This is a genomic window from Variovorax sp. 01T432 (assembly GCF_056398605.1).
This window is the reverse complement of sequence record NZ_JBFTPS010000045.1, coordinates 1-55,096: the sequence shown is the minus strand read 5'-3', so window position 1 is coordinate 55,096 and position 55,096 is coordinate 1. Positions and strand designations below refer to the sequence as shown.

Below are 55,096 nucleotides of genomic sequence, written 5' to 3'. Positions count from 1 at the left end.
TCGCGAGCGCGCGAAGACGCAGTCCACAGCCGCATGCAAGCCCGCCATCAGCTCAAGGGCTTCCTGCTGCGCCACGACGTGCGCTACAAGGGCAAGACCTCGTGGTGCGGTGCTTACTACCGCTGGCTGGCGACGCTGAACTTCGGCGCCGGCGCCGCCCAGACGGCGTTCACCGAATACTGGCAAGCCGTAACGGCGGCAGATGATCGCGCCGATCGGCTGACAAAGGCGTTGCAGGCCTCGATCGCTGGCTGGCGCTTCGAGCCGGTGGTCGGTGCGCTGCAGGCACTGCGTGGTGTCGCCGCGATCACGGCGATTGGCCTGGTGGCCGAGATCGGCGACCTCGGGCGCTTTGCCCATCCGCGCAAGCTCATGGGCTACCTCGGGCTGGTTCCCTCAGAGCATTCCAGCGGCGAGCGCACGAGCCGCGGCAGCATCACCAAGACGGGCAACGCGCACGCACGCCGGCTACTGACCGAGGCCGCCTGGAACTATCGCTTCAAGGCGCGCATCTGCAAACAGGCACAGATTCGACAACAGGATTTGTCCGAACCGATACGAAGGATGGCCTGGACGGCGCAGCTGCGGCTGACTCAGCGGTTTGCCGCTTTGAATGCGCGTGGCTTGCAAGCCAACAAGGCCTGCGTCGCGGTCGCAAGGGAACTGGCCGGCTTCGTCTGGGCTATCGGCATGCAGGCGCAGCGCGAGAAAGCCGAGGCAACCTGAAGAAACGGAGAAACCCGGATCGATCTGGCGATGCGATACGAGCAACGATAGGGCAACCCTCGAGGCTCCTACAAGGGCACCGCAAGGCAGATCCCCGATCCTAGAGCGAGGTAGGCCCGCGACGAATCGATGAAGTGCTGGTAACCAATCCGCGGATATGAGTCTGATTCATCGTCGCTGCAACGCTCGTGTCGCATCACCCGATCGATCCCAAACCAAAAACCATGCGCTAACACTATTGACAGTGGCGACCATATGAGGAGTCTGGGCGGCAGACGGTTTGCAGCGGGCAATGGGCGCTTGACGCGACTCGAGTCGTGGGTTGGTGCGGTGGGAGTGCCAGGGGTCGCAATTGCGAGGCCCGAGAGAGCGTTCTGAGCCTGCGCAGACCCTCAAGCCGTCTGCATCGTCGCCATTCTTCGCAGATTCAACGCCATGCACACGAGTTTCCATTCGGCTTGCACTCGGTCCAGTCCGCGCATGCTGAACTGACGGAACCCCAAGACGTTCTTGATCCAGCCGTTCGGTGGTTCGGCCAGCCATTTGCGGCGGCGGTACGCGTCGCGCGCCTCTGGCGTCTTCATCTTCGCCACCATCGCTGCGGTGAGCGGCAGCGATGTCTCGTTGATCGCTCGGTGCTCCTTGCCTTCGCGCCCGATGGCCACTACCAGGTCTGTGCAACCGGCAAGCGCCGTGAACACGGCTTCGCTGCGGTAGCCCGCATCGGCCAGCGTCTGCTCGGGATATGCACCCAGCGTGTCCTTGACGGCCTCCAGCATCGTGGGCAGTTCGCGCACGTCCGAGGCGTTGTTGATCAACTCGGCCGCCACGATGATGTGGGCCCTGTCGTCCACGGCGGTCTGGGCGTTGTAGGCCGGGTCGAACCCGCCGCCGGCGCGCTGCATGATGCGGCTGTCGGGATCGGTGAAGTTGTCCTGATCCTTGTCCTTGGGCACGCCGAAGGGCCGGCTGTAGCGCCCGCCCTTGGGCTTGCCGTCCTTGCCGCGCGGCTTCTGGTCGTCGTCGTCGCTGCGCCCGCGTTCGAGGTCGGCTTCGCGTTGGCGCGCCTCCAGCCGGGCGCGCGCTGCGGCGATGGCATCGAGCCGGTCCTGGCGTCGCGCGATCTCCGCCGGGATGTCCAAGTCCGGCTCGTTCTTCTCGGCTTCATCGGCCGCACGGGCCTTGTTCAGCAAAGCCTGGATCTGGGCCTTCAACTCGGCTTCGGCCTTGAGCATGTGACCGTAGCTCATCGCCTTGTGGCGGCTCGCGTTGGCCTTGACCTTGGTGCCGTCCACCGCGATCGTGCCGAGCTTGACCAAGCCCATCTCGCGCGCCAGGCGCACCACCTGCACGAACAACTCTGCGAGTTCCTTCAGGTGGAGGGCACGAAAGTCGCGGATCGTGCGGTGCGCAGGGAAGTTGCGCGCCGCCAGCACCCGGAACGCCACGTCCTCGTGCAGCTTGCGCGCGATCTTGCGTGAGCTGAACACGCCCGTGGCGTAGCCGTAGACCAGCACCTTGACCATCATGGCCGGGTGGAACGGCTGGTTGCGTGGGCCGTCCTTGTCGTAGCGCGCATGGAAGGCGCCAAGGTCGAGTCCGTCCACGGCGTCGCTGATGAAGTGCGCCAGGTGCCCTTCGGGCAACCATTCCTGCAGCGTCTCGGGGAGCAGCATCATCTGCTGCGGCTCGTAGGGAAGGTAGTTCGCGGCCATCGCCAATCAACGAACTACGCCCCGCTCAAGACGACAGGACTGTCGCTCTGCCGCCCAGACTCCTAGCTCGCAGGGCTCGGGTCCCCGCGGGCCCGTCAGGCGCCTCCGCGCCCAAGACGTAAATCAGTGTAAGTGCCTAGGGTTAATACCTATCTCGCGGGCCGAGCCGCGGATTATTCTTCGTCCATCGTTTCATTAATAAATCAGTGTTTTATTAGTGAAACAAAACAGAAGCCAACCCGCAGCATCCACCATGACCTCCATCAGCGCCACCGCCGATCCCGCCAGCCTGCAAGCCTTGCTTGCCGAACTGCCCGCGAGCCTGCTCGCGGGCCGGCGCGTGCTGGTGACCGGCGCGGCGCGCGGCCTGGGGCTCGCGTTCGCGAAGTGCATCGCATCGGCGGGCGCCGCTGTCGTGCTCGCGGACATCCTCGGCGAACTCGCCCAGGCCGAGGCGCAGGCCCTGCGTGAGGCGGGACACACGGCGCACGCGGTGACGGTCGACCTGTGCGACCCGGCATCGATCGCCCGCGCCGCTGTCGATGCGGCCGGCCTGCTCGGCGGACTCGACGGACTGGTGAACAACGCCGCCATCACCAATTCGGGCGGCCGCGATGCGCATGCCCTCGACATCGAGGTCTGGGACCGCGTGATGGACGTTAACGTGCGCGGCACCTGGCTCATGAGCCGCGCCTGCCAGCCCGCGCTGGCCAAGAGCGGCCGCGGCGCCATCGTCAACCTGGCCTCCGACACCGCGCTGTGGGGCGCGCCGAACCTGCTGGCCTACGCATCGAGCAAGGGCGCCGTCATCTCGATGACGCGCTCGCTGGCGCGCGAGTGGGGCGGCGAGGGGATCACGGTCAACGCCATCGCGCCCGGCCTGACGCTGGTGGAAGCGACCGAATACGTGCCCATGGCGCGGCACCAGAAATACCTGGAGGGCCGGGCCATCCCGCGCGAACAGCAGGCGGTCGACGTCTGCGGCGCGGTCCTGTTTGCCCTCTCCGGCCTCTCGCGCTTCGTGACCGGCCAGCTGCTCGCCGTCAACGGCGGCTTCGTGATGCACTGATTTTTTTTCGACGAAGGAGATTCTCGTGAGCGATTTGTCCGAACAACAGAAGATCGACGCCTCCGGCGCGACACTGCGGCGCCCTGAGGGCGCCAGTCTCGAAGCGTGGATGAACACGCGCATCGCGCGCTATTCGACGCGCAAGTACGACTGGGACGCGCTGAAGTTCCAGGCCGATCTCGACCCCAAGTTCCGCCGCGCGCAGATGCGCTATGTGGGCACGGGCGGCACCGGCGTCGCCAAGGACGTCAACACCGTGCCGGCCGAGCACTTCACCTTCTCCACCATGGTCATCCCGGCCGGCCATGAGGGCCCGCCGCACCTGCACACCGACGTGGAGGAAGTGTTCTTCCTCATTCGCGGCAAGCTCAAGGTCGTGATCGAGAAGGACGGCGAGCGCTTCGAGACCATCATGACCGACCGCGACCTGATCTCCGTGCCGCCGGGCGTCTATCGCGAGGAGATCAACATCGGCGACGAGGACGCGCTGATGTGCGTGATGCTCGGTGCCCGGACACCGGTGACGCCGACCTATCCGGCCGACCATCCGCTGGCCAAGGTCAAGCGCTGAGAGGCCGCGATGAGTGAAGCCGTCGCCATGAACGCGCAGACCCTGCCGCCCTCCGAGCTGGCCCGGCTCGACGCGCGCTTTCCGGCGCGCCTCGTGCCGGTGGGCGAGGGCGCGGCGGTCTCGGTGCGCGCGTGCGGCACGGGGCCGGTCGTGGTCTGCCTGCACGGCATCGGCTCGGGCGCGGCCTCGTGGCTCGACACCGCATGCCTGCTCGCGCCCCATGCGCGCCTCATCGCATGGGATGCGCCGGGCTACGGCGATTCCACGCCGGTCGCGGCCATGGTGCCGAACGCGGCGGACTACGCGGCGCGGCTGCACGCCCTGCTGGATGCGCTGGACATCGAATCCTGCGTGCTGGTCGGGCATTCGCTGGGCGCGCTCATCGCCGCGTCGGCGGCGCGTCCGGGCTCGGCGCTCGCCGCGCGCATCCGGCGGCTGGTGCTGATCAGCCCGGCGAGCGGCTATGGCGCCCCCGGCCAGGCCGAGGCCCGCCAGCGCGTGCGCTCCCAGCGCCTCGAATCACTGGAGCAGCTCGGCATCGCCGGCATGGCCGCGCAGCGCTCGGGCCGGCTGCTGTCCGGCGGCGCGAACGAACGCGCACGCCAATGGGTGCGCTGGAACATGGCGTGCCTGAACGCGCCGGGCTATCTCCAGGCCATCGAGCTGTTGTGCGGCGCGGACCTGCTGGCCGACCTGCCGCCGGCAATGCCCGTGCGCGTGGCGTGCGGCGCGCTCGACATCGTCACCCCGCCCGCGGCGTGCGCCGAGGTCGCGAAGAAGTGCGGCGTGCCGCTGGAATTGCTGGCCGACRCCGGCCATGCGAGCTACGTCGAGCGGCCCGCCGCCGTCGCCGCGCTGCTGCTCAAGACGCTGTCCGCCTGAACAGCCCCCACAACCAAGAACCATCGACGACCCATGACCCCACAAGACAACGACGCATCGGAAGAGGGCACGGACCGCTACAACGTCCCCGCGCTCGAACGCGGCCTGCGCGTGCTGTGCGAGTTCAGCCGCGAGAGCCGCACGCTCTCCGCGCCCGAGCTCGCGCGCCGCTTCGACCTGCCGCGCTCGACGGTGTTCCGGCTGCTGACCACGCTCGAGAACATGGGCTTTCTCGAACGCGCCGAAGGCGGCCGCGACTACCGGCTCGGCCTGGCCGTGCTCCGCCTCGGCTTCGAATACCTGGCCTCGCTGGAGCTCACCCAGCTCGGCACGCCGCTGCTGCAGCGCCTGTGCGACGAGTTGCGCACGCCCTGCAACCTCGTGGTTCGCGACGGCCGCTCGATCGTCTACGTGGCGAAGGTCGCTCCGCCCACGCCCTTTGCCAGCTCGGTCACCGTGGGCACCCGCCTGCCCGCGCATGCCACGGTGCTCGGCCGCGTCCTGCTCGAAGACCTGACGCTGCCGCAGCTGCGCGCGCTCTACCCCGAGGACAAGCTCGAGATCTATTCGCCGAGCACGCCGAAGACGGTCAACGAACTGTTCGACCTGGTCCAGGCCGACCGCAACCGCGGCTATGTGCTGAGCGAAGGCTTCTTCGAATCGAACATCTCCACCATCGCGTCGCCGGTGCGCGACCACAGCGGCCACATCGTGGCGGCGCTCGGCGCGACGATCAACGCCGGCCACATCGACGAGAGCCGGATCGACGAGATGGTGCAGCGCGTGCGCGAAACCGCCGATGCCATCTCCGGCGTCCTCAACTATTCGCCCGCGGCCGGGGCGAAGGTGGTTCCGCTGCGGGGCGCGGGCCGCGCCTGAGCACGGGAGCAACACGACCATGACCTCCCCCTCGTCCACCTTCTTCGCCGCCGACGCGCTGGCCGGTCGCGTGGCCGTCGTCACCGGCGGCTCCTCCGGCATCGGCCTGGCGACGGTCGAACTGCTGCTGGACTGCGGCGCCGCCGTGGCGCTGTGCGGCCGCGATGCGGATCGGCTCGACCGCGCCGTCTCGGCGCTGCGTGCCACACGTCCGCAAGCCAGGCTCTTCGCTCGCACCTGCGACGTGCTCGACGGGGCCTCGGTGCAGGCCTTCGCCGCGGCGAGCGAGGCCGCGCTGGGCCCGGCCTCCATGCTGGTCAACAACGCCGGGCAGGGGCGCGTCTCCACCTTCGCCGACACCGACGATGCGGCCTGGACCGAGGAGCTGCGACTGAAGTTCTTCTCGGTCATCCACCCCACGCGCGCCTTCCTGCCGCAGCTCGCCGCCCAGCGCGCCGTGCTCGGCGATGCCGCCATCGTCTGCGCCAATTCGCTGCTCGCGCGCCAGCCCGAAGCGCACATGGTCGCGACCTCGGCCGCCCGCGCCGGGCTGCTGAATCTCGTGCGCTCGATGGCCACCGAGTTCGCTCCGCAAGGCGTGCGCGTCAACGGCATCCTGATCGGCCTGGTCGAGTCCGGCCAGTGGCGCCGGCGCTTCGAGGCCCGCGAGCAGACCGGTCTCGACTGGCCCGCCTGGAGCCGCCAGCTCGCGCAGGCCAAACATATTCCGCTGGGTCGCCTGGGGCTTCCGATCGAAGCCGCCCGCGCGATTCTTTTCCTCGCTTCGCCCCTCGCGTCCTACACGACGGGCAGCCACATCGACATCTCTGGAGGCCATTCCCGTCATGCATAACCCTCAAAACACAGTCACGGTCGGCGCAGTCGTCGCGGCCTTCCTCGAACAATGCGGCGTCAAGGCGGCGTTCGGTGTGATCTCGATCCACAACATGCCGATCCTCGATGCCTTCGCGCAGCGCGGCGCCATCCGCTTCGTGCCGGCGCGCGGCGAGGCCGGCGCGGGCAACATGGCCGACGCCTATGCGCGCTCGACCGCCAGCCTCGGCGTGTGCCTCACCAGCACCGGACCGGCCGCCGGCAACATCGCGGGCAGCATGGTCGAGGCGCTGACGGCCGGTGCGCCGCTGCTGCACATCACCGGCCAGATCGAGACGCCCTACATCGACAAGGGCATGTCGTACATCCATGAGGCGCCGGAGCAGCTCGCGATGCTCAAGGCGGTGTCGAAGGCGGCCTTCCGCGTGCGCAGCGTGGAGACCGTGCTCGGCACGCTCAAGCGCGCCGTGCAGGTGGCGCTGACGGCGCCCACCGGCCCCGTCAGCGTCGAGATCCCGATCGACATCCAGTCCGCGCTCGTCACGATGCCGGCCGACCTCTCGCCGCTGCCGATCGAGGCGGCCGTGCCCTCCGCCGCCGCGCTCGATGCGCTGGCGCAGCGGCTCGCCGCCGCCAGGCGTCCGATGCTGTGGGTCGGGGGCGGCGCGCGCCATGCGGCGGCGGCGATCCGGCGCCTGCAGAAGCTCGGCTTCGGCGTGGTCACGACCACGCAGGGGCGCGGCACGGTGGCCGAAGACGATGCGGGCTCGCTCGGCGCCTACAACATCCAGAAGCCGGTGGAGGCGCTCTACCAGACCTGCGACGCGATGCTGGTGGTCGGCTCGCGCCTGCGCGGCAACGAGACGCTCAAGTACGAGCTCAAGCTGCCGCGCCCGCTCTACCGCATCGACGCCGATGCGGCCGCGGAGGGGCGCTGCTATGCCACGGAGGCCTTCGTCTGCGGCGACGCGGCGCTGGCGCTCGACGGACTGGCCGACCGGCTCGAAGCCGCGCAATACCAGGCCGACCCGGCGCTGCTGGCCGACCTGCGCGCCGCGCATCAGCAGGCCGTCGCCACGCTGACGGATGGCCTCGGCCCCTATGCCGAACTCGTGCGCCAGCTCCAGGCCGCGGCCGGGCGCAACTTCAACTGGGTGCGCGACGTGACGGTGTCCAACAGCACCTGGGGCAACCGCGAGCTGCGCATCTTCGAACCCGGCGCCGGCGTCCACGCCACCGGTGGCGGCATCGGGCAGGGCATGCCGATGGCGATCGGCGCCGCCGTCGGCGCCGCCGTGACCGGCTCGGGCCGCAAGACCTTCTGCCTGGCCGGCGACGGCGGCTTCATCCTGAACCTGGGCGAGCTGGCCACCGTGGTGCAGGAGAAGGCGGACCTGCTGATCGTGCTCATGAACGACAAGGGCTACGGCGTCATCAAGAACATCCAGGACGTGCAGTACGGCGGGCGCCGCTGCTATGCCGACCTGCACACGCCCGACTACGCGATGCTCTGCAAGTCGCTGGCGCTGCCGCATGCCCGCGTGCAGAGCCTGGATGCCTTGCCCGCGCGCCTGGGCGACGCGCTGGCCGCGCCGGGCCCCTTCCTGCTCGAGATCGACATGCTGTCGATCGGGGGCTTCAAGAGCACCTTCTCGGGCCCGCCGACCAACACCATCACGCAGATCCCGGCGCTCGGCCAGACCGCGGCGGCCGTCGAGTAAGCCATGACTCGCCAAGCCGTTTCCATGACGACTGCCGCGGAGTGCGGCGCGGGTGTGGGCCCCGTGACCGCGCTGCGCGTCGCGCTCATCGGCTGCGGTGCCATCGGCACCTCGATGCTGGAGTTGCTCCAGGACGATCCGGCCCTGACGATCGCGGCCATCGTCGTGGCGTCCGACGCCGCGGCCGCGGCGGGGGCAACCGCCTTGCGCCTCGCCCCGCGCGCGCAGATCCTTTCCAGCGTGCCGGCGGAGGGCATCGACCTGGTGGTTGAAGCCGCCGGCCATGCGGCGATCGAGCAGCACGTGCTGCCGGCGCTGCGCCGCGGAACGCCGTGCGTGGTGGCCTCGGTGGGCGCGCTGTCGGCGCGCGGCCTGGCGGAAGAACTCGAGTTGTCGGCGATCGCCGGCAAGACGCAGGTGCAGCTGATCGCGGGCGCGATCGGCGCGATCGATGCGCTGGCCGCGGCGCGCATCGGCGGGCTGGACAGCGTGCGCTATACCGGCCGCAAGCCGCCCGGCGCGTGGAAGGGCACGCCGGCCGAGCAAGGCCGCGACCTCGATGCGCTGACGCGAGAGACCGTGATCTTCGAGGGCAGCGCCCGCGAGGCCGCCTCGCTCTATCCGAAGAACGCCAACGTGGCGGCAACGGTGTCGCTCGCCGGCCTGGGCCTCGACCGCACCCACGTGCGCCTGGTGGCCGATCCGGGCGTCACGGAGAACGTCCACGTGGTCGAGGCCGACGGCGCCTTCGGCAGCTTCGAACTGACGATGCGCAACAAGGCGCTCGCGGCCAACCCCAAGACCTCCGCGCTGACCGTCTACAGCGCCGTGCGCGCGCTGCGCAACCGCGTGGCGGCGCTCGCGATCTGAAACGAGACCTCCCATGATTTCATCCGAGCCTCTTCATCTCGACATCGCGGGCGAATGGCGCCTGGGCGGCGGCGACGTCTACGAGAGCCTTTATCCGGCGACCGGCGAGCCGATCGCGCGCGTGGGGGCCGCGAGCCTGGCCGATGTCGACGAAGCCATCACGCGCGCGCACCAGGCCTTCCTCACGAGCGACTGGGCACAGCGCCTGCCGCATGAACGCGCGGCGGTGCTGCACCGCGTGGCGCAGCTGATCCGCGAGCGGGGCGAGGCGCTGGCGCAGAAGCAGCGCCTGGACAACGGCAAGCCCATCAGCGAGACGCGCAACCTGGTGGCGAGCGCCGCCGGCACCTTCCAGTTTTTCGCCGCCGCGCTGGAGACGCTGGAAGAGGCCATCACGCCCTCGCGCGGCGCCTTCGTCACGATGAGCGTGCACGAGCCGATGGGCGTGGTGGCCGCCATCACGCCCTGGAACTCGCCCATCGCGAGCGAGGCGCAGAAGCTGGCCCCGGCGCTCGCGGCGGGCAACGCGGTGGTCGTGAAGCCGGCCGAAGTCACGCCGCTGATGGCGCTCGAACTCGCGCGCATCTGCGAAGAGGCCGGCGTGCCCAGGGGCATGGTCAGCGTGCTGCCGGGCAAGGGCTCGGTCATCGGCGATGCGATCACCCGGCATCCGCTGGTCAAGCGCGTGTCCTTCACGGGCGGCACCGCGACCGGGAAGCACATCGCCCACATCGCGGCCGACAAGATGATGCCGGTGTCGCTCGAACTCGGCGGCAAGTCGCCCACCATGGTGCTGGAGGACGCCGACCTCGACCATGCGGTCAACGGCGTGCTCTACGGCATCTTCAGCTCGTCGGGCGAGTCGTGCATCGCGGGCTCGCGGCTGTTCGTGGCGCGGTCGATCTACGACGAGTTCCTGACGCGCCTGGCCGAGGGCGCCAACGCGCTGCGCGTGGGCGACCCCGCTTCGGAGAACACGCAGATGGGCCCGCTGATCACGGCGCGGCATCGCGAAGGCATCGAGCGCTACGTGGAGCTCGGGGTGTCGGAGGGCGGTCGCATCCGCACGGGCGGCGTGCGGCCGCACGGCGGCGGCCTCGACCGCGGCTATTTCTACAAGCCGACCATCCTCGAAGGCCTCACCAACAGCGCCCACACCAGCCAGGAAGAGATCTTCGGGCCGGTGCTGGTCGCGATGCCCTTCGACAGCGAAGAGGATCTGATCGCGCAGGCCAACGACAGCGTGTACGCGCTCGCCGCCGGCGTGTGGAGCAGGGACTTCAAGCGCGCCTGGCGGCTCGGCCGCGCGGTGCAGGCCGGGACCGTCTGGGTCAACACCTACAAGCAGTTCTCGGTCTCGACCCCCTTCGGCGGCTGGCGCGACAGCGGCCTGGGCCGCGAAAAGGGCCGCGAAGGCATCTTCCAGTACATGGAGCAGAAGAGCATGTACTGGGGCACCAACGAGCTGCCCTTGCCCTGGGCGAATTGAGGAGGAAGATCACCATGAGCGTTCTGGGCATCGATCAGATCACCTACGGGGCGGACGAGCTCCCCGTCTGCCGCGGCTTCTTCCTCGACTGGGGCCTGACGCTCAAGTCCGAGGCCGCCGATGAACTCGTCTTCGAATGCCTCAACGGCTGCCGTGTCGTCGTCGCGGCGTCGAACAAGCCCGGGCTGCCGCCGGCGATGGAGGAGGGCCCGACGCTGCGCGAGGTGGTGTGGGGCGTCGAGAGCGACGCCGAGCTCGATCGCCATGCCGCCGCGATCGCCGGCGAGCCCGGCTTCGTCGACGGCATCGTCGATGGCGCGCGCCGCGTCGGCTGCACCGACCCGAACGGCCTGGCCGTGCGCCTGCAAGTCAGCCGCAAGCACCCGGTCGCGGTCGAATGCGCCGCGATGAACACCTGGAACGCCAAGCCCCGCATCGACCAGCCCGCGCCGATCTACGAGCGCGCGACGCCGATCGAAGTCGGCCACGTGGTGTTCTTCGTCAGCGACGTGAAGACGACGGCCGCGTTCTACCGCGAGCGCTTCGGCTTCGTGGCCTCGGACAGCTACCCCAACCGCGGTGCCTTCATGCGCTGCTCGGCGGAGGGCGGCCACCATGACCTCTTCCTGCTGCAACTGCCTTCGGCCAAGCGCGGGCTGAACCATGTGGCCTTCACCGTGCGCGACATCCACGAGGTCTTCGGCGGCGGCCTGCACTTCTCGCGCCGCGGCTGGGAGACGCAGCTCGGTCCGGGCCGTCATCCGATCTCCTCGGCTTATTTCTGGTACTTCAAGAATCCGGCCGGCGGCCTGATCGAGTACTACGCCGACGAAGACCAGCTCACCGGCGAATGGCAGCCGCGCGAATTCGAACCGGGCCCCACCGTGTTCGCCGAATGGGCGGTCGACGGCGGCCTGGACGGCAACACCCGCCGCCAGAAGAACGTCGAAGGCCCCCAAGGCAAGTTCCTCACCGAAAAGAAATGACCCACCTCATCATGATCCGACGCACCTCCTTCATCCGCATCCTCGGCACGGCGCTGCTGGCCGCCGCGGCCCTTGGCTCCGCGCACGCACAGGGCGATGCGCAGAAGCGGCTCGCGAGCGACCGCTTCACCATCGTCTCGCCGTTCCCGCCCGGCGGCCCGGTCGACACGCTGGCGCGCATTCTTTCCCAGGGGCTCGCGAAGCGCTACGGGCAGCCGGTCGTGGTCGAGAACCTCGCCGGCGCGGCGGGCAACATCGGCATGGAGAAGGTCAAGCGCGCCAAGCCCGACGGCCACACGCTGCTGGTGGTGCCCGCGGGCAACCTCACGATCGACCCGAGCCTGATGACGAGCTTCCCGTTCAACATCGGGAAGGACTTCGTGCCGGTCACCATGCTCGTGAAGGCGCCCAATGTGCTGGTGACCTCGCCTTCGTCGGGCATCAGGAGCGCCAAGGACCTGGTGGCACAGGCGAAGGCCAGGCCCAACAGCCTGTCTTATGCCTCGCCGGGCGTGGGCAGCGGCCTGCACCTGGCGGGCGAGCTGTTCAAGCAGCAGGCCGGCGTCGATCTGCTGCACGTGCCTTACAAGGGCACGCCACAGGCCATCAACGACGTGCTCGGCGGCGCCGTGCCGCTGATGTTCAGCAACCTGCCCGCCGCGCTGCCCTTCATCCAGAGCGGCAAGCTCGTCGCACTGGGCGTGACCGATGCCCGTCGCACGCCGATCGCACCCGGCATCCCGACGCTGGACGAGCAGGGCATCCCGGGCGTGAACGTGACCTCCTGGTACGGCCTTCTCGTGCCGGCCGGAACGCCGCCGGCCCTCGTCGAGCAGCTTGCCGGCGATGCGGCCGACATCCTGGCCGCGCCCGATGTGCGCCAGAACCTCAAGGCGCAGGGCATGACCGACGCCGCGATGAAGCCGGCCGAGTTCGCGGCCGCGATTCGCGACGAGACAGCCGTGTGGGCCGGGATCATCAAGGCCCGCCACATCGTCGCCGATTGAGCGACGCCATCCCCGCTTTCCGACGACCCGATCTTTTCCGATGGAGCGAACCATGACCGACCGTTACCTCGAAGCCCACCAGGCGCGCCAGCGCACCCCCACCACCTACGAAGACCTGCTGGGCGACGCGATCGAGCGCGCCTTCGCGGCCGGCATCCACGATCTGCCCGGCCTCGTCGAGCATCTCAACCAGAGCGGCCTGGCCAGCCCCAGCGGCCAGCTCTGGACCGAGGCCATCTACCGCGAAGAGATGGCCGCCCTCGGCGCCTGAGTCTTCGCGACGATTCTCTCTTCCACCCACGAGGAACCATCATGAACACCCCCCACGATGATCCGGTCGACCACCTGCTCGAGATCGGCCTGAAGAATCTCTGGTATCCGATCTGCCCGTCGAACTTCATCAAGGAGTCGCCCGTCTCGCTGCGCCGGCTCGGCCGCAAGTTCGCGTTCTGGCGCGACCACGGCGGCAAGCTGCACGCGCTGGAAGACCGCTGCCCGCACCGCGGCGCGCCGCTGTCGCAGGGCGTGGTGCTCGGCGACCGCCTGTCCTGCCCGTACCACGGCGTCGAAGTCCGTTGCGACGGCGTCGTCACGCGCGTGCCGGGCAGCCCGGGCTGCAAGCTGGAGGGCTCGCAGGCCACGCGCTTCTATCACGTCGAGGAGCGCGCCGGCGCGGTGTGGCTCTACAACGGCAAGGAGTCGGTGGAGACGCCGCCGCCGCTGGTGCTGCCCGAGCAGTTGACCGACGACGCGCAGTACTCCAGCTTCCTCTGCTATGCGGAATGGAAGGGCGACTACCGCTACGTGCTGGACAACGTGATGGACCCGATGCACGGCACCTTCCTGCACAAGCAGTCGCACTCCATGGCCGAGGGCGATTCCACCGCCAAGTTCGGCATCCGCGCGACCGACGAGGGTTTCGTGTTCGAGAAGGAAGGCCAGCGCAACGTCAACTTCGACTGGACGGAATGGGCCGATACGGGCGTGCACTGGATGCGCCTGGAGATCCCCTATCCGAAGACCGGCGGCCCCGGCGGCAACTTCATCATCGTCGGCAGCTACACGCCGATCTCGCCGACGCTCTCGTGCGCCTTCCACTGGCGGGTTCGCAAGCTGCCGGCCGGCTGGGAACGCGACACCTGGCGCTTTCTCTACAAGAACCGCCTCGAGGCGCGCCACTGGCACGTGCTGGAGCAGGACCGCGTGCTGATCGAGAACATGGAGCCCGATGCCAACCGGCACGAGCAGCTCTACCAGCACGACCTGGGCATCGTGCGCCTGCGCCGGCACCTGCGCGGGCTGGCGCAGCAGCAGCTCGAGGGCGCGACCGCGCCATGAACACGCCAGCCACGACGCCGCTGCCACGCATCGGGATCGACCCGCGCACGGCCCACTGAATCGATTCTTCGAGGTTCCCGCCATGTCTTCTCCCACGCTGAACGCCCTGGTGCACACGATGCGCTACGAGGCCGACGGCATCGTCAGCGTCGAGTTCCGCCCGGCCACGCCCGAGGTGGAGTTCCCCGCCTTCGAGGCCGGCTCCCACATCGACCTGCACCTGCCCAATGGCCTGGTGCGCAGCTACTCGCTGTGCAACCCCTCGACCGACCGCCAGCGCTACGTGGTCGGCGTGCTCAACGACCGCAAGAGCCGTGGCGGCTCGCGCTACGTGCACCAGCAGCTGCGCGTGGGCATGACGCTGGCGATCTCGGTGCCGCGCAACAACTTCAGGCTGGAAGAGGGCGCCGAGCGCTCGGTGCTGGTGGCCGGCGGCATCGGCGTGACGCCGATCTGGTGCATGCTGCAGCGCCTGGTCGCCATCGGCAAGCCGGTCGAGCTGATCTACTGCGCGCGTGCCCGCAAGGAGGCGGCCTTCCGAGAGGCGATCGCGGCGCTGGCCTCGGAGAAGTCGGTCCGCCTCACCTGGCACTTCGACGAAGAGAAGGGCGGGCCGCCCGATCTCGCCGCGCTGCTGGCGGGCAAGGGCGCCGACAGCCACTACTACTGCTGCGGGCCGACGCCGATGCTCGACGGCTTCGAGAAGACCTGCGAGAAGCTCGGCTACGCGCATGCCCACATCGAACGCTTCGCGGCCGTGCACGTCGAGGCGCCGAGCGCCGTGCAGAGCTACGTGGTGGAGTGCGCGAAGAGCGGCAAGACCGTCGAGGTGCCGCCCGGCAAGTCGATCCTCGACAGCCTGATCGACGCCGGCCTCAACCCCGACCACAGCTGCAAGGAAGGCGTCTGCGGGGCCTGCGAGACCAAGGTGCTCGCCGGCGAGATCGACCACCACGACGGCATCCTCACCAAGCTGGAGCGGGCGTCGAACAAGACCATGATGATTTGTGTCTCGGGGTGCAGGCGCGGCCCGCTCGTACTCGACATCTGAGGCCGATGGATCTGCCGCACCGTGCAACCCATTCACAGGAGTGAAGCAATGCAAGCCAGAGTATTTCGTTGGTATGGCGTCATCACGTTGTTCGTGATCGTGGCCATTTCCTATGTCGACCGGATCAACATCGCGGTTCTGATCACCGATCCCGCGTTTCTCCAGCATGCGGGGATCGCACAGGCGGACCGGTTCAGCCAGGGGCTGCTGGCCACCGCCTTCATGGTGGGCTATGGCGTCTCCGCGTTCGTTCTCACGCCCTTCTGCGCGGCGCTGTTCGGCGTGCGCAAGAGCCTGATCTTCGGCTTGATCGTGTGGGGTGTCGTTACCTTCATCACGCCCTGGTTCACGGGCTACGGCATGCTGCTCGCGTCGCGCATCCTGCTCGGGGTGTCCGAGGGGCCCTTGTTCTCGCTGGCCTCGTCCTACATCAAGGCGCACTACGAAAGCCACGAGAACGGCAAGCCCAATTCCTTCGTGAACATGGGCACCGGCCTGGGCCTGGCGCTCGGCTATCCGCTGATCGGCTACCTGCTCGCCACCTTCCATTGGGACATGTCCTTCTATGTGCTGGGCCTGCTGAACATCGCCCTGGGCATTCCGCTGGTGATCGCATTCGTGCGCATGCCGGCCAGCCTTGCCAACCCGGCCAGGCCGCGCTCCTTCGGCGAGGCCATGGCACGCGTGGCCGGCGTCGCCAGGGGCGCGCTGCACACGCGCCACCTGATCCTGGTGACGGTGCTGACCTCGGCGGCCCTGGCCTATCTCTGGGGCGGCAGCAACTGGCTGCCGGCCTACCTGAAGGAGGCGCGCGGCTTCTCGCTCAGGGAGATGGGCTGGCTCGCATCCTTGCCCCAGTACGCCACGGTGCTGGCCGTGCTGCTGGGAGGCGTGATCATCGACAAGATCGATCGCCAGCGGGTCCCCTTCATCTTCATGGCGGCGAGCGCGGGCGTGGCGCTGTCGGTGCTGCTGGCGATCAATGCCCAGGACCGCTACTGGGCGGCCTACGCGCTGATCGCGGCCAACTTCTTCTGGGGCCTGCAGAGCCCGGCCATCCCCAGCACGGTCCAGTATTGCTCGCGCCCCGAGCACGTCGCCAGCGCCTTCGGCGTCGTCAACGGCACGGGCAGCCTGGTCGCGGGGTTCATGCCGGCACTGATGGGCAGCGTGATCAGCGCGGTGTCGGCCGGGCCCGGCGCATCGGGCGGCGCGGCGGCGGGCTTCTTCGCCGGCTTCTCGCTGCTGATCGGCACGCAAGCGGTTGTCTTCGTGTGCGGCTTCGTGCTTTGGCTGCGTGAGCGCAAGCTGGTCATGTCAGGCATGAGCGCGACGCCGGCCTGACAGGTCGATCGGGCGTGCCGCCGATCGCGACAGCGCGCTGCGGCGGGGTGGGGTGGGATGAGCGCGTTTCGGATGTTGCGGGAGACCCTCGCAACCAGGGGACGGAATCGTGATGAAATCGGGCGCTCGCACTGGAACTTGCCCAAGCTGCATGCAGCGTCGGTTGCGCAATATGCGTTGCGGCAATTCAGTAGGTCTTTTGTTACCCAACCGCAACCTTTCCGATCACATGAAAATATCCACCCTTGCAACAGCGGTCCTCGGCCTGGGAATGGGTCTCTCCGGCGCCGCGCACGCCATCGATGTCGGCGTCGGTATCAATATCGGCGTACCTGCGCCGGTGTATGTGGCGCCGGCGCCAGTCTATGTGGCGCCGGGCCCCGTGGTCATCGGCTGGCACGGGGACCGTTACTACGATGGTCGTCGCTACTGGGCGCGCCGTGAGTGGGAAGAACGCCATCGCCACTATGAACGGCGTGACCGCGACTACGACCGAGGCTATGACAGGGACTACCGCCATGGTCGCGAGCACTGCCCGCCCGGGCACGCGCGCAAGGGCGAGTGCTAGGCAAGCATCGACCGGCAAGGGGCGAGGAGATCGCGTACGGTCAATGGGGTGGTCTTCAGCGAGACTTCCCCCCTGGCAGCATCGTCAGAAGCACGCCGTCCTTGAGTACCACGTGATGGAAGATGGCCGCAACGGCGTGCAGGCCGGCCAGCCACATGATGGCGTCGCCCAGGAATTGGTGCACGTCGCCCCAGTCCGCCAGTTTCGCGATGCCGGATTCCGCAATGAAAGGCATCCGATCGATGCGCACGCCGCCCAGCAGCGTCAGGGGATGGCTCTCGCTGCCCAGGGCGAGGAGGGCGGTGGCCGGCAATGCAAGAAGCAGCACCCACAGCACCACGTGCGTCAGCCTGGCCGTCAGTTCCATCCATCCGGCCATCGGGATGCGCGGCGCGGCCGGGCGCACTGCGAGCCAGAGCAGGCGCAGCACGGTCAGCACGAGGATGAAGATGCCCAGGGATTCGTGCCAGACGATGTCGCTTCGGGTGGCGGGGTCGACCCCTTGGCGCATCAGGCGGCCGAAACCACCCGGCCCGAGGATGAAGGCGATGGTCACTACGATGGCCGTGAGCCAATGGAGCGCCCGGCTGAGCGGGTCATAGCGGGGAGCGAACTGCTGATGCATGGGATTGCCAGTGAGTTGGATGCGAGCGCTCCGATGTTAGCCGCCGATGAGCGACAGTCGGGCAATTCGATCGTCACCTGGACGGGGCCCGGCGCGCAGAACGCCTCCATCCCCGAATCGATCCTCCCCAGCAGGTGGATGCCGCCGCTGATCGTCTGGCCGTCATGGCGGTAGAAGATCGCCAGGTCGGGCCCGGGTGCCCAGCAGACGATGTCGCCGACCTCATAGGCCTGGGTCCGCGTCCCCCGGCCCGAAATGGCGCAGGGCAGAGGGCCGAATTTCTCCCTCTTGAACAGATCGTGCATCGTGATCGTCAGCGGGAGCATGGCGACGAATTCCCGCGCCGTGTCGTTGTCGGCCAGGGTGGCCGGAATGACCCTGCCGTTTAGTTTCAGTTGGATCTTCATGGTGGACATCGCTCGTCTGTTCATGTGCTCATTCGGCCCAGCTGGAGCTCGCGCAGGCGCTTGACGTCGCGCGCGGGGGGCGAACCGAAGAATCGGCTGTATTCGCGGTTGAACTGCGACTGGCTCTCGTAGCCCACGCGGTGTCCCGCCGTGGCGGCATCCACGTGTTCGCTGATCATGATGCGCCGCGACTCCTGCAGGCGCAGCTGCTTCTGGAACTGCAGCGGGCTCATCGCGGTGACCGCCTTGAAGTGCTGGTGCAGCGAAGACACGCTCATGTGGACCGCGTCCGCCAGTTCTTCGACTCGAAGCGGCTCCTGGAAGCGCTGCGAGAGCACGCTGATGGCCTGGGCGACCCGCTGGCTGTGGCTGTCGACCACGGCCATTTGGGCCAGCCGCCAGCCATCGGGCGACTTCAGCAGGCGATACAGGATTTCCCGGGTAACGAGCGGCGCCAGGGCCGGCACGTCTTCGGGCGAGTCCAGCAGCCGCGTCAGTCGCAGCAGGGGGTCGAGCAGCGCGGTGGATAGTTCGCCCGTGAAGATGCCGCGCTGCGATGCGCGCCTCGGGAGGGCTTCGCCGAGCTTGAGGTCCAGAGCGAGTGCCGCGATGTCCCTGACGTCGAAGCTCAGCCGCAGGCCCAGGTACGGTGCTTCCGGCGACGCGTCGACCACCTGGCCGGAGACGGGCAGGTTCTGCGCCACCACCAGGTACTGGCTGCTGTCGTAGATGTAGACCTCTTCACCGAGCAGGACCCGCTTGCTGCCTTGCGCCAGCACGCAGAAGGCCGGTTCGTGTATCGCGTGGACGGGATGCTGCATCTGCGAAACCCGGGCCAGGGCGAGGCGCGGGAGCGCCGTCTCGTGGGCGCCGTCGGTGACCGTCAGGCGGTCGATGGCCGCGGCGAGTTCGGCCCGCATCACGGTGGCCTGGAGTTGATCGACAGGGCGGGCGCCGCGCTGCGCGGTGTGGGTGGATGTCAGCATGGCCCGAAGCTTAGGCATCTGGTCGCCGCTTGTCTCGGCTCCGGAGCATCAGCCGGACGATCGTGCAAACATCTTCAAGAATCCTGCAAGCGGCGCGAGGGCTATCTGCGTTTCCTGCCGCTCCACATCGCGCCGATCAGGTTCTCGCGGTGGCGCCAGCTCATGAATGCCACGCCCGACAGATGCAGGGCGGCCAGCGCCACCAGCGTCCAGGCCGAGAGGCGGTGGGTCTGCTCGAGCCAGCCCAGGCCCCAGAAGCGATCGGTGGTGTAGAGGATGCCGGAGATGCACACGATCGCCAGACAGGCCAGAAGCGCCAGCACCATCCAGCCGCCCAGCGGGTTGTGGCCGAGGTAGCGGGCTTCGCTGCCTTCGACGAGCCGGCGCGCATAGCCCAGGACCGCGCGCGGCCCGCGCACGAAACTCGCGAAGCGCGCATGACGCCTCCCGAGGACGCCCCAGACAGCGCGCGCCGAAGCGATCGACAGGGCGGCGTAGCCGCTGGCGATGTGCAGCGAAAGCCGCTCCTCGCCGGCCCACCACGACCCGGCCACGGCGAGCACGAGGCCCCAGTGCAGGAGCCGCTGCGCCGGATCCCACACGCGCGCACGATCGCGCGTGCCGGGTGTCGTCTCGCGCATGCTCAGTCCGGCTGCTTCACCTCGCCGACCTTGGCGAGGGTCTTCGGGTGGAAGAAGGCCTCCGTCCGGCGCCCGGCGGCGTCGAAGCCGTAGACCTCGTAGCAGCCGTTGAAGTTCTTGATCTGGCGGACTTTCCAGCCCTCCTCGGTCAGCTTGCGCTGGAGCTCCATCTGGGGCTTCATTTCGACCTTGGGCACGGGCTCGCAGCGGACCGCGTCGTGCGCGACGATCTGCGCGCCGGCGGCCGCCGCCCATCCAACCAGTAACACAGCCGCCACCGGGCGGGCGAGGGAAGATGCAGACATGGGAGATTCCTCGATGCGTGGAGTGCCGCGATGGTGCTCAGACGTCGAGCCACATGCGCAGCAGGTTGTGATAGGTGCTGGTGAGGCCGATCACGCCGGAATCGGTCTCGCCACAGGTGCTGCGCAGATGGCGCAGGTGGTTGTCCATGTCGAACAGCAGCCTGCGCTGCTCGTCGCTGCGGACCATGCTCTGGATCCAGAAGTAGCTTGCGACGCGGAAGCCGCGGGTCACCGGCAGCACCCGATGCACGCTGGTGCCCGGGTAGAGCACCATGTCGCCGGCCGCGAGCTTCACGCGCTGTTCGCCGAACGTGTCCTCGATCACCAGTTCGCCCCCGTCGTAGTCCTGCGGCTCGCTCAGGAAGAGCGTGCACGAGACATCGGTGCGCACGCGCCCCGCGCCGTTGCGCAGGAAGCGCACGGCGCTGTCGACGTGGTTGCCGAAGGCGTTCGAGGCGCCGCCATAGCGATTGAAGAGCGGCGGCGAGATCTGCTTGGGCAACGCCGCCGAGAAGAAGACCTGGTGCCGCTCCAGTCCGGCCAGCAGCAGTTGCTGGACAGCGCGGGTCTGCTCGCAGTCCTCGCGCAGCTGCTGGTTGTTCTTCGCGCGCGCGGACTGCTCGCCGGCCGTCAGGCGTCCGTCCTCCCAGGGGGCGCCCGAGAGAATCTCGTTGGCGCGCCTGACTTCTTCGCGCGAGAGCACTTCACGCACGTGCAGCAGCATGGGTTGGTCTTTCTCTCAGAAGCGCACCCCGACGGTGGCTTGCACCGTGCGCTGGGTGCCGGGGATCACGAAGCCCGGATAGAGCTGGTCGCCGTAGAGCTTGTTGGCCACGTTGAGCACGTTGAGCTGGGCGAAGACATCCGGGGTGAACTTGTATTCGAGCATGACATCGCCGGCCACATAGCCCGGTACGTAGGCCGTGGTGGAAGCCGCGCCGGTCGCGCCCTGCAGCGGCCGGTTCTCCGACGCGCCGCGCAGGCCGCCCGCCAGGCGCAGCTTCGACGTCGCCTGGTAGCTCAGCCAGACCGCGCCGCTGTTCTTCGGCGTGAGGCCGACGCGCTGGCCGAGGATCGCCTGCTGCGTGCTGCCGGCGGCGTCGATCTTCGCCACCGGGATGTAGGCGTACGAGGCATAGAGCTCCCACTGCGGCGTGAGGCGGCCCACCACTTCGAGTTCGAGACCCTGCGAATGGCGCTTGCCCGAGAGCAGATAGCTGGTGCCGGCGAAGTCGGAATCCGTGGTGCGCTCGTTGTACTTCTCGGTGCGGAACAAGGCCGCGCGGGTCGACAGCCTGCCGTCCAGCCAGTCGAGCTTGGCGCCGATCTCGATGTTGCGGCTCTTCTCGGGCGGGGTGCCGGCGTTCTGCGGCGTCACGTACTGGTAGGTGTCGGCGGAAGTGTTGAAGGAGGTGCTGTACGACAGGTGGTAGGACTGCGTCTGCGAAGGCTGGAAGAGCAGGCCGGTGCGGTAGCTGAAGACCGAATCCGACAGGCTCGTGCGCGTGACGGCGCTGGGCACGGTCGCATTCGAGTTCGCATAGGCGATCTGGCTGAAGTCGCCGCTGAAGCGGTCCCAGCGCAGGCCGCCCAGCAGCTTCCAGTGAGGCGCCACCTGGAACAGGTCCTGGATGTAGGCGCCGAAGCTGTTGGCCGCATAGTCGCTGGTCTTGCGGTAGAGCGGCGACAGCGGCGCGTTGTAGCCATCGTCGGGCTGGCCGACGCGCGTCGCGCCCTTGTAGTAGTTGGTGCCCACCGGGCCGTAGGCGCCGAAGCGATCCGCCGATTCGCGCGAGGCGTCGACGCCCGTGATGATCTCGTGCTTCATGCCCGCGAGCGTGAAGGTGTTGCTGTAGTCGCTCTGGAAGTAGGTGCCGTTGTACTCATCCTTGCGCGGCGCGAGGCCGTTGCGCAGCACGTAGATGTTCGGGCCCAGGTTGGCGCCGGTGACCGCGCCGCCGGCCGGGCAGGCGCCCGCGGCGGTCGGCGCCAGGTTGCAGAAGCTCGCCGTCGAGCTCCATTGCGAACGCTCGAAGGTGCCGCTGCGCAGTTGCGAGCGCAGCTGGCCGCCGTCGTCGAAGGTGTGCAGCCACGACCCCGTGCCGTAGCTCGCCTTGCCGCGCACGTAGTCGCTGGCGGCGCCGTAGAAGTTGCCGGGCTTTATGTCGGCGATCGAGCTTTGCGCGATGCCGTTGGCGAATCGACCGTTGGCGAGATAGCGCTGGCCCGCCGGCGGGACGTTGTCGACGTCGAGGTAGTACGCGCCGACCGTGAACTCGTCGCGCGAGCCGAGGCCCCAGCTGTACGAGGGCGCGATGCCGTACTTGTCGATCTTCGCGCCGCCGTTGTCGGCCTTGTTCCACATGCCGTTGATGCGCAGGGCGGCGTCTTCGCCCACGCGCTTGTTCATGTCGACCGTCGTGCGGTAGAAGCCTTGCGATCCGACGGTGCCGACCAGGTCGGTCTGGTCCGCGAGCAGCGGCTTCTTCGTCACCTGGTTGATCACGCCGCCCGTGGAGCCGCGGCCGAAGATCATCGAGGCCGACCCGCGCAGCACCTCGATGCGGTCGAGGTTGAAGGTGTCGCGGTCGTACTGCGACGGATCGCGCATGCCGTCGATCAGCAGATCGCCCACGGTGGCGACCGGGAAGCCGCGCAGGCGGATGTCCTGGTCGGTGCCGTTCTCGGTCGCGGCGAAGGTGATGCCGGCCGAGTAGTGAAGCGCTTCCTTGAGCGTGTCGAGCCGGGCGTCGTCGATCAGCTTCTCGGTGATGACGTTGATCGACTGCGGGATATCGCGGATGTCCTGCGTGCCCTTGCCGATGTGGGTCTTCCGGGTCTGCAGCTGGTCCTTGCCCTGGACCTCGGCTTCCCCGGTCACCGTGACGGTGCTCAGGGTTGCGCCGTGGCCCGTGCCGGCCGCGGGCGTGTCCTGCGCCCAGCTGCTGACCGAGGCGGCGAGCATCAGCGCGCCCAGGGGGAATGCCGCGGCTTCAGCCGAGCGTGTGGAACGAGGACGGGAAACGGGGTGGGAAGTTGCCCTTCGAGGGCGAGGATTTCGAGCCAATCTGGCCTCCATGGAAACGCGAGCAGGTCGCGCGGGTGGAAGGCTGGCTACCGTCGATACGGGATTGGCTTGCCGGGTTGCAAATGCGAACGGAGTATACGATTTCACCTCGCACGCGGCACTTCAACCCCACGAACACACGGCCTATATCTCGTCGGATCGCACGTCGGAGTGACCGGCGGGCCTGGCGTCGGTTGTTCTCGTTGTTCGTCTCGCCAGTCCGCTCGCCAGGGCAACGCCGGGGACGACGAGTGCAAGGGCGATCAGGGTGTCGCTCGTGATGGGTTCGTGAAGCATCCACGCCGCGCCCAGCGTCGTCACCACCGGGACCAGCGCCAATGTCAACGAAGCGCTGGACGCGCCCAGTCTCGCGATCGTGGCGGTGTAGACCACCACGCCCAGCACGCCCGCGATGAGGCCCTGTGCCAGGGCTTGTATCGCGATGTCGTGCCAAGGTGCGCTGGCGAGCTTCGGCAGGCCGTAGCCGATCAGCAGCGGGATCAGGAGAACGGTCGAGCACCCGTTGACGAATGCCGCGCCTTGCCATGGCGTCATGTCGCAGCGCTTGAAGGAAAGCGAGTAGGCGGCCCAGAGCACCGCCGCGAGGACGAAGAGAATGTCACCGCGCCAACTCGACGATGCATCGGCCAGACTGCCTTGGGCGAAGACGAGCATGCCGCAGGTGATGCACGCAAGGCCGAAGGCGCGCCAGAGGCCGATCCTTTCGCCGCGCAGCGCCCAGGCCGCAACGACGGTGAAGAGCGGCACCCCGCCGGCCAGCACCACGCCGATGTGCGCCGCAGGTGCCCATCGGGCGCCTGCCAGCACGAGAAGACCGAACGGCAATCCACCGCCGAGGACCATCACGACGAGAGCGGGGCGCGACGCGGTCAGCGGGAGGAACCCTCTCCTGAAATGAAGGGGGCCCAGCAACAGGGTGGGAATTCCATAGCGCATGAGCGCCAGATCGAGAGGCCCCAGCGTGGTGGTCACCCCATAGCGCGACACAAGCTGCCAGCCGCTGCCGATGACGATGGCGGCAGACGCAGCAAGCAAGCCAAGCAGGAGGTTGCGGTTCATGCGCCCGAGTATGACGGCGACGATTCGGTTCCACGCCATCGAGGCATGGCCGTGGTCAGTGGGATTGCCAGTATTGGCCGGCGGCCGTTGGAAATGTCGACAGCACCTTGTCGAGCGCCGCTTCATCGATGTTTCGCCGCAAGGCCGTGGCGACGTCCTGGATGGCCGTGTCGGGCGCAAAGTTGTGAGCGGCTCGCAAGGCCTGGACTTCGCGGGTCATCGCTGCGCGATCGACTCGTCGCCATCGGCGTGAGCCGCTCAGAGCATCTTTCGATAGACCACGAAGCCGGATTTTTCGGCCAGCTTGTCGTAAAGCGTCATCGCCGTGTTGTTGGACTCGTGGGTCTGCCAGTAGACGCGCGCCGCGCCGGCCGCGCTCGCCCGCCGATAGACCTCCTGAATGAGCGCTCGTCCGACTCCCTTGCCCCTGGCTGCTTCGGCGGTGTAGAGGTCCTGCAGATAGCAGCTCGGGCCGATCTGAATGGTGCTGCGATGAAAGAGAAAGTGCGCGAGCCCGAGGAGACCCGAAGAGCCTTCGGCGACCAGCGCATGCACCGGTTCGTCGATGTCGAGGAAGCGCGCCCAGGTCGTGCGCGTGATGTCGAGCGGCAAGGCAGTCGCTCCGCTGCGGCCGTAGAACGCGTTGTAGCCGGCCCAGAGCGGCATCCAGGCGGCGAAGTCGCCGTCAGCGGCCGGGCGGATGAGGATCTCTTCAGGCATTCGGGCCTCGCTCGTAGCCTACGAACGGACCGAAGCAGACCGTGTCGCGCTCGAGACCGTCGATCATTTCATTTTGCTTGGGAAGTTGGTCGATGAACTCGGGCCAGGATCGCGCGACGTGGCTGGACCATTGGTGCGGATCAAGCCGGGTGATGGGCCCTTGGGTGTCCAGGAATTCGAAGCCCCGCGACGCCAACTTCGCCACTGCGAGCCTCACCGCGGACTCGTGATTCTCAGTCGTCACATAGGCCGAAACATAGGCGCCCGCAAGCGTCTTCGGCATGGCCGCATTCGAGCCTCGGCCAACCTTGAGGTTGACCAGGTACAAGCCACGCCCTGGCGCCGGCCGCTTTGACTTGAACAAGCCGAACATGGGTCTCTGTCTCTCCCCTGAACATTGGGACCGTATCGTAGCCTGCCGGCGAATGGCCAGGCAGGAGGCGCCGGAGTGGCAGTTGGCGGCCGCCTTTCGTGGCCTTTTTCATGCTTGCTGCAACACCGACCGTGTTGGCGACACCTGCTGAGAGGGAGTTGTGGCAAAAAGGGGCCGGCGAAAATCGCTGAAAGCTGCCCCCCATGAAAACCGGATCACCACGCCAGATTGCCACTCGACCACGCGCCGCGAAGAGGTGTGAGCGGCTCTTGGCCTGAGGGCGTTGGCTTCGATGGTCAGCAACTCCGATCCAGGTGGACAGGCAGATTCGCCTGTTCTGCGGGTTACCGGGCCCGAGGGGCGCCGCTACAGGCTCGGCGACGCGATGCACCTGTATGACGGCGAGACCTATTTCGGAGATGTCGAGTCGGTCCGCGCCAGTCTCGGCGGCCATGAAGTCGAGCTCGAGAACTTTCGCTACGCCAATATGCCGCTGCATCACCGCGCCCAAGTGGGCAGGTTGGTCCTGGCCGAGGTGCTCGAATTCATTTTTGGAACGTTCACGACCGTGCAGGCGGTGCGGGTGACGCTGTCCAGCAACATTGAACTGTTCCGAGGCGAGGGAATAGAGCTGGCAAGGATCCGGGCCGAACTGCTGCAGAGCGCGGGCTGCGAACACGTGACGACGGTTCCGAAGCCCCACGCCCGATATGTCGGCCACTTTGCAGTGAGCGCCATCTGGACTTACAGCAGCTTGAGCGTCGCGGCCCTCCAATCGGTGCTGCGGGCTGAGCGCGCGGCATATTGTCGGCGGGAGGAAGAGGCGAGCGCCCGGGACGCGGAGGATTCCGGGTTGAGCAAGGTCCTGCGGCGCCTCGTCGGGCGCCGGTAGCGGTGGGTGTCGCGCAGTCAACCCAGGCAGGCTGAGGCTGGTTGGGAAAAGTTCACATTTCTTACAAACTCTTGTATATTGATGACGACTCACCGCCTTGGCGCATGAGCGTTCCCTCTACAAAAGTTGTCAAGGAGCCATCCGATGGACTCGGACTTTCACCTCCGCAAGATTCAGACACTCGGCCCCCAGGCCGCAAAGATCGCGTTACGAATCATTGATGCCGACCCGCACATCCCTGCCGAATGGATCATGACCTTGCGCCCCGCGCTGGTGGAGCGCAGCAGCAGCTCCAAGGCCTTTGGAACCACCGACTGGATGACGATCGCCGCGATCGAGCGCCCCTTCATCCGTCGGTTCACCGAATTCTTCGAGAGCCGCGAGCAACGCCATGCGCGACTCTGGGTGACTAGCCTTCGGCGGGAGTCCCTGAAAGCCCCTCTCGCCTCGGTGCTCGAAAGCAATTACGGCGTGCTCTGATTGGCTCTGATTCGACGCCCGGGCCGGTGAACAAGAGCTTCCGGTCGCATCGACTGGGCTGCGGCAGCCCGGGGGGATCAGGCGTCGATGACGAGTCTCCCGCTCTTGCAGCCCGAGACACACACCATCATGACGTTGTTTGCCGCCCGTTCGGACGGACTCAGGACAGAGTCGCGATGGTCCGGCACGCCCTCGAGAACCATCGTTCGGCATGCCCCGCAAATTCCCTCGGTGCAGCTGTGCTCCTTCTGGATTCCCGCGTCCAGGAGGGTCTGCAGTAGCGTTCTTCCCCGCGCGACCTTCAGCGTCATGCCGGACCTTCGAAGCGACACGGTGTAGTCCGGGTCGCTCTCTGACGGCGCCCGGGTGTTGCTTGCCGAGAAGCGTTCGACGTGCACGTGCGCTCGTCGGAGATTCGCGCATGCCGTCTCGAATGCCGCGAGCATGGGCGCGGGGCCGCAAGCGTAGTAGTGGGCATCCGGCGCCTTGCTGCCAATGAAGGCCAGGAGGTCTGGCGGACCATTGCGTTCGTCGTCGAAGTGCCAGGTGATGGGCACCCCCAGTGCCTCCAGTTCGGGGGCGAAGGCGGCGTCGTCGCGCGTGCGTGCGGCGTAAAGCAACTCGGCCGATTGCCCGAGTTCGCGCAGTTGCCGCAGCATGCAGAGGATGGGCGTGATGCCGATGCCCCCTGCGACGAAGACCGAATGCGCCGCCCGGCGATCGAGCCGGAAGTTGTTGCGCGGCTGCGAGATCGAAAGCTCCATTCCGACCCGAAGGTGCTCGTGGATGTATTTCGAGCCGCCTCGGCTGTTTCGGTCGTTCAGCACGCCGATCAGGTAGCTTCCGGTGCTGCCCGCGCGGCCGCAGAGCGAGTAGCTCCTCACCATGCCGTCCGGCAGGCGAAGGTCGATGTGCGCCCCGGCTTCGTAGCCCGGAAACCCGGCGCCGTCCAGCGGACGCAGCTCGATCGCGAGCACCCCGCCGGTCTTGCGCGTGATCTCGTGGATGCGGGCGTTGGCGCGCTGTGTCGCTTCACCGCGCTTGCGAGGAGGGTGGTAGATGACGAGCATCTCCAGCGATTCGCCGCCGGTGTTCCTGAAGGAGTGGGGGTCCCCCGCCGCGATGGGGCTGACAGATCCCGGCCGCACTTCCCTGATCTCGTCGCCCACCGTGACTTCCCCGACGCCCGACAGCACATAGAAGACGTGTGCGTGCGGCTCCACGTGGGTGGGTGAGGACCCGCCCGGGCCGACCGTGGTGAGTTCGATGCTGTAAGCGTTGTCGGTGAACGCGGCATCGACGACGGTCTTGTAGCCCGCCTTCTTGATGAAAAGGCCGGTCAATGGCGTCCACGGCACTTCGTCGACGTGCCAGGTGATGCCGTCCGCCCGGCCCGAGGCGTGGTGAGCCGACGCGTCGCCGGCGAAAGATGTGTCGTTCATGGTGGTCTGCTCCTTTACTGCCTGCCTTTGCACTCAATCGGCCTTCGCGCCCGAGTCGCGCACGACTTGTTTCCACCGACCTTGCTCGGCCTTCAGAAATCGGGCGAAACCTTCCGGCGTCTCGCTCAAGGTACGGAAGCCCAGGTCCTGCAAGGCGCTTTTCATCTCAGGGCGCTGCGACACCGCGTTGGCATCCGAGTTGATCTGCGAGACGATCCTCGACGGCGTTGCGGCTGGCGCGAGCAATCCGAACCACGCGCGAAGTTCGAAGCCGGGCAAGCCGGATTCGTCGATCGTCGGCACGCCGGGCACGAGGGGCGAGCGCTCTTTCCCGCTGACGGCAATGGCCTTGAGCCTGCCTGAGCGCACGTAGGGCGCGGCGGTCGGCACGGCGACGAACATCGCCGCGACGTGGCCGCCCATGACATCGGAGAGTGCCGGAACGACGCCCTTGTAGGGCACGTGAACGAGATCGACCTGCGCCATGCTCTTGAACATCTCCATCCCGAGATGGTGCTGGCTGCCGGCGCCACTGGAGCCATAGGTCAGCGCGGGCCGCTCGTTGCGGGCAAGCGCGATGAACTCGCGGACGGTTGCCGCGGACGACGATGGCTGCGTCACCAGCATGAAGTCGACGCTTGCCAGCAGCGCGGCGGGGGCGAAGTCCTGCAGCGGGTCGAAGGGCAGCCTGCCGTAGATGAAGGGATTGATGGCGAGTGGACCGTCCGAGCCCATGAGCAGGGTGTATCCGTCGGCCGCGGCTCTGGCCACATAGGCTGCCGCGATGTTCCCGCCGGCGCCCGGGCGGTTCTCGACGACAACGGGCTGCGCCCAGCGCTGCGACAACTGCTGCGCGATGGCCCTGGCGAGGACGTCGGGGCTTCCACCTGGTGTGTAGGGCACCACGATGGTCACCGGCCTGGACGGAAAGACCGTGTCCGGCGTCGCCGCCCATGCCGGCAACCCGGCGGTGACGAGCAGCGCGAGCACCCAGCCTGTGAAGCGGCGCAGCAGCCCGGTCAATGGACGATCGAGGTATCTCATATGTTTCTCCGGAGAGCTGAATGAAGCGTTGGTTGGACTTTAGTAATGACGTACATATTGCGCAATATTGATCACTAAAATCAACGCATGAGCAGTACGACCGACTATCTGACGCGCGAGGAAGTCCTCGAGAGCCTGGGCATCAAGGCGGCAACCCTCTATGCCTATGTGAGCCGCGGCCTTCTGAGGAGCGTGCGCACGCCGCAGTCACGCTACAGCCTCTATCGTCGGGACGAAGTCGAGCGGCTCGGCGCCCGGCGGCGCGGCGCAAAGGGCCGCGTGGGCGCGGCCGCCGGTTCCATGCGTTGGGGCGAGCCGGTGGTGTCGACCAGCATCACACGCATCGGGCCGGAAGGACCGTTCTATAGAAACCGATCGGCGCAGGATCTGGCGCAGTCGCAGGTGTCGTTCGAGGCCGTGGTTCAGTTGCTTGCCACCGGCTTGTGGCAGCCGGCTGCCGGCGCCTGGGGACCGGTGGCAACGCCGAGGGACACGCTGCGTCAACTGCGCATCTGGCCCCAGGCGCATGGAAGTGCCGATGTCGGCCGTCTGTTCGCCGCGGCCGTGTTGTCCCTCGGGATGGAAGGGCGAGGTCAGGACGAACTCGCGGGGGCGGCTCCCGTCTCGCCGACGCGACTCATCGTGCAGACCTTGGCAGGCTGTCTGGGCCTGGTGGCCTCGCCCCGCAAGTTTGTGGAGCGCAAGCCGGCCGAGTCGATGGCCGGCCTGGTGCTTCGCGCGGCGGGCGCCCATGCGAGCGACGAGGCGCGGCTGCTTGTCAACCAGACGCTCGTCATGCTGGCCGACCATGAACTGGCCGCCGCCTCCTTCGTGTCGCGGGTCGTGGCGTCGACCCACAGCGACCTCTTCAATTGCGTGGCTGCCGCCATCTGCGCCCATGCCGGGTCGTCGGCGGCTGCGGCGGCCGATCTCGTCGACCAGCAGCTCTTTGCTCCGCTATCGAACCGCAGTGCCGCGTCAGTCCTCGCGCTGGTGAGAGCACGCGGCGCCAGCACCTTCGGGTTCAACCACTCGCTGTATCCCGATGGCGACCCCAGGGCGAACTACATACTGGGCCTGGTGGAGCAACTCGGTGGCCTGGACGCCGGCGTGCGGCGCTTCCTCACGCTGCTGCGGAAAGCCCGCGTCGAAGCCGGGGCGCACCCGGGCCTGGCGGTGGCCCTCGTCGCCGTGGTGCGCGCCTTGCGGATGACGCCCGACTGCGCAGGGGCGATCTGGATGATCGGCAGAGCGGCAGGCTGGATCGCCCATGCCTCGGAGCAGCGGACACAGGCCTTCATGATGCGCCCGAGAGCGCGCTACGCAGATGTGATGGAGGCTTCCCAGGCCTCAGGACCGTTGCTGGCGTGACCCTGGCACATACGGTTCAACCTGGTCCTGCTCCGCGGGATGGTTCCTGGCCACCACGGCGCGAGCGGGCTGCGTTGCACTCAGGTTGATGGCCTCGTGGGGCACGCCGGGAGGCACGAAAAGAAAGTCGCCCGCCTGACTGACGACCTCGTGCTCGAGCTCGGCGCCCCAGCGCGTGCAGACTGTCCCCTCGAGCACATAGATACCGGTCTCGTAGCCCACGTGAACATGCGGCTGCGCGCGTGCGCCCGGCGGAATGACGACCAGGTGCATGGACAGGCCCGTCGCGTTCACCGTCTGGCCGGAAATACCGACGAAGTAGGGCAGCTTCTGCTTCGTCATGACTTCGCGATCGGGGCGAAGACCTTGGACTGCGGGTGTCGGCTGGTTCATGGTGATGCATGCTCCGCGCGGGTGTGAAGTGGCGTCGTCGACAAGGTCGAGCGCCAGAAACTTCGTGCCCGGAATCGGGTTGAACACGTAGGGCTCGATCGGCCTGAAGCCCAGGGACTGGTAGAGGCTTTGCGCCGCGCCCATTGTCGGGAGCGTATCGAGGCAGATGCGGAAGTACCCCGCCTCGCGCGCCTCCTGACAGATCCGCTGCGCGAGTCGTCGCCCGAGCTGCTCGCCGCGTGCCTGAGGGCGTACGTAGAGGCGCTTCATCTCGCAGGCCTTGGTGTCGATCGGGCGAAGCGCGATGCACCCGAGTGCCTGCGTGCCTTTCCATGCCAGCAGTATCCGGCCGGCAGGTGCCTCGTACTTGCCGGGCAGGGCCGCGACTTCGGCCTCGAAGCCCTGGAACTCGAGGTCGACGCCCAGGCTTTCGGCGTATTCACGAAAGAGCTTGCGCACCTCATCGAGGTCGCGGGGAAGTTCGGCAGGTCTGATATCGATCATCGTCGGGGATGGGCTGCGCAGTGGTGGTGACGGACAGATTCTGTAACCGCGGGAGCACGCTGGACAAGTCCTGTCAGACTGTCTGCCCAATGTTGCCGATACGAACCGACATGATGAACTCGAAGCTTCTTCCCACTGTCCCCGAGCGCTACCTCGCGCGCGTGCGTGAGCTCTTGATGAGCGGCGAGCGCAAGTTGCTCGGCCTGGTCGGCCCGCCCGGTTCCGGCAAGTCGACGCTGGCGGCGGCCCTTCACGACGCCTTTCCCGGGGTGTCCCAGGTGGTCCCGATGGACGGCTTCCATCTTGCCAACGTGGAATTGCAGCGGCTCGGGCGCTCCGCCCGCAAGGGCGCGCCGGACACCTTCGACAGCGCGGGCTATGCCGCCATGCTGCGGCGGCTGCGATCGCAGCGCGACGGGGAAATCGTCTATGCGCCCGAGTTCCGGCGCGAGATCGAAGAGCCGGTGGCGGGCGCCATCCCGGTGCTGGCGCGGACGCAACTGGTGATTACCGAGGGCAACTACTTGTTGCTCGACGGCGGGCCCTGGGCGGAGCTTGCATCGCTGCTCGACGACGTCTGGTATGTGGACGTCGACGACGATCTGCGGACGGATCGTCTCGCCCGCCGCCACCAGCAGTTCGGCCGCAGCCGGGAGGATGCGCTCGATTGGGTCGCCGGGACCGACGAACCGAATGCCCGCCTGATCGCAACGACCAGGCCGAATGCGAAGCTCGTCTTCCGTTGGGATGGTGCTTGAGGACGCCGCGGCTCGGGCGTGAAGGCGCTATCAGCTCTTCTTGGACGTCTTGGCGAAGAATTGCGTCGGCTGGTGCTCGACGTCCTCGCTGCCGCAACCGGGGCAACGCAAATGAGCGGTTTCGTGCTCGGCAACGTGTTCGATGTGCTCGAAAACCTCACCGCACTTCAGGCAACGATATTGGTATGTGGGCATAGCGCTCCTCCACCGTGAGAGCAGGCGGCGCATTCTGCGTGTCCGCGACCGCCCGCCCATCGGAGCCTCATCCTAAAACGATGGTGCTTCCTTTGAAAGTCTTTGAAGCTTTTGGCAACACAGCGAGGGAAAACCTCATTACTGTCTAACAGCCGCTCACTACGATGAAGTCATATGAACTCCGTGCGCACGCTGGACGCGGTTTCCGAGACACTGCATGCCGGTGGGGCCGCTGCCGCCCTCGCGTACCTCAATGACGGCGTCCCGCACCGGTTCAGCGCTGTCTACCGGCTTTCCGGACCGATCCTGCACAACGTGCTTCTGCACGACAAGGCGGGTCGGATCCGGCCTGACTTTCTCGCCGTCGTGCCGTTCAGCCGGAGCTTCTGCCAGTTCGTGGTTCGCGACGGCGCCTTCCGCACCGACAATTCCGTCGCGGACCCGCGGCTGGTCGGGCATCCGCTTCGGGGAATCGTGATCTCGTATCACAGCGTGCCGGTGCTCGATCGCGACACGGGGCAGCTCTGGGGCACGCTCAGTCACTTCGACATGAGGAACCTGCACCTGCCTGACGAGGAGTTCGAACTGCTTCAACACGCGGCCGAGATTCTCCCGCCATTCCTGGCGGAACTTTGAGGCCGCCGGGCCTTTCGTTCAGTCGGCAAAGTAGCTGGCGGGTGCCTGCTCGCGCAGCGCCGCCAGGTGTGCCGTGATGTGATTGATGTGGGATGCGACGCTCGCACCCAGACCTGCCACGTCGCGAGACGCCATCTGCGCCAGCATCTGTTCATGCTCCTTCAGCGCGCGCTCGGCGTGTCCGGCCACATGGCCGAGCAGCAGCCAGCGCACACGGTCGAACTGGCGCTTGATGGGCTCCAGCATGGTCCAGATGTGTTCGCGACCCGCAAACTCGAACAGGCGTCGGTGCATCAGTTCATCCAGTTCGGAAAACCTGTCGATCTCGCCGCTCAGGACCGCGTTGCGCTGACGTTCGACGATCTGGCCGAACTCGGCGAGTTGCGCGGGTGTGATGGTCTGTGCGAGTTGCACATGGCTTGCGCATTCCAGGGTGCTGCGCACGAAGCGGCCTTCTTCCAGGAGTGACATGCGCACCGGCGCCACGATCGTTCCGACCTGCCGGTAGATCAGCACCATCTGCTCTTCGGCCAGTTGCGCCAGGGCTTCGCGCACCGGCGTGCGGCTCACATCGATCAACTTGGAGATCGTCGCCTCCGACAGCGCCGTGCGCGGGGGCAGGGTGCCTCGCACGATGGCTTCTCTCAATTGGTTGTGCACCTGCGCGGTGTAGGAGCGCGTGGGGTCGAGGCTGAAGCCGGTCAGCGCGGCGACCAAGGGACCTTCGCCGCGTGGCTGATCGGCATTGGGGAGGGCACTGGCTGAGGCGCGGGGGGGCATGTGGATGGCACTTCCTGATGGGATGAACCACTCTACACCATGGTAGTGAACAGGGCAAAGACCCGAATGTCAGGGTTTCCCCGCTGTTTTGCCCCTCATGTGGCTTCTAGACTCGCCTCATCGTGCCATACCACCATGGTACTGTGGTGAACCATCGGAGACGACACGGATGCCTTCGGCAACAGACCAGAACTCGCGGCTTTCGCAGGGCAACCTGAGTCGCCTCCATGACGGCGTCGCGAGGCCGGCCTACGACCGTGCCCGCCTGGGGCGCGGCATCGTGCATCTCGGTCTGGGCGCGTTCCACCGCGCCCACCAGGCGCTCTACACCGAGGCGGTGATCGCGCAGGGCGACCTTCGCTGGGGCATCGTCGGCGTGAGCCTGCGCGACCCGAGGGTGTCCGAGGCCCTCGCGGCGCAAGACCATCTTTACTCCGTGACCGAGCGCCACGGCGGCGACGCGCGCACACGGGTCGTCGGCGCGCTGCGCGGCGCGCTGTGCGCGCCGAGGGAGCTCGAGCAGGTCATCGCGGCCATCGCCGACCCCGCGACGGCCATCGTGACCAGCACCGTCACCGAAAAGGGTTACAGCCAGAACCCGGCGACCGCCGAGCTCGACATCGACGCCGCCGGCGTGCGCCACGACATCGCGAATCCGCGGACGCCGCGAACCACGCTCGGCGTGCTGGCCGCTGGCATTCAGCGCCGCCCCTCGGGCGCACCCTTGACGCTGGTGTGCTGCGACAACATGGCCGGCAACGGCAATACCTTGCGCAAGCTGCTGGTGCAGTATGCGGACGCGGTCGATGCGAAGCTCGCTCGCCGGATCGAAGCCGAGATCGGCTTCCCCAACAGCATGGTCGATCGCATCGTGCCGGCGGCGACGCCTGCCTCCCTGGATGCGGCCGCCGCGCGGCTCGGCCTGCGCGACGAGGCTGCGATCGTCTGCGAGCCCTTCACCCAATGGGTGATCGAAGACCGCTTCGCCGGCATTCGACCCGCCTGGGAGGACGCGGGCGCCTTGCTGACCGGCGACGTCCGCCCGTATCAGGCGATGAAGCTGCGCCTGCTCAACGGCACGCATTCGGCGCTCGCCTACGCAGGCCAGCTGTGTGGACTGGAGACCGTGTCCGACGCCATGGCGCATCCGCTGGTGGGCGGCTTCGCTCGCCGCCTGATGCTGGAGGATCTGCGCGCGACCGTCGCGGCCCCGCCGGGATACGACGTGCTCGCCTACTGCCACGAATTGCTCAGGCGCTTCGAGAACCCGACGCTGGCGCATCGCACGCAGCAGATCGCCATGGACGGCACCCAGAAAGTGCCCGTGCGCTGGCTGCCCGCCTTGCGCGAGAGCCTGGCCGCCGGCGTGGAACGCCCGCAGCTCGAGCGCGCGGTGGCGGCCTGGTTGCACTACCTTGCCACCGGGCGCGGCGACAGCGGCGAAGCCTTGCTCATCAGCGACCCGGGCGCCGCGGCGCTCGCCGCTCGCGTGAGGCAGGCCGCCAACGACACCGACGCGGCGAACGCCGCATTGGCGCACGGCGCCGTGTTCGGCAGCGAGCCCTGGCCGCCGGCTTTCGTCGCCCGTCTGGCCCGGCACCTGTCCACCCTGCGCCAGGGTGGCATGACGGCGCTGCTGGCCCCTTGAATCGCACATTCCGACCAACCCCATCACAAGACTTACCGGAGACACCGTCATGACTTTCGCGCCCACTCGCCGCCAGTTCGCCGCCGCCATCGCCGCCACCGGCGCGGCGGCCGCCTTGCCGACCCGCTTCGCCTTCGCGCAAAGCGAGATCAAGCTCAAGTACGGCACGGCCTTCCCGGCCGACCACCCGGGGACCTTGCGCATCAAGGAGGCAGCCGAAGCGATCCGCAAGGAGACCGGCGGTCGGGTCGACCTGCAGGTCTATCCGACCAGCCAGCTCGGCAGCGAGCCGGACATGATCTCGCAGACGCGCGCCGGCGCCATCGACATCATGTCCACCGCCGGCACCAACCTGCAGACGCTGGTGCCGACCGCCGGCATCAACGGTGTGGCGTTCGCGTTCAAGGACTACGACGCGGTGTGGGCCGCGATGGACGGCGACCTCGGCGCCTATGTGCGAGCCGCGCTGGTCAAGGTCAACCTCCATGCCTACGAGAAGTGCCTCGACAACGGCTATCGCAATATCACGTCCGCCAGCAAGCCGATCGTGACGCCGGCCGACCTCAAGGGCTTCAAGATCCGCGTGCCGGGCATCCCGCTGTGGATCTCGATGTTCAAGGCGCTGGGCGCATCTCCCACCGCGATTCCCTTCGGCGAGCTCTACTCGTCGCTGCAGACCAAGGTGGTCGATGGGCAGGAGAACCCGCTGGCACTGATCCAGAGCGCCAAGCTCTACGAAGTGCAGAAGTACTGCTCGCTGACGGCCCATACCTGGGATGGCCACTTCATCTTCGGCAACGCGAAGAAGCTGCAGGCCCTGCCCAAGGAGGTCCAGGAGTCGCTTTCGAAGAACCTCAACGCAGCGGCCCTCAAGCAGCGCGAGGACATCGCCAGGCTCAACGCCGACGCGCAGGCGCAACTGACCAAGCTGGGCGTGATCTTCAACAAGCCCGATCCGGCGCCGTTCCGCGAGATGCTCAAGAGCGCGGCCTTCTACGCCGAGTGGAAGGGCAAGTACGGCGACGAGGCCTGGGCCAAGCTCGAGAAGTACTCGGGCAAGCTCGTCTGACGCCTGACAGCCCGCCACGAACGATCAGGAACGCGCCATGCAGTCCACCGTCGACCCGCTCGATATCGTCCCGCCTGCCACCTCGCGCTGGTTCGACCGGTTGCTGGCATGGGTCACCGAAGTTCCCGCCGCCGCCATCGTGGTGGCCGAGATTCTCATCCTGGGAGGCGGTGCCTTCTCGCGCTACGCGCTGCATGCGCCAATCACCTGGACGGACGAGCTCGCGAGCATCCTGTTCCTGTGGCTGGCAATGCTCGGATCGTGCATCGCATTGAGGCGTGCCGCCCACATGCATCTCACGACCTTCGTCAAGGACCTGGCGCCCGCGAGGCGCGCCTGGCTCGACGCGCTGGGGATGTGCCTGGTGGTCGCGTTCCTGGTCATGCTGGCCGGGCCGGCCTGGGACCATTGGCACGAGGAGATCGAGGTCTCGACGCCGGTGCTCGGCATCAGCGAAGGCTGGCGCGCGGGCGCGGTGTTCACGGGCGCCGTGCTGATGATGGTGACCGCCGTGGGGCGGCTGGTCGAGCTGGCGAGCTGGAAGCAGATCGCGGTCGCCGGCGGCGCCGTGGCGCTGGGTGGCGCGGGGCTGTGGCTGCTGTCGCCGATGCTGGTCGGCCTGGGCAATCTCAACCTGGTGATCTTCTTCCTGCTGATGCTCGTGGGCTGCATCGTGATCGGCGTGCCCATCGCGTTCGCCTTCGGCCTGGCGACCATGTCCTACCTGGCGTTCTCGACCACCACGCCGATGTCGATCATGCCCAACCGCATGCAGGAAGGCATGTCCCACCTGATCCTGCTGGCCGTGCCGCTCTTCGTCTTCCTGGGCTCCCTGATCGAGATGACCGGCCTGGCCCGCGCCATGATCAACTTCCTGGTCAGCCTGATCGGGCATGTGCGCGGCGGCCTGCAGTACGTGCTGCTGGGCGCCATGTACATCGTGTCGGGCATCTCCGGCGCCAAGGCGGCCGACATGGCCGCGGTCGCGCCGGCGCTGTTCCCGGAGATGAAGAAGCGCGGCAGCAAGGAGGGCGACCTGATCGGCCTGCTCTCGGCGTCGGGCGCGATGTCCGAGACCATCCCGCCGAGCATCGTGCTGATCACGGTCGGCTCGGTGACGGGGGTGTCGATCACCTCGCTGTTCGTCGGCGGCTTGATGCCGGCCGTGGTCGGCCTGGTGCTGATGGCCCTGGTCGTCTGGTGGCAGACGCGCCGGGAAGACATGACGGGCGTGACCAAGGCGACGCGGGGGCAGATCGGCAAGCTGCTGCTGGTGGCGCTGCCGGCGCTCGCGCTGCCGGTGATCATCCGCACCGCCGTGGTCGAGGGCGTGGCGACCGCCACCGAGGTGTCGACCATCGGCATCTTCTACACCTTGCTCGCGGGCCTCTTCATCTACCGCCAGTTCGACTGGCGCCGCATCTACCCGATGTTGCTCGACACGGCATCGCTGTCGGGCGCGATCCTGCTGATCGTCGGTTGCGCCACCGCCATGGCCTGGGCGCTGACGCAGTCGGGCTTCGCGCAAGACCTGGTCAGGTTCATGACCGCGGTGCCGGGCGGCAAGATGGGTTTCCTGCTGGTTTCCGCCCTGGCGTTCGTGGTGCTGGGCAGCCTGCTCGAAGGCATCCCCGCGATCGTGCTGTTCGGGCCACTGCTGTTTCCGATCGCCAAGCTCGTCGGCGTCAACGAGGTGCACTACGCGATGGTCGTGATCTTCGCGATGGGCCTCGGGCTGTTCGCGCCGCCCTTCGGCGTCGGCTTCTATGCCGCTTGCGCGATCGGCCGGGTATCGCCCGACGTCGCGATGCCGCGCGTCTGGCCCCACATGGCGGCGTTGTTCGTCGCGCTTCTGCTGCTGGTGTTCGTGCCCTGGTTCTCGGTCGGCTTCCTGTAGGCACGAGCAGCGGCCGGCCACCACCCCTACTTCCTTCCTGGAGACTGAATTGAAGATCGAACGCATCCAGACGATCGTCACTTGCCCTGGCCGCAACTTCGTGACGGTGAAGATCGTCACGGACGAAGGCGTCCACGGCCTGGGCGACGCCACGCTCAACGGCCGCGAACTGGCCGTCAAGTCCTATCTCGACGAACACGTCTTTCCGTGCCTCATCGGCCGCGACCCGCGCAACATCGAGGACATCTGGCAGTACCTGTACCGCGGCGCCTACTGGCGGCGCGGCCCGGTCACAATGACGGCCATCGCCGCCATCGACATGGCGCTGTGGGACATCAAGGGCAAGCTCGCGGGCATGCCCGTGTATCAATTGCTCGGGGGCAAGAGCCGGGACGGCCTGATGGTGTACGGCCACGCCAACGGCCGCGACCACGCCGAGGCGATCGAGGCCGTGCAGAAACACGCCGAGGAGGGCTTCAAGGCGATACGCGTGCAGTCGGGCGTGCCGGGCCTGGCCAAGACCTACGGCGTCGGCAAGGTCAAGGGCTTCTACGAGCCGGCCGAGAAGGGCCTGCCGCCCGAGGAGCCGTGGGACACATCGCTCTACCTGCGCCACACGCCGGAGCTGTTCCGCAAGGTGCGCGAGGCGGTCGGCTTCGAGACGCATCTGCTCCACGATGCCCATCATCGCCTGACGCCCATCGAGGCCGGCCGGCTCGGCAAGGAGCTGGAGCCCTACAGCCTGTTCTGGATCGAGGACGCCACGCCGGCCGAGAACCAGGAGGCCTTTCGCCTGATCCGCCAGCACACCACCACGCCGCTGGCCGTGGGCGAGGTCTTCAATTCGATCTGGGATTGCAAGGACCTGATCAGCGAACAGCTGATCGACTACATCCGCTCGACCATCACGCACGCCGGGGGCATCACCCACGTGCGCCGGATCGCCGACTTCGCGGCGATGCACCAGGTGCGCACCGGATTCCACGGCGCGACCGACCTCTCGCCGGTGTGCATGGCGGCCGCCGTGAACTTCGGCCTGTGGGTGCCCAACTTCGGCATCCAGGAGCTCATGCCGCACACGCCGCTCACGGACGAGGTCTTCCCGCACAACTACCGCTTCGAGGACGGCTATCTGGTGATGGACGAGGTCCCCGGACTGGGGGTCGACATCGACGAGGCGCTGGCTGCGAAGTATCCGTACGAGCGCGCCTACCTGCCGGTGGCACGCCTGGGCGACGGCTCGATGTGGAACTGGTGAGCCGCCTCTCCACCGCATTTCAAACCAACAGGAAGCTTTCATCATGTTGAGCGTCGTCGTCGATCAACCCAACAGCATGGCCTTGCGCGAGCGGCCCATGCCCGAGCCACAAGCCGGCGAGGTGCGCGTGCGCGTGCGCTATGCGGGCATCTGCGGCTCCGACCTGCACATCTTTCACGGGCACAACCCCTTCGTCTCGTATCCGCGCGTCATCGGCCACGAGTTCGTCGGCCGCATCGAATCGGTCGGCGCCGGCGTCAGCGCCTCGCGCATCGGCGAGACGGTGGTGGTGGACCCGGTCATCAGTTGCGGCCAGTGCCATGCCTGCCTCATCGGGCGCCAGAACGTGTGCAGCCGCCTGCAGGTGATCGGCGTGCATCGCGACGGCGGCTTCAGCCAGTACGCCTGCGCGCCCGCCGGCAATGCCTACGTGGTGCCCAAGGGACTGGCCGATGCCAGCGCATCGGTGATCGAGCCCTTCGCGGTGGCGGCGAACGTCACCCATCGCACCGGCGTGTTCCCGAGCGACGTCGCGCTGATCTACGGTGCCGGACCGGTCGGGCTCAACCTGATGCAGGTGCTCAAGCGCGTCCACGGCATTCGCGCCTTCATCACCGACCACTTCGACGAGCGGCTGGCGCTGGCGCTTGCCTGCGGCGCGGCGGAAGACGAGATCATCAACACCTCGCGCGAGCCCCTTGCGCAAGCCCTGCTCGCGCGGGGCGTCGAAGGCGGGCCCACCCTGATCTACGACGCCGTGTGCCATCCCTCGATCCTCGAGGAGGCCGTGCGCATCGCGGCGCCGGCGGGGCGCATCGGCGTGCTCGGCTTTTCCTCGACGCCTTCCGCGATTCCCCAGCAGGAGCTGACGAAGAAGGAGCTGACGCTCTACGCCTCGCGCCTGAACTGCGCGATGTTCCCGACCGTGATCGACTGGATCCAGCGCGGGCTGGTCGACCCCGGCCGCATCATCAGCCACAAGGTCGACTTCCGCGACGTGGCCGGCGCCTTCGACATCGCCGAGCGCAATCCGCGCTACAGCTGCAAGGTGCTGCTGGACTTCGGCGAGGCGGCTACAGCTTCTTGACCAGCACCTGGCTCTTGCGGTCCCAGTTGTACTTGCGCTTGCGCGCGTCGGGCAGCCAGTCCGGGTTGACCTGCTGGAAGCCCCGCTTCAGGAACCAGTGCATCGTTCGCGTGGTGAGCACGAAGATGCTCTCCAGCCCCATCGCCTTGGCCCGCTGCTCGATGCGCTTGAGGATGCGTTCGCCATCGCCTTGCGACTGCGACTGCGGCGACACCGTGAGCGCCGCCATTTCCGCCGTCTTCGCTTCCGGATAGGGGTAGAGCGCCGCGCAGCCGAAGATCACGCCGTCGTGCTCGATCACCGAGTACTGGCCGACGTCGCGCTCGATCTCGGTGCGGCTGCGCTTGACCAGCGTGCCGTCGCGCTCGAAGGGTTCGATCAGCTGCAGGATGCCGCCGATGTCATCGGCCGTGGCTTCGCGCAGCGACTCGAGCTTCTCGTCGATCACCATGGTGCCGATGCCGTCGTGCACGTACACCTCCAGCAGCAGCGAGCCGTCCACCGAGAAGGGCAGGATGTGGTTGCGCTCGACCCCGGCCTCGCAGGCCTTCACGCAGTGCTGCAGGTAGAAGGCGGTGTCCGTCGGCCGTTGCGGCGGCGGCAGCGCCAGCAGCAGCTTCTTTGCGGTGTCGAGCGGAAGCTCGGTGTCGATGGGGTTGTCCTCGCTGATCGGGCGGCTGGTGTCGAGCGGGATGCCGGGGATCTCGGTCAGGAAGAGCAGCTTGTCGGCCTGGATCGAGATCGCCACGCTGGTCGCGACCTCTTCCATCGTGAGGTTGAAGGCCTCGCCGGTGGGCGAGAAGCCGAAGGGCGACATCAGCACCATGGCGCCGAAGTCGAGGGTGCGGCGGATGCCCGTGGCATCGACCTTGCGCACCAGGCCCGAGTGCTGGAAGTCCACCCCGTCGACCACCCCGACCGGCCGCGCCGTGATGAAGTTGCCCGAGATCATGCGCACGGTCGAGCCCGCCATGGGCGTGTTGGGCAGGCCCTGGCTGAAGGCGGCCTCGATCTCGTAGCGCAGCTGGCCGGCGGCCTCCTGCGCGCAGTCGAGCGCCACTTCGTCGGTGATGCGGATGCCGTGCGAGTACTTCGCCTCGTGGCCCTTGGCGCGCAGCTGCTCGTTGACCTGCGGCCGGAAGCCGTGCACCAGGACCACCTTGACGCCCATGCTCTGGATCAGCGCCAGGTCCTGCGCGATGTTGGGCAGCTTGCCCGCGGCGATGGCTTCGCCCGCGATGGCGACCACGAAGGTCTTGCCGCGGTGCATGTGGATGTAAGGCGCCACCGAGCGAAACCAGGGGACGAAGGTGAAGTTGAAGACGGTGGACATGGGCGAACGTTGGGGGGCGAAAGACCCGGGAAGCCCGGGCGCAAGATAATCGGCGATTTTCCCCGAACTGCACGCCTTGTCTTTGACTTCCCTTCGAATCGAGTTTCCTGAATCCCTGCCGGTGTCGGCCCGGCGCGACGAGATCATGGCCGCCATCGAGGCCAACCAGGTCGTGATCGTCTGCGGCGAGACCGGTTCGGGCAAGACGACGCAGCTGCCCAAGATCGCCCTGGCCCTCGGCCGCGGCAAGATGAACGCGCCGCCTGGCAAGGGCCGCCTGATCGGCCACACCCAGCCGCGCCGCATCGCCGCCTCGTCGGTGGCCAAGCGCATCGCCGAGGAGCTGAAGACACCCCTGGGCGAGGTGGTCGGCTTCAAGGTGCGCTTCCAGGACCGGCTGTCGCGCGACGCCTCGGTCAAGCTGATGACCGACGGCATCCTGCTGGCCGAGACGCAGACCGACCCGCTGCTGAAGGCCTACGACACGATCATCATCGACGAGGCGCACGAGCGCTCGCTCAACATCGACTTCCTGCTGGGCTACCTGCGCGAGATCCTGCCGCGCCGGCCGGACCTGAAGGTGATCGTGACTTCGGCCACCATCGATGCGGAGCGCTTCGCGCAGCACTTCGCTTCGGCGAAGGGGCCGGCGCCGACGATCATGGTGTCGGGGCGGATGTTCCCCGTCGAGCAGCGCTACCGCCCCTACGAGGAATCGCGCGACTACGACCTGAATGACGCCATCGCCGACGGCGTGGACGAGCTGTGGCGCGACCCTCGCCACGCGGGCGACATCCTGGTTTTCCTGCCCGGCGAGCGCGAGATCCGCGAGGCGGCGGACCATCTTCGCCGGCACCTGAGCCATCAGCCGTTGATGCGCGACGCGGAGGTGCTGCCATTGTTCGCGCGCCTGTCGCCGGCCGAGCAGGACCGCATCTTCGACAGCCACACCGGCCGGCGCATCGTGCTGGCGACCAATGTCGCCGAAACCTCGCTCACGGTGCCGGGCACACGCTACGTGATCGACGCCGGCACCGCGCGGGTCAAGCGCTACAGCTTCCGCAGCAAGGTGGAGCAACTGCTGGTCGAGCCGATCAGCCAGGCGGCGGCCAATCAGCGCGCAGGGCGCTGCGGCCGGGTCGCCGACGGCATCTGCATCCGGCTCTACGACGAGAAGGATTTCGAGGGCCGGCCGCGTTTCACCGACCCGGAGATCCTGCGCTCGTCGCTGGCGGGGGTGATCCTGCGGATGAAGTCGCTGCACCTGGGCGACGTGGAGCGCTTTCCCTTCCTGGAGGCGCCGCAGCGGCGGGCGATCGCCGATGGCTACCAGCTGCTCAACGAGCTGGGCGCGGTTGACGACGCGAACGAGCTGACGGCGATGGGCAGCGAACTCGCCAGGCTGCCGCTGGACCCGCGCGTGGGCCGCATGATCCTGGAGGCACGCACGCGGGGGGCGCTGGAGGAGGTGCTGGTCATCGCCAGCGCGCTCTCGGTGCAGGACGTGCGCGACCGGCCCATGGACGCGCAGCAGCAGGCGGACCAGGCGCATTCGAAGTTCGACGACGAGAAAAGCGAGTTCAGCGGCTACCTGCGCCTGTGGAAGTGGATTCACGACGCGCGCGGCGGCCATGGCGACAGCCACAAGCTCAGCAACCGCCAGTACGAGCAGCTGCTGCGCCAGAACTTCATCAACGTGCGTCGACTGCGCGAATGGCGCGACATCCATTCGCAGCTGCTCACGGTCGTGACCGAGCACAAGTGGCGCATCAACAGCGAGCCCGCCGGCTACGAGCCGCTGCACCTGTCGATGCTCTCCGGCCTGCTGGGCAACATCGGCTGGAAGCTGGAGGACGACGAGGCCTACCTGGGCGCGCGCGGCATCAAGTTCTATCGCCACCCGGGCGCCCACCTGAAGAAGAAGCCCGGCCGCTGGATCGTGGTGGCGGAACTGGTCGAGACCACGCGCCTCTTCGGCCGAGGCATCGCGAACATCGAGCCGCAGTGGCTCGAACAGGTCGCGGGCCACCTGCTCAAGAAGCAGCTGCTGGACCCGCACTGGGAAAAGAAGAGCGCGCAGGTCGCGGCGCTGGAGCGCGCCACGCTCTACGGCCTGGTGGTCTACAGCGGGCGGCGCGTCGACTTCAGCAAGGTGGACCCGGTGGCCGCGCGCGAGATCTTCATCCGCGAAGCGCTGGTTGGCGGGCAGTGGGAAAGCAAGCTGCCCGTCCTCGAAGCCAACCGCAAGCTGGTGCGCGAGGTCGAGGGGCTGGAGCACAAGTCGCGCCGGCAGGACGTGCTGGTCGACGACGAGCTGATCTACGCCTTCTATGACGCCCAGGTGCCGGCCGATGTGTCGAGCGGCCTCACGTTCGAGAGCTGGTATCGGCGACTCTCGAAGGAACAGCCGCGCCTGCTGTTCCTCACGCGCGATGAGCTGATGCGCCATCAGGCGGCCGGCATCACGACGCTGTCATTTCCGCCCACGCTGCGCCTGGGGGGCGTGGATTGCGCGGCGACCTACCTGCACGAGCCGGGCGATGCGAAGGACGGCCTCACCGTCACGGTGCCGCTCTTCGTGCTGAACCAGGTGAGCGACGAGCGCTGCGAATGGCTGGTGACGGGCATGCTGAAGGACAAGGTGCAGGCGCTCCTGAAGAGCCTGCCGCAGCGGCCGCGCTCGCGCCTGGTGCCGCTGCCCGAATCGGCGGCGCAGTTGGCCGAGTTGCTCGCCGCGCCCGAGGTCTTCGGTCACGGATCGCTCACGGACGCCTTGCTCAAGCGCGTGCGCGACCGCACCAGCCTGGACGTGAAGCGCGCGGACTTCAAGCTCGACATGCTGCCGCCTCATCTGTTCATGAACCTGCGCGTGGTCGACGAGCATGGCCGTCAGCTGGGCATGGGCCGCAATCTCGGGGCGTTGAAGGCGGAACTCGGCGCGCAGGCGCGCGGTGCCTTCCAGGCCTTGGCGGGGCTCAACGTCAAGGCATCGACGCAAGCCGCCGCGGCCTCGCGGTCGGGCCAGGCGCCACAGGCATCCAGGCCGGTCGAGCAGGCGCCCGCCACCCCCTCATTGCCGGCGGGGCAGCGCTACACGAGCTGGGCTTTCGGCGAACTGCCCGAACTGATGGAAGTGCGGCGCGGCGCGCAATCGCTGATCGGCTTTCCCGCGCTGCTCGACGGCGGCGACGCGGTGACGATCGAGGTCTTCGACGAGCCGGCCGTGGCGGCGGCGAAGCATCGCGCCGGCCTGCGGCGCCTGTTCGCCCTGCAGTTGAAGGACGCGCTCAAGTACCTGGAGAAGAATCTTCCGGATCTGCAGAAGATGGCGGTGGCCTACATGCCGCTCGGCACGGCCGAGGAACTGCGCGCGCAGATCATCGACGTGGCGCTGGACCGCGCCTTCCTGCAGGAGCCGCTGCCGACCGACGAGGCTGCCTTCAAGAAGCGGGTGGAAGAGGGCCGGGGCCGGCTCACGCTGATCGCCAACGAGGTCGCGCGGCTGGCGGGCACGATCCTGGTCGAGTACACGGCGGCGCTGCGCAAGATCAAGGACACGAAGATCCAGCCGGCCACCACCGAGGACGCCGCGCAGCAGTTGCAGCGGCTGGTCGGCAAGCGCTTCATCATCGATACGCCCTGGGCGCGGCTGCAGCACTTCGCGCGCTACCTCAAGGCCATCACGCTGCGGCTGGACAAGCTGCGCGCCGATCTCGCGCGCGACACCCAGCGGCTGGCGGAGCTGCGGCCGCAGGAGCAGCGCTACTGGCGCCTGCTGGCCGAGCGCAAGGGCGCGGCCGACGAGCGCATGACGGAGTTCCGGTGGCTGCTGGAGGAGTTGCGCGTGAGCTTCTTCGCGCAGGAATTGCGCACGCCTCAGCCGGTCAGCGTGAAACGGCTCGACAAGCTGTGGGCCCAGTTGGACAGCTGAAGAGAAGGCCGGGACGCCGGCAAAAGAAAGCCCGCGGCTGCGGGCTTCTTGATGCTTCGGTTACGGGCGTCGGGCCCGCCCCGATTTTCGCCAGGGCTATATGCGTCCCATGAGGAGCAGCACGATGATCACCAGCACCACCAGACCCAGGCCGCCGCTCGGGCCATAGCCCCAGGAGCGGCTGTGGCCCCAGGTCGGGAGAGCGCCCACCAAGAGAAGAATCAGGACGATCAGCAGGATCAATGACAGGGACATGGACTTCACCTAGGCGTTGTATTTGAAGTGCCCATGCTGCGCCTCCAATATCCGCTTCCCTGCCGGAAGGGGCGCCCTTCGGCGGTCAGGCCTCTCCTACCGCTCGCCTCAGAGTCGCGCCAGCCGGGCGAGCGCCGTCTGCAGTGTTTCGTCCTTCTTCGCGAAGCAGAAGCGCACCACGCGCTGGTCGAACTCGTCCGCGTAGAAGGCCGACAGCGGAATCGCCGCCACGCCGATCTCGCTCGTGAGCCACTGGCAGAAGTCGGCCTCGCCCAGGTCGCTGACTTCGCTGATGTCCACGCACTGGAAATAGGTGCCGCCGCTGGGCAGCAGTTTCAGACGCGTCTTCGCCAGGCCCTGCGCAAACAGATCGCGCTTGCGCTGGTAGAAGGCCGGAAGTTCGAGATAGGGCGCCGCGTCGGCCATGTAGCTCGCCAGCGCGTGCTGCATCGGCGTGTTGACGGTGAAGACGTTGAACTGGTGCACCTTGCGGAACTCGGCCGACAGGGGCGCCGGCGCCGCCACGTAGCCGACCTTCCAGCCGGTCACGTGGTAGGTCTTGCCGAAGCTGCTGACGATGAAGCTGCGCGCGGCCAGGCCCGGGAAGCGCGCGGCGCTTTCGTGGCGCGCGCCGGCATAGACCATGTGCTCGTAGACCTCGTCGCTGATCACCAGCACCGAGGTGGGCGCGAGCAGCTCTTCGAGCTTGCGCATCTCGCCCTCGGTCCACACGGTGGCGCTCGGGTTGTGCGGCGTGTTGACGATGATGGCGCGCGTGCGCGGCGTGATCGCGGCGGCGATCTTGTCGAAATCGGGGCGGAAGCTGCCGGGCGTGAGCGGCACCCGCACGACGGTGCCGCCGGCCAGGTCGATGTTGGGTGCGTAGCTGTCGTAGCAGGGCTCCAGCACGATGACTTCGTCCCCCGCGCGCACGACGGCAAGGATGGCGGTGATGATGGCCTGCGTGGCGCCGGCCGTGATCGTGATCTCGCTCTGCGGGTCGTAGGCGTGGCCGTAGAGCGTCGCGATCTTGGAGGCGATCGCTTCGCGCAAGGGCAGGATGCCGGGCATCGGCGGGTACTGGTTGTGGCCCGCGGCCATGGCGCGGGTCACGGCGTCGAGCAGCGAGGGGTCGCAATTGAAATCCGGAAAGCCCTGGCCGAGGTTCACCGCGTTCTTCTCGGCGGCCAGCGCCGACATGACGGTGAAGATGGTCGTGCCGACGGTCGGCAGCTTGGTCTGGATGACGGGGGTGCGTGCGAGAACGTTGCTCACAGTTCGTAGTCCTGGTTGTGACCGGCCAATGCCTTGGCGATCAGGTTGCGGTCGAGCCGGTCCGACAGCAGCTCGGCGAATTTGAAGACGAAGTTTCGCAGGTAGGCGCTGCGCTTGAAGGCCACGCGCGCGATGTTGGTGCCGAACACGTGGCCCATCGGGCGCACGACCAGATCGGCGTTGGAATCGTCGCGCACGGCCATCTCGGCCACGATGCCCACGCCCAGGCCGAGGCGCACGTAGGTCTTGATGACGTCCGAATCGATGGCCTCCAGCGCGATGCGCGGCGTGAGCTTCTTCTGCGCGAAGGCGTGGTCGATGCGCGTGCGGCCGGTGAACGAGGGGTGGTAGGTAATGATGGGCTCGGCCGCGATGTCCTCGAGCGACACGCGTTCCTTGGCCGCGAGCGGATGATCCTTGGGCAGCACCAGCACGTGCTGCCATTCGTAGCAGGGCATGGTCACGAGTTCGGCGTAGTCGGAAAGCGACTCCGTGGCGATGCCGATTTCGGCGATTTCGTCGATCACCATGCGCGCGACCTGGTCCGGGGAGCCTTGGTGCAGGCTGACGTTGACCTTGGGATAGGCCTCGCGCAGCTTCGCCACCGGCACGGGCAGCACGTAGCGGGCCTGCGTGTGCGTGGTGGCGATCGACAGCGTGCCGCTGTCCTGGGCGCTGAACTGTTCGCCGATGCGCTTGAGGTTGCCGACCTCGCGCATGATCAGCTCGATGCTCGCGAGCACGTGCTGGCCCGGCTCGGTCACCCGCTTGAGGCGCTTGCCGTGGCGCGCGAAGATCTCGACGCCCAGTTCCTCCTCGAGTTCGATGATGGCCTTGGAGACTCCTGGCTGCGAGGTATGAAGCGCCTTTGCGGCCTCGGTCAGGTTCAGGTTGCGCCGAACCGCTTCCTGCACGAACTTGAACTGGTGAAGATTCATAACAAATTGCGTCTTAATTTGACGTTCATTATGCCTTCCCGGTCTATGAAATCTGACGAGCGCTCAGGATTCCATTGCCTTGCGGGCCAGCAGTTCGATCACTTCGGGCTCCTCCCCAACGGCCCGGGCGAGCGAAAAATCGACCGCCGGATGCAGGGCCCGCAACTCTTCCAGCAGGCGCGGCAGGTCTTCGCGCAGGTGCTTTCCCATGCCCAGGAACAGCGGCACGATGCGCACCGCGGCCGCCCCTTCGTCGATCAGGCGCGCCACGGCGGTACGCAGGTCCGGCGCGACGAGTTCGAGGTAGGCGCAGGCGACCCTGGCCGCTGGATCGAGCGCGGCGACGCGCGCGGCCACGGCTTCCACCGGGGCGCGCCAGCGCTCGTCGCGCGACCCGTGGGCGAACAGCACAATGCCGACGATGCCTCCCATGGCCGTCAACGCCGCAGCACGAGCCAGCTGAAGGCGGCCAGCGACATCACCGAATAGATCATGCCGGGCGCGGCAGCCGTCATCCAGGGGGACCAGTTGCTCAGGTTGCCGAGGTAGCCGAACACGTTGTTGAGCAGGAAGAAGCTGATCCCGATCAGGACGCCGCCGAACACATAGGTCGTGATGCCGGCCTGGCGGAAATGCAGGTACGCGAAGGGCAGGGCGAGCACGATCATCACCAGGCAGGACAGCGGATAGAACACCTTGCGCCAGAACTCGATCTCGTAGCGCTGCGCGGTCTGGCCGTTGGCATCGAGGTGGCGGATGTAGTCGAACAGGTCGAGCGTTCGCATCCGCTCGGGGCGCAGAAGCGCGACCGACACCATCTCGTTGGTGAGCGAGGTCGCCCAGTCCATGGTTGGCGCGTGGGTCGTGGTGATGCGGGCCGTGCCGGCTGCGCTGCGAGTGTCGTACTCCTGGCGTTCGACATCGCTGAGTGTCCAATGGCCCTTCGCTGCGCGCGCGGTGGCTGCGGTAATCTGCGCGCTCAAGAAGCCCCTGTCGTCGAACTCGAAGATGCGCACATCCTTCAGTGTGCCGCCGCGATCCAGAGCGTTCACGTTGACCGCATAGGACTGCTCGCCCTGCTTTTCCTTCAGCCAGGCGCCTGTGGTGCCGGCCAGTGCAACGGCGCCCTGGTAGCGTGACTTGAGCAGGTTGGCAGTCTGGTCGGAGGCCGGTGCGATGTAGTCGCCGACGGCGAAGGTCAGAACCACGAAGCCGAGCCCCAGCAGCAGCAGGGTTCGCAGCGCGCGCCAGGGCCCGAGACCGCTCGTGCGCAGGATCGTGTACTCGGAGCTTTGCGCGAGCCTCGACATCACGAAGATGGTGCCGATCAGCACCGTGATCGGCAGCAGCTCGTAGAGGTGGCTGGGCAGCAGCAGCGCGACATAGAGCAGCGCCTGGGCGGGGCCGTAGCCGAGGCTGTCGGGCCTGCCGATGGACTGCAGCTCGTCGACGAAGTCGAAGAAGAAGAACAGGCTCAGGAACCCGAGAGTGACGAAAGCGATGGCCTTCAGCACTTCGGCGTAGATCAGTCGTCGGATGGTCTTCACGCGTTCGGCTCCGTTGTGCGCCGGGCGCGGGCGCGGCGCGCGAAGGGGTGCCAGTTGGAGTGGCGCTGCGCCAGCCAGGCGATGCCCAGCAGCATCACGCCGCCATGCAGCGTCAGAAGGTAGCCGCCGAGGCTGAACTTGCCAGCGCCCACCCAGCTCTCGCCGAGATTGAGCAAGTTGTAGTAGATGACAAAGGCAAACAGCGCGAACAGCAGGCTGCCGCTGCGGCCGACGCGTGGGTTCACGACGGAGAGGTTCAGCGCCAGGATCACGAAGTTGATGGCGGCCAGCAGCATGCCGATGCGCCATCCGAGCTCGCCCTTGTTGGGGGCATTGGGCTCCCGCACGAGCGTGAGCGAAGTGCGCGTGCGCAAGGGGTTTTCGGAGACCACGTCGCCCTCGCTGTCGATCTTGGTGCCGTAGGTCTCGAACTCGCTGATCTTGAGTCCGGTATTGCGCAGCGGCCGCTCCAGGCGCTGGCCGTTGCCCAGCACCAGGTAGCGCGAATCGCCGATGGTCTCGATGCGGCCGTTGCGCGCCGAGGTGACGATCTGCGTGTTGCGTTCGATCGACGAGATGAAGACGTTCGACGCCGTGACGCTGTTCGGTGTGTCCTTGTCGATGAAGAAGACGCGAACGCTCCTGGCCGACTCGCGGAATTCGCCGGGCGACACGCGTTCGATGTCGCCGCGCTGCTGGTAGCGGTCGCGCATGCCCTGGATCTGCGAGTTGGCCCATGGCCAGCCGACCAGCGCCAGCACGGCGATCAGCACCAGCATCGGCCAGGCGAAGCGGAACAGCGGCCGGATGAAGTCGGCCAGGCCGCGCCCGCTGGAGAACCAGATCACCATCTCGCTGTCGGCGTACATGCGCGACAGCGTGCCGACGATGGCGATGAACAGGCTCAGGCTCAGGATCGAGGGCATGTAGCCGAGCACCGTGTACGCCATCACGAGGAAAACCTCGGACGGATTCACGGCTCCGCGCGCGGCGAAGCCCAGCGTGCGGATGAGCATCATCGTCATCACGATCGTGGCCAGCACCACCAGCGTGGCCCCGAAGCTGCGGGACAGCTCCTTGCGTAGAGAGGAATGGAATAACATCGTCAACGGGAAAAAAAGGATTATGGACTTCCAACTCAAGACACTCTCCATCGCCCAGGCCGTCACCGAGAAAGCCGATGCGCTGATCGTGCTGGTGGCCACCGGAACCGCCCACGCCAAGGATCCGCTGTCGACGCTGATCGCCGCGGCCCGCAAGGCCGGGGACCTGCCCGACAAGGCGGGCAAGCTGCTCGCGCTTTACCAGCCCGAACCCGTGACGGCGCCCCGCGTGCTGCTGGTGTCGGTCGGCGACGCCAAGCCGGCCTCGGTCCGCACGGCCGTGACCGCGGCCGTCAATGCGGCCAAGTCCACGGATCCCAAGCGCGTCGCCATCGTGTTCGCGCAGCCGGCGGACGCCGCGGCTCTTCGTTGCGCCGTGATCGCGGCCGCGGATGCGAGCTATGTCTACACCGCCACCAAGTCCAAGCCCGAGCCGCGCACGATCCGCAACCTGACGGTCGGCGTGACCGAGGCGACGCCGCTGCGTGCTGCCTTCGAGGAGGCGGTAGCCGCGGTGGCGGGCATCGAGCTGGCCAAGGAATGGGGCAACCGCCCGGCCAACCACTGCACGCCCTCGATGCTGGCCGACGCGGCGAAGGATCTGGAAAAGCTGCCGCGCATCAAGTGCGAGGTGCTGGGGCCGAAGGAAGTGGAGAAGCTTGGCATGGGCGCATTCGCCGCTGTCGCCCAAGGGTCGGCGCAGCCGCTTCGCTTCATCGTGCTGCGTTACCACGGCGCGCCCAAGGATGAGGCGCCGGTGGTACTCGTCGGCAAGGGCATCACTTTCGACACCGGTGGTGTTTCGCTCAAGCCGGCGGCCGAAATGGACGAGATGAAGTTCGACATGTGCGGCGCCGCGAGCGTACTGGGCGTGTTCCGCGCGCTGGGCGACATCCAGCCTGCCCTGAACGTCGTGGGCCTGATCCCGAGCTGCGAGAACATGAACGACGGTCGTGCCCTCAAGCCGGGCGACGTGGTCACGAGCATGAGCGGCCAGACCATCGAGGTGCTGAACACCGACGCGGAAGGGCGCCTGATCCTGTGCGACGCGCTGACCTATGCGAAGCGCTTCGCGCCCGCCGCCGTGGTCGACATTGCCACGCTCACCGGCGCCTGCGTGATCGCGCTGGGCGGGGTGCGCAGCGGCCTCTTTGCAAGCGACGACGCATTGGCGGATGCGCTCGCGGCGGCCGGCGAGGAAGCGCAGGACCGCTGCTGGCGCATGCCGCTCGACGAGGACTATGCCGAAGGCCTGAAGACGAATTTCGCCGACGTCGCCAACATCGCGGGCCGCGCCGGCGGGGCCATCACGGCGGCGAAGTTCCTGCAGCGCTTCACCGCCGACTTTCCCTGGGCCCACCTCGACATCGCGGGCACGGCCTGGAAGAGCGGGGCGGCCAAGGGCTCGACGGGCCGGCCGGTCGGACTTCTGCTGACCTACCTGCTGGGCCGGGCCGGCAAGGGCGTCGCCAGGGCGCCCGCGCACAAGGCGACCCGGAAGACCGCCTCCGCCAAGTGACCGAGATCGACTTCCACTTCAACACGCCGGACAAGGTGAGCCATGCCTGCCGGTTGCTGCGCAAGGCCGTCAGCGGCCGGGGGGCGCGCGTGGTGGTGGTGGCCGATGCCGCGACGCTGGATGCGGTTGACCTCTCGCTCTGGACCTTCTCGCCGGTGGAGTTCATCGCGCATTGCCGCGTCACCGGCGAGGCGCACACGGTGGCACGCTCGCCCGTCGTGCTCTCCGAAGGCATTGCCACGCCGCTGCCGCATCAACAGGTGCTCGTGAATCTCGGGGCCGAGCTGCCTGCCGGTTTCGAGCGCTTCGAGCGCCTCATCGATATCGTGAGCAATGACGATGACGACCGGCTCGCCGCCCGCCGGCGCTGGCGGCACTATGCGGACCGTGGCTATACGATCCGGCGGCACGACTTCGCGCAGGGCCATCAGTGATGGCCACCACACCGCGCACGCCGCCACGCTTTGTCCCCACCCTGACGACGGTGCTCGAGATGCCGTCGCGGGCGCAAGCCGGCGACGGCGCGCCGGCCACTCCGCCCGCGAGCTATGTGCCGTCGCAAGCGAGAAGCGAGGCGCGGGCCGTCGAGGCCGGGGCGGCGGCGGCGATCGAGCCCTCGCAGGCCATCGCGCTGAGCCCCCAGGCCCAGCTCACGGAAGCCGAGGCCTTCCGGCTCGAAGAGCAGTTGCTGCACCGCGTTCTTCAGCGCATCGACTTGTCGCTTGAAGAGAAACTCAGCGATGCGGTGTCAGCTGCCGTTCAGCATCACCTCGATTCGATGATCCCTCGTTTGCGCCACGAGATCGAGGTCATCTTGCGGGCGTTGGTGAGCGAGGCGCTGGCCAGCGAGCTTTCGGAAAACCCAGGGTCTACGCCACCCTTCGATGCACAAAGCTTGGGCTAAACTGCGCCCCGGGTCGAAAGCGCGGAGGCGCTATGCATCCTCGGCGCGATACTTGCTCAGTGCTTGCGCCCGGATCGGAAGACCGGTTTTCAAACTCTACTTATCTCAATGTTCTGGAGGTTCCCCATGCAATTGAAATGGACTGCGGTCGCACTGGCTGCTCTCACACTCGTGGCCTGCGGCAAGAAAGAAGAAGCTGCGGCTCCTGCGGCTCCCGCACCCACGGCAGCCGTTGCACCGGCAGCAGCACCTCCCGCAGATGCACTGGTGGTGAAGATCGGTCACGTTGCGCCGACCAGCGGCGCCATTGCCCACCTCGGCAAGGACAACGAGTTCGGCGCACGCATGGCCATCGAGGACCTCAACGCCTCGAACTTCAAGATCGGCGACAAGGTGGCCAAGTTCGAGCTGCTGGCCGAAGACGACGCAGCCGATCCGAAGCAGGGCACCGCGGTGGCCCAGAAGCTGGTCGACAGCAAGGTCAACGGCGTCGTTGGTCACCTGAATTCGGGCACAACGATCCCCGCATCGAAGATCTACAGCGATGCCGGCATTCCCCAGATCTCGCCGTCGGCCACGAACCCCAAGTACACGCGCCAGGGCTTCAAGACCACGTTCCGCGTGGTGGCTGACGACACGCAGCTCGGCGGCACGCTGGGCAAGTACGCCGTCGAAACGCTCAAGGGCAAGAACATCGCCGTGATCGACGACCGCACCGCCTACGGCCAGGGCGTCGCCGAAGAGTTCGAGAAGGCCGCCAAGGCCGCCGGCGGCACCATCGTCGGCCACGAGTTCACGACCGACAAGTCCACCGACTTCAACGCCATCCTGACCAAGCTCAAGGGCGTCAAGCCTGACGTGCTGTTCTTCGGCGGCATGGACGCGGTGGGCGGCCCGATGCTCAAGCAGGTCAAGCAGCTCGGCATGAACGTCAAGTTCATGGGCGGCGACGGCCTGTGCACCGGCGAACTGGCCAAGCTGGCCGGCGATGCCATCGGCGAAGACATGGTGGTTTGCGCCGAGGCGGGCGGTGTCGAAGGCGACTTCAAGGCTCCGCTGGATGCCTGGAAGGCGAAGTTCAAGGAAAAGAACGGCGTGGACGTGCAGATCTATGCGCCGTACGTCTACGACGCCGTCGAAGTGCTGGCCGCCGCGATGCAGAAGGCCGGTTCCGCCGAGCCGGAGAAGTATCTGCCCGAGCTCAGCAAGATCCAGTACAAGGGTCTGACCGGCCCGATCGCCTTCGACGAAAAGGGCGACATCAAGAACGGCGCGCTGACGCTCTACACGTACAAGGGCGGTGTGCGCACGCAAATCGCCGTGGTGCGCTGACCGGCCCCTGCGTCGAACAAGAAAGGCCCCTCGGGGCCTTTTTTCATGGTGCGCCCAGCATGGGCGCACTCCCGGAGGTGCAAGTCCTCCCGTAAGTTGATYACAGCGAACGAAGCGAAGCGCAACTGCATCAGGGCGACCGAGTGTGGGGAGGAAGCGCGGAGCGAAGCTGCGAGCCGATGGACAAGAACCGGATAGAAGGCGGTGCCGAGCAGGGCGAGCGGGCCATGAACCGCGAAGCCTTCGTGATC

The 55,096-nt window shown here is 67.3% G+C and carries 55 protein-coding genes and 1 pseudogene; 31 read left to right on the top strand and 25 right to left on the bottom strand.

Features of this window, described 5'->3' with window-relative positions; genetic code table 11:
• Window positions 1–726: IS110 family RNA-guided transposase (locus AC1DNF_RS26845; protein WP_478151699.1), on the top strand; the 726-nt coding region annotated here is incomplete at its 5' end.
• 392 nt (window positions 727–1,118) lie between these two features.
• Here AC1DNF_RS26845 and AC1DNF_RS26840 read toward each other — a convergent pair.
• A complete protein-coding gene (locus AC1DNF_RS26840; RefSeq protein ID WP_478151698.1) occupies window positions 1,119–2,441 on the bottom strand; it encodes an IS1182 family transposase in 1,323 nt (440 codons plus the stop codon).
• 253 nt (window positions 2,442–2,694) lie between these two features.
• Between AC1DNF_RS26840 and AC1DNF_RS26835 the strand changes: the two genes are divergently transcribed.
• The 15 genes from AC1DNF_RS26835 (at window position 2,695) to AC1DNF_RS26765 (ending at window position 17,050) form a co-directional block, all read left to right on the top strand.
• Window positions 2,695–3,510, top strand: a complete 816-nt coding sequence (locus tag AC1DNF_RS26835) for an SDR family oxidoreductase (protein ID WP_478151697.1) — start codon at window positions 2,695–2,697, stop codon at window positions 3,508–3,510.
• 25 nt (window positions 3,511–3,535) lie between these two features.
• Window positions 3,536–4,081 (top strand): cupin domain-containing protein, encoded by a 546-nt coding sequence (locus AC1DNF_RS26830; RefSeq protein WP_478151696.1) that lies wholly within the window; start codon window positions 3,536–3,538, stop codon window positions 4,079–4,081.
• 9 nt (window positions 4,082–4,090) lie between these two features.
• Window positions 4,091–4,963, top strand: a complete 873-nt coding sequence (locus tag AC1DNF_RS26825) for an alpha/beta fold hydrolase (protein WP_478151695.1) — start codon at window positions 4,091–4,093, stop codon at window positions 4,961–4,963.
• Window positions 4,964–4,996: 33 nt separating this feature from the next.
• Window positions 4,997–5,842, top strand: a complete 846-nt coding sequence (locus AC1DNF_RS26820; protein ID WP_478151694.1) for an IclR family transcriptional regulator — start codon at window positions 4,997–4,999, stop codon at window positions 5,840–5,842.
• 19 nt (window positions 5,843–5,861) lie between these two features.
• A complete protein-coding gene (locus AC1DNF_RS26815; RefSeq protein ID WP_478151693.1) occupies window positions 5,862–6,695 on the top strand; it encodes an SDR family oxidoreductase in 834 nt (277 codons plus the stop codon).
• Window positions 6,688–8,397, top strand: coding sequence for a thiamine pyrophosphate-binding protein (locus AC1DNF_RS26810; protein ID WP_478151692.1), 1,710 nt, complete (start codon window positions 6,688–6,690; stop codon window positions 8,395–8,397). Before AC1DNF_RS26815 ends, AC1DNF_RS26810 begins: the two co-directional genes overlap by 8 nt.
• A 24-nt stretch (window positions 8,398–8,421) precedes the next feature.
• Entirely contained in the window at window positions 8,422–9,267 is an 846-nt protein-coding gene (locus tag AC1DNF_RS26805) for an aspartate dehydrogenase (RefSeq protein ID WP_478151691.1), read from the top strand.
• Between the two features lie 13 nt (window positions 9,268–9,280).
• Window positions 9,281–10,756: an aldehyde dehydrogenase gene (locus tag AC1DNF_RS26800; protein WP_478151690.1), complete on the top strand. Its 1,476-nt coding sequence runs from the start codon at window positions 9,281–9,283 to the stop codon at window positions 10,754–10,756.
• Between the two features lie 14 nt (window positions 10,757–10,770).
• Complete coding sequence (locus AC1DNF_RS26795) at window positions 10,771–11,742, top strand: VOC family protein (protein ID WP_478151689.1); 972 nt, start codon at window positions 10,771–10,773, stop codon at window positions 11,740–11,742.
• Window positions 11,739–12,749, top strand: coding sequence for a Bug family tripartite tricarboxylate transporter substrate binding protein (locus AC1DNF_RS26790; protein ID WP_478151688.1), 1,011 nt, complete (start codon window positions 11,739–11,741; stop codon window positions 12,747–12,749). The genes AC1DNF_RS26795 and AC1DNF_RS26790 overlap by 4 nt, the downstream gene beginning before the upstream one ends.
• Before the next feature lie 52 nt (window positions 12,750–12,801).
• The gene (locus AC1DNF_RS26785; RefSeq protein ID WP_478151687.1) at window positions 12,802–13,020 is read left to right on the top strand and encodes a recombinase-like helix-turn-helix domain-containing protein; all 219 of its coding nucleotides are present in this window, start codon (window positions 12,802–12,804) and stop codon (window positions 13,018–13,020) included.
• Between the two features lie 41 nt (window positions 13,021–13,061).
• The gene (locus AC1DNF_RS26780) at window positions 13,062–14,087 is read left to right on the top strand and encodes a Rieske 2Fe-2S domain-containing protein (protein ID WP_478151686.1); all 1,026 of its coding nucleotides are present in this window, start codon (window positions 13,062–13,064) and stop codon (window positions 14,085–14,087) included.
• A gap of 82 nt (window positions 14,088–14,169) precedes the next feature.
• A complete protein-coding gene (locus tag AC1DNF_RS26775; protein ID WP_478151685.1) occupies window positions 14,170–15,138 on the top strand; it encodes a PDR/VanB family oxidoreductase in 969 nt (322 codons plus the stop codon).
• A 48-nt stretch (window positions 15,139–15,186) separates the two neighbouring features.
• Window positions 15,187–16,482 carry an MFS transporter gene (locus AC1DNF_RS26770; RefSeq protein ID WP_478151684.1) on the top strand — a complete coding sequence of 432 codons (1,296 nt, stop codon included), beginning with the start codon at window positions 15,187–15,189 and terminating at the stop codon, window positions 16,480–16,482.
• A gap of 229 nt (window positions 16,483–16,711) precedes the next feature.
• Complete coding sequence (locus tag AC1DNF_RS26765) at window positions 16,712–17,050, top strand: PXPV repeat protein (protein WP_478151683.1); 339 nt, start codon at window positions 16,712–16,714, stop codon at window positions 17,048–17,050.
• A gap of 55 nt (window positions 17,051–17,105) precedes the next feature.
• Here the strand turns inward: AC1DNF_RS26765 and AC1DNF_RS26760 are convergent, their stop codons facing one another.
• The 11 genes from AC1DNF_RS26760 to AC1DNF_RS26710 all read right to left on the bottom strand — a co-directional run bounded on the left by AC1DNF_RS26760 (window position 17,106) and on the right by AC1DNF_RS26710 (window position 25,254).
• Complete coding sequence (locus AC1DNF_RS26760) at window positions 17,106–17,675, bottom strand: cytochrome b (protein WP_478151682.1); 570 nt, start codon at window positions 17,673–17,675, stop codon at window positions 17,106–17,108.
• Complete coding sequence (locus AC1DNF_RS26755; RefSeq protein WP_478151681.1) at window positions 17,606–18,091, bottom strand: cyclophilin-like fold protein; 486 nt, start codon at window positions 18,089–18,091, stop codon at window positions 17,606–17,608. Before AC1DNF_RS26755 ends, AC1DNF_RS26760 begins: the two co-directional genes overlap by 70 nt.
• Before the next feature lie 11 nt (window positions 18,092–18,102).
• On the bottom strand, window positions 18,103–19,068 hold the full coding sequence (locus tag AC1DNF_RS26750; protein ID WP_478151680.1) for an AraC family transcriptional regulator: 966 nt from the start codon (window positions 19,066–19,068) through the stop codon (window positions 18,103–18,105).
• Window positions 19,069–19,169: 101 nt separating this feature from the next.
• Window positions 19,170–19,709: a cytochrome b/b6 domain-containing protein gene (locus AC1DNF_RS26745; protein WP_478151679.1), complete on the bottom strand. Its 540-nt coding sequence runs from the start codon at window positions 19,707–19,709 to the stop codon at window positions 19,170–19,172.
• A 2-nt stretch (window positions 19,710–19,711) separates the two neighbouring features.
• Entirely contained in the window at window positions 19,712–20,014 is a 303-nt protein-coding gene (locus AC1DNF_RS26740; RefSeq protein ID WP_478151678.1) for a PepSY domain-containing protein, read from the bottom strand.
• A gap of 37 nt (window positions 20,015–20,051) precedes the next feature.
• Window positions 20,052–20,738: a Fe2+-dependent dioxygenase gene (locus AC1DNF_RS26735; protein WP_478151677.1), complete on the bottom strand. Its 687-nt coding sequence runs from the start codon at window positions 20,736–20,738 to the stop codon at window positions 20,052–20,054.
• Window positions 20,739–20,753: 15 nt separating this feature from the next.
• A complete protein-coding gene (locus AC1DNF_RS26730; RefSeq protein WP_478151676.1) occupies window positions 20,754–22,979 on the bottom strand; it encodes a TonB-dependent receptor in 2,226 nt (741 codons plus the stop codon).
• Between the two features lie 246 nt (window positions 22,980–23,225).
• Window positions 23,226–24,161 (bottom strand): DMT family transporter, encoded by a 936-nt coding sequence (locus AC1DNF_RS26725; protein ID WP_478151675.1) that lies wholly within the window; start codon window positions 24,159–24,161, stop codon window positions 23,226–23,228.
• 55 nt (window positions 24,162–24,216) lie between these two features.
• Complete coding sequence (locus tag AC1DNF_RS26720) at window positions 24,217–24,381, bottom strand: DUF2267 domain-containing protein (protein ID WP_478151674.1); 165 nt, start codon at window positions 24,379–24,381, stop codon at window positions 24,217–24,219.
• Between the two features lie 38 nt (window positions 24,382–24,419).
• Window positions 24,420–24,881 carry an N-acetyltransferase family protein gene (locus AC1DNF_RS26715; RefSeq protein WP_478151673.1) on the bottom strand — a complete coding sequence of 154 codons (462 nt, stop codon included), beginning with the start codon at window positions 24,879–24,881 and terminating at the stop codon, window positions 24,420–24,422.
• Window positions 24,874–25,254, bottom strand: coding sequence for a hypothetical protein (locus tag AC1DNF_RS26710; RefSeq protein WP_478151672.1), 381 nt, complete (start codon window positions 25,252–25,254; stop codon window positions 24,874–24,876). The genes AC1DNF_RS26715 and AC1DNF_RS26710 overlap by 8 nt, the downstream gene beginning before the upstream one ends.
• A 292-nt stretch (window positions 25,255–25,546) precedes the next feature.
• Here AC1DNF_RS26710 and AC1DNF_RS26705 point away from each other — a divergent pair, with 292 nt between their 5' ends.
• Window positions 25,547–26,146: a hypothetical protein gene (locus tag AC1DNF_RS26705; RefSeq protein WP_478151671.1), complete on the top strand. Its 600-nt coding sequence runs from the start codon at window positions 25,547–25,549 to the stop codon at window positions 26,144–26,146.
• 144 nt (window positions 26,147–26,290) lie between these two features.
• Window positions 26,291–26,626, top strand: a complete 336-nt coding sequence (locus tag AC1DNF_RS26700) for a hypothetical protein (protein ID WP_478151670.1) — start codon at window positions 26,291–26,293, stop codon at window positions 26,624–26,626.
• A gap of 77 nt (window positions 26,627–26,703) precedes the next feature.
• On the opposite strand, the gene AC1DNF_RS26695 is transcribed toward AC1DNF_RS26700, so the two are convergent.
• On the bottom strand, window positions 26,704–28,068 hold the full coding sequence (locus AC1DNF_RS26695) for a cupin domain-containing protein (protein WP_478151669.1): 1,365 nt from the start codon (window positions 28,066–28,068) through the stop codon (window positions 26,704–26,706).
• A 33-nt stretch (window positions 28,069–28,101) separates the two neighbouring features.
• Entirely contained in the window at window positions 28,102–29,112 is a 1,011-nt protein-coding gene (locus tag AC1DNF_RS26690) for a Bug family tripartite tricarboxylate transporter substrate binding protein (RefSeq protein ID WP_478151668.1), read from the bottom strand.
• Window positions 29,113–29,199: 87 nt separating this feature from the next.
• Here AC1DNF_RS26690 and AC1DNF_RS26685 point away from each other — a divergent pair, with 87 nt between their 5' ends.
• Window positions 29,200–30,483: a citrate/2-methylcitrate synthase gene (locus tag AC1DNF_RS26685; protein ID WP_478151667.1), complete on the top strand. Its 1,284-nt coding sequence runs from the start codon at window positions 29,200–29,202 to the stop codon at window positions 30,481–30,483.
• Here the strand turns inward: AC1DNF_RS26685 and AC1DNF_RS26680 are convergent.
• Together AC1DNF_RS26680 and AC1DNF_RS26675 are read right to left on the bottom strand one after the other, a co-directional pair.
• Entirely contained in the window at window positions 30,463–30,876 is a 414-nt protein-coding gene (locus AC1DNF_RS26680) for a cupin domain-containing protein (RefSeq protein WP_478151701.1), read from the bottom strand. The genes AC1DNF_RS26685 and AC1DNF_RS26680 overlap by 21 nt on opposite strands.
• Window positions 30,877–30,918: 42 nt before the next feature.
• Window positions 30,919–31,380, bottom strand: a pseudogene (locus tag AC1DNF_RS26675) (GNAT family N-acetyltransferase); the annotation flags it as partial.
• A 113-nt stretch (window positions 31,381–31,493) separates the two neighbouring features.
• On the opposite strand from AC1DNF_RS26675, the gene AC1DNF_RS26670 reads away from it, so the two are divergent.
• Window positions 31,494–32,138 (top strand): nucleoside/nucleotide kinase family protein, encoded by a 645-nt coding sequence (locus AC1DNF_RS26670; RefSeq protein ID WP_478151666.1) that lies wholly within the window; start codon window positions 31,494–31,496, stop codon window positions 32,136–32,138.
• Between the two features lie 30 nt (window positions 32,139–32,168).
• Here AC1DNF_RS26670 and AC1DNF_RS26665 read toward each other — a convergent pair whose 3' ends face one another.
• The gene (locus tag AC1DNF_RS26665; RefSeq protein ID WP_478151665.1) at window positions 32,169–32,333 is read right to left on the bottom strand and encodes an FmdB family zinc ribbon protein; all 165 of its coding nucleotides are present in this window, start codon (window positions 32,331–32,333) and stop codon (window positions 32,169–32,171) included.
• Window positions 32,334–32,516: 183 nt separating this feature from the next.
• Here AC1DNF_RS26665 and AC1DNF_RS26660 point away from each other — a divergent pair, with 183 nt between their 5' ends.
• Window positions 32,517–32,969, top strand: a complete 453-nt coding sequence (locus tag AC1DNF_RS26660; RefSeq protein ID WP_478151664.1) for a GAF domain-containing protein — start codon at window positions 32,517–32,519, stop codon at window positions 32,967–32,969.
• Window positions 32,970–32,987: 18 nt separating this feature from the next.
• Here the strand turns inward: AC1DNF_RS26660 and AC1DNF_RS26655 are convergent, their stop codons facing one another.
• Window positions 32,988–33,749, bottom strand: a complete 762-nt coding sequence (locus AC1DNF_RS26655; protein ID WP_478151663.1) for a GntR family transcriptional regulator — start codon at window positions 33,747–33,749, stop codon at window positions 32,988–32,990.
• A gap of 169 nt (window positions 33,750–33,918) precedes the next feature.
• Here AC1DNF_RS26655 and AC1DNF_RS26650 point away from each other — a divergent pair, with 169 nt between their 5' ends.
• The 5 genes from AC1DNF_RS26650 to AC1DNF_RS26630 are packed head-to-tail and all read left to right on the top strand — an operon-like array spanning window position 33,919 to window position 40,708.
• Window positions 33,919–35,397 (top strand): mannitol dehydrogenase family protein, encoded by a 1,479-nt coding sequence (locus AC1DNF_RS26650; RefSeq protein ID WP_478151662.1) that lies wholly within the window; start codon window positions 33,919–33,921, stop codon window positions 35,395–35,397.
• Between the two features lie 49 nt (window positions 35,398–35,446).
• A complete protein-coding gene (locus AC1DNF_RS26645; protein ID WP_478151661.1) occupies window positions 35,447–36,466 on the top strand; it encodes a TRAP transporter substrate-binding protein in 1,020 nt (339 codons plus the stop codon).
• A gap of 37 nt (window positions 36,467–36,503) precedes the next feature.
• Window positions 36,504–38,363, top strand: a complete 1,860-nt coding sequence (locus AC1DNF_RS26640) for a TRAP transporter large permease (protein WP_478151660.1) — start codon at window positions 36,504–36,506, stop codon at window positions 38,361–38,363.
• A gap of 49 nt (window positions 38,364–38,412) precedes the next feature.
• The gene (manD, locus tag AC1DNF_RS26635) at window positions 38,413–39,621 is read left to right on the top strand and encodes a D-mannonate dehydratase ManD (protein WP_478151659.1); all 1,209 of its coding nucleotides are present in this window, start codon (window positions 38,413–38,415) and stop codon (window positions 39,619–39,621) included.
• Between the two features lie 43 nt (window positions 39,622–39,664).
• Window positions 39,665–40,708: a Zn-dependent oxidoreductase gene (locus AC1DNF_RS26630; protein WP_478151658.1), complete on the top strand. Its 1,044-nt coding sequence runs from the start codon at window positions 39,665–39,667 to the stop codon at window positions 40,706–40,708.
• Here AC1DNF_RS26630 and argA read toward each other — a convergent pair.
• Window positions 40,695–42,041, bottom strand: coding sequence for an amino-acid N-acetyltransferase (argA, locus tag AC1DNF_RS26625; protein WP_478151657.1), 1,347 nt, complete (start codon window positions 42,039–42,041; stop codon window positions 40,695–40,697). The genes AC1DNF_RS26630 and argA overlap by 14 nt on opposite strands.
• A 145-nt stretch (window positions 42,042–42,186) precedes the next feature.
• Between argA and hrpA the strand changes: the two genes are divergently transcribed.
• Window positions 42,187–45,972 (top strand): ATP-dependent RNA helicase HrpA, encoded by a 3,786-nt coding sequence (gene hrpA / locus AC1DNF_RS26620; protein WP_478151700.1) that lies wholly within the window; start codon window positions 42,187–42,189, stop codon window positions 45,970–45,972.
• 96 nt (window positions 45,973–46,068) lie between these two features.
• On the opposite strand, the gene AC1DNF_RS26615 is transcribed toward hrpA, so the two are convergent.
• From AC1DNF_RS26615 to lptF, 6 genes are all read right to left on the bottom strand, one after another.
• Window positions 46,069–46,227: a DUF3309 family protein gene (locus AC1DNF_RS26615; protein WP_478151656.1), complete on the bottom strand. Its 159-nt coding sequence runs from the start codon at window positions 46,225–46,227 to the stop codon at window positions 46,069–46,071.
• Between the two features lie 108 nt (window positions 46,228–46,335).
• Window positions 46,336–47,502 (bottom strand): pyridoxal phosphate-dependent aminotransferase, encoded by a 1,167-nt coding sequence (locus AC1DNF_RS26610; RefSeq protein WP_478151655.1) that lies wholly within the window; start codon window positions 47,500–47,502, stop codon window positions 46,336–46,338.
• The gene (locus AC1DNF_RS26605) at window positions 47,499–48,440 is read right to left on the bottom strand and encodes a CysB family HTH-type transcriptional regulator (RefSeq protein ID WP_478151654.1); all 942 of its coding nucleotides are present in this window, start codon (window positions 48,438–48,440) and stop codon (window positions 47,499–47,501) included. Before AC1DNF_RS26605 ends, AC1DNF_RS26610 begins: the two co-directional genes overlap by 4 nt.
• A 63-nt stretch (window positions 48,441–48,503) precedes the next feature.
• Window positions 48,504–48,872 (bottom strand): sirohydrochlorin chelatase, encoded by a 369-nt coding sequence (locus tag AC1DNF_RS26600; RefSeq protein ID WP_478151653.1) that lies wholly within the window; start codon window positions 48,870–48,872, stop codon window positions 48,504–48,506.
• 5 nt (window positions 48,873–48,877) lie between these two features.
• A complete protein-coding gene (lptG, locus tag AC1DNF_RS26595; protein ID WP_478151652.1) occupies window positions 48,878–49,987 on the bottom strand; it encodes an LPS export ABC transporter permease LptG in 1,110 nt (369 codons plus the stop codon).
• Window positions 49,984–51,090, bottom strand: coding sequence for an LPS export ABC transporter permease LptF (gene lptF, locus AC1DNF_RS26590; RefSeq protein ID WP_478151651.1), 1,107 nt, complete (start codon window positions 51,088–51,090; stop codon window positions 49,984–49,986). Before lptF ends, lptG begins: the two co-directional genes overlap by 4 nt.
• 22 nt (window positions 51,091–51,112) lie before the next feature.
• Between lptF and AC1DNF_RS26585 the strand changes: the two genes are divergently transcribed.
• The 4 genes from AC1DNF_RS26585 to AC1DNF_RS26570 all read left to right on the top strand — a co-directional run bounded on the left by AC1DNF_RS26585 (window position 51,113) and on the right by AC1DNF_RS26570 (window position 54,845).
• Window positions 51,113–52,609: a leucyl aminopeptidase gene (locus AC1DNF_RS26585; protein WP_478151650.1), complete on the top strand. Its 1,497-nt coding sequence runs from the start codon at window positions 51,113–51,115 to the stop codon at window positions 52,607–52,609.
• Window positions 52,606–53,043: a DNA polymerase III subunit chi gene (locus AC1DNF_RS26580; protein ID WP_478151649.1), complete on the top strand. Its 438-nt coding sequence runs from the start codon at window positions 52,606–52,608 to the stop codon at window positions 53,041–53,043. Before AC1DNF_RS26585 ends, AC1DNF_RS26580 begins: the two co-directional genes overlap by 4 nt.
• Window positions 53,043–53,513 (top strand): hypothetical protein, encoded by a 471-nt coding sequence (locus tag AC1DNF_RS26575; RefSeq protein ID WP_478151648.1) that lies wholly within the window; start codon window positions 53,043–53,045, stop codon window positions 53,511–53,513. Before AC1DNF_RS26580 ends, AC1DNF_RS26575 begins: the two co-directional genes overlap by 1 nt.
• Window positions 53,514–53,639: 126 nt before the next feature.
• Entirely contained in the window at window positions 53,640–54,845 is a 1,206-nt protein-coding gene (locus AC1DNF_RS26570; RefSeq protein WP_478151647.1) for a branched-chain amino acid ABC transporter substrate-binding protein, read from the top strand.
• Window positions 54,846–55,096 lie beyond the last annotated feature (251 nt).

Coding starts and splice junctions, on each gene's coding strand:
- AC1DNF_RS26840 (WP_478151698.1), bottom strand. CDS start 2,441: ATGGCCGCGAACTACCTTCCCTACGAGCCGCAGCAGATGATGCTGCTC.
- AC1DNF_RS26835 (WP_478151697.1), top strand. CDS start 2,695: ATGACCTCCATCAGCGCCACCGCCGATCCCGCCAGCCTGCAAGCCTTG.
- AC1DNF_RS26820 (WP_478151694.1), top strand. CDS start 4,997: ATGACCCCACAAGACAACGACGCATCGGAAGAGGGCACGGACCGCTAC.
- AC1DNF_RS26815 (WP_478151693.1), top strand. CDS start 5,862: ATGACCTCCCCCTCGTCCACCTTCTTCGCCGCCGACGCGCTGGCCGGT.
- AC1DNF_RS26810 (WP_478151692.1), top strand. CDS start 6,688: ATGCATAACCCTCAAAACACAGTCACGGTCGGCGCAGTCGTCGCGGCC.
- AC1DNF_RS26805 (WP_478151691.1), top strand. CDS start 8,422: ATGACGACTGCCGCGGAGTGCGGCGCGGGTGTGGGCCCCGTGACCGCG.
- AC1DNF_RS26800 (WP_478151690.1), top strand. CDS start 9,281: ATGATTTCATCCGAGCCTCTTCATCTCGACATCGCGGGCGAATGGCGC.
- AC1DNF_RS26795 (WP_478151689.1), top strand. CDS start 10,771: ATGAGCGTTCTGGGCATCGATCAGATCACCTACGGGGCGGACGAGCTC.
- AC1DNF_RS26790 (WP_478151688.1), top strand. CDS start 11,739: ATGACCCACCTCATCATGATCCGACGCACCTCCTTCATCCGCATCCTC.
- AC1DNF_RS26785 (WP_478151687.1), top strand. CDS start 12,802: ATGACCGACCGTTACCTCGAAGCCCACCAGGCGCGCCAGCGCACCCCC.
- AC1DNF_RS26780 (WP_478151686.1), top strand. CDS start 13,062: ATGAACACCCCCCACGATGATCCGGTCGACCACCTGCTCGAGATCGGC.
- AC1DNF_RS26775 (WP_478151685.1), top strand. CDS start 14,170: ATGTCTTCTCCCACGCTGAACGCCCTGGTGCACACGATGCGCTACGAG.
- AC1DNF_RS26770 (WP_478151684.1), top strand. CDS start 15,187: ATGCAAGCCAGAGTATTTCGTTGGTATGGCGTCATCACGTTGTTCGTG.
- AC1DNF_RS26765 (WP_478151683.1), top strand. CDS start 16,712: ATGAAAATATCCACCCTTGCAACAGCGGTCCTCGGCCTGGGAATGGGT.
- AC1DNF_RS26760 (WP_478151682.1), bottom strand. CDS start 17,675: ATGCATCAGCAGTTCGCTCCCCGCTATGACCCGCTCAGCCGGGCGCTC.
- AC1DNF_RS26755 (WP_478151681.1), bottom strand. CDS start 18,091: ATGTCCACCATGAAGATCCAACTGAAACTAAACGGCAGGGTCATTCCG.
- AC1DNF_RS26750 (WP_478151680.1), bottom strand. CDS start 19,068: ATGCTGACATCCACCCACACCGCGCAGCGCGGCGCCCGCCCTGTCGAT.
- AC1DNF_RS26745 (WP_478151679.1), bottom strand. CDS start 19,709: ATGCGCGAGACGACACCCGGCACGCGCGATCGTGCGCGCGTGTGGGAT.
- AC1DNF_RS26740 (WP_478151678.1), bottom strand. CDS start 20,014: ATGTCTGCATCTTCCCTCGCCCGCCCGGTGGCGGCTGTGTTACTGGTT.
- AC1DNF_RS26735 (WP_478151677.1), bottom strand. CDS start 20,738: ATGCTGCTGCACGTGCGTGAAGTGCTCTCGCGCGAAGAAGTCAGGCGC.
- AC1DNF_RS26730 (WP_478151676.1), bottom strand. CDS start 22,979: ATGCTCGCCGCCTCGGTCAGCAGCTGGGCGCAGGACACGCCCGCGGCC.
- AC1DNF_RS26725 (WP_478151675.1), bottom strand. CDS start 24,161: ATGAACCGCAACCTCCTGCTTGGCTTGCTTGCTGCGTCTGCCGCCATC.
- AC1DNF_RS26720 (WP_478151674.1), bottom strand. CDS start 24,381: ATGACCCGCGAAGTCCAGGCCTTGCGAGCCGCTCACAACTTTGCGCCC.
- AC1DNF_RS26715 (WP_478151673.1), bottom strand. CDS start 24,881: ATGCCTGAAGAGATCCTCATCCGCCCGGCCGCTGACGGCGACTTCGCC.
- AC1DNF_RS26710 (WP_478151672.1), bottom strand. CDS start 25,254: ATGTTCGGCTTGTTCAAGTCAAAGCGGCCGGCGCCAGGGCGTGGCTTG.
- AC1DNF_RS26705 (WP_478151671.1), top strand. CDS start 25,547: ATGGTCAGCAACTCCGATCCAGGTGGACAGGCAGATTCGCCTGTTCTG.
- AC1DNF_RS26700 (WP_478151670.1), top strand. CDS start 26,291: ATGGACTCGGACTTTCACCTCCGCAAGATTCAGACACTCGGCCCCCAG.
- AC1DNF_RS26695 (WP_478151669.1), bottom strand. CDS start 28,068: ATGAACGACACATCTTTCGCCGGCGACGCGTCGGCTCACCACGCCTCG.
- AC1DNF_RS26690 (WP_478151668.1), bottom strand. CDS start 29,112: ATGAGATACCTCGATCGTCCATTGACCGGGCTGCTGCGCCGCTTCACA.
- AC1DNF_RS26685 (WP_478151667.1), top strand. CDS start 29,200: ATGAGCAGTACGACCGACTATCTGACGCGCGAGGAAGTCCTCGAGAGC.
- AC1DNF_RS26680 (WP_478151701.1), bottom strand. CDS start 30,876: ATGAACCAGCCGACACCCGCAGTCCAAGGTCTTCGCCCCGATCGCGAA.
- AC1DNF_RS26670 (WP_478151666.1), top strand. CDS start 31,494: ATGAACTCGAAGCTTCTTCCCACTGTCCCCGAGCGCTACCTCGCGCGC.
- AC1DNF_RS26665 (WP_478151665.1), bottom strand. CDS start 32,333: ATGCCCACATACCAATATCGTTGCCTGAAGTGCGGTGAGGTTTTCGAG.
- AC1DNF_RS26655 (WP_478151663.1), bottom strand. CDS start 33,749: ATGCCCCCCCGCGCCTCAGCCAGTGCCCTCCCCAATGCCGATCAGCCA.
- AC1DNF_RS26650 (WP_478151662.1), top strand. CDS start 33,919: ATGCCTTCGGCAACAGACCAGAACTCGCGGCTTTCGCAGGGCAACCTG.
- AC1DNF_RS26645 (WP_478151661.1), top strand. CDS start 35,447: ATGACTTTCGCGCCCACTCGCCGCCAGTTCGCCGCCGCCATCGCCGCC.
- AC1DNF_RS26640 (WP_478151660.1), top strand. CDS start 36,504: ATGCAGTCCACCGTCGACCCGCTCGATATCGTCCCGCCTGCCACCTCG.
- AC1DNF_RS26630 (WP_478151658.1), top strand. CDS start 39,665: ATGTTGAGCGTCGTCGTCGATCAACCCAACAGCATGGCCTTGCGCGAG.
- argA (WP_478151657.1), bottom strand. CDS start 42,041: ATGTCCACCGTCTTCAACTTCACCTTCGTCCCCTGGTTTCGCTCGGTG.
- hrpA (WP_478151700.1), top strand. CDS start 42,187: ATGGCCGCCATCGAGGCCAACCAGGTCGTGATCGTCTGCGGCGAGACC.
- AC1DNF_RS26615 (WP_478151656.1), bottom strand. CDS start 46,227: ATGTCCCTGTCATTGATCCTGCTGATCGTCCTGATTCTTCTCTTGGTG.
- AC1DNF_RS26605 (WP_478151654.1), bottom strand. CDS start 48,440: ATGAATCTTCACCAGTTCAAGTTCGTGCAGGAAGCGGTTCGGCGCAAC.
- AC1DNF_RS26600 (WP_478151653.1), bottom strand. CDS start 48,872: ATGGGAGGCATCGTCGGCATTGTGCTGTTCGCCCACGGGTCGCGCGAC.
- lptF (WP_478151651.1), bottom strand. CDS start 51,090: ATGTTATTCCATTCCTCTCTACGCAAGGAGCTGTCCCGCAGCTTCGGG.
- AC1DNF_RS26585 (WP_478151650.1), top strand. CDS start 51,113: ATGGACTTCCAACTCAAGACACTCTCCATCGCCCAGGCCGTCACCGAG.
- AC1DNF_RS26575 (WP_478151648.1), top strand. CDS start 53,043: ATGGCCACCACACCGCGCACGCCGCCACGCTTTGTCCCCACCCTGACG.
- AC1DNF_RS26570 (WP_478151647.1), top strand. CDS start 53,640: ATGCAATTGAAATGGACTGCGGTCGCACTGGCTGCTCTCACACTCGTG.